This window comes from Nonomuraea antri (assembly GCF_013283785.1).
Lineage (GTDB): Bacteria > Actinomycetota > Actinomycetes > Streptosporangiales > Streptosporangiaceae > Nonomuraea > Nonomuraea antri.
Genome location: NZ_JABCPZ010000002.1, coordinates 1 through 56,492, shown reverse-complemented (window position 1 = coordinate 56,492; position 56,492 = coordinate 1). Strand labels below are relative to the sequence as shown.

The 56,492-nt window shown below is 71.9% G+C and carries 53 protein-coding genes (1 of these 53 running past the window's edge); 15 read left to right on the top strand and 38 right to left on the bottom strand.

What is annotated here, in order from left to right; genetic code table 11:
• Positions 1-1,490 carry the 3' portion of a M28 family metallopeptidase gene (locus tag HII36_RS00955; protein ID WP_173521075.1) on the top strand. 55 nt of this gene lie to the left of the window's left edge, so 1,490 of the gene's 1,545 nt are visible here — the last part of the coding sequence; its start codon lies off the left edge, out of view; it ends in the stop codon at positions 1,488-1,490.
• Between the two features lie 88 nt (positions 1,491-1,578).
• On the opposite strand, the gene HII36_RS00950 is transcribed toward HII36_RS00955, so the two are convergent.
• The 3 genes from HII36_RS00950 to HII36_RS00940 all read right to left on the bottom strand — a co-directional run bounded on the left by HII36_RS00950 (position 1,579) and on the right by HII36_RS00940 (position 4,971).
• The gene (locus tag HII36_RS00950) at positions 1,579-2,973 is read right to left on the bottom strand and encodes a M28 family metallopeptidase (RefSeq protein ID WP_173521074.1); all 1,395 of its coding nucleotides are present in this window, start codon (positions 2,971-2,973) and stop codon (positions 1,579-1,581) included.
• Positions 2,974-3,155: 182 nt separating this feature from the next.
• On the bottom strand, positions 3,156-4,034 hold the full coding sequence (locus tag HII36_RS00945; protein ID WP_173521073.1) for a hypothetical protein: 879 nt from the start codon (positions 4,032-4,034) through the stop codon (positions 3,156-3,158).
• A gap of 43 nt (positions 4,035-4,077) precedes the next feature.
• Positions 4,078-4,971 carry a S66 peptidase family protein gene (locus HII36_RS00940; protein ID WP_173521072.1) on the bottom strand — a complete coding sequence of 298 codons (894 nt, stop codon included), beginning with the start codon at positions 4,969-4,971 and terminating at the stop codon, positions 4,078-4,080.
• Positions 4,972-5,028: 57 nt separating this feature from the next.
• Between HII36_RS00940 and HII36_RS00935 the strand changes: the two genes are divergently transcribed.
• Positions 5,029-5,928: a sulfotransferase family protein gene (locus tag HII36_RS00935; RefSeq protein WP_173521071.1), complete on the top strand. Its 900-nt coding sequence runs from the start codon at positions 5,029-5,031 to the stop codon at positions 5,926-5,928.
• A 25-nt stretch (positions 5,929-5,953) separates the two neighbouring features.
• Here the strand turns inward: HII36_RS00935 and HII36_RS00930 are convergent, their stop codons facing one another.
• The 5 genes from HII36_RS00930 to HII36_RS00910 all read right to left on the bottom strand — a co-directional run bounded on the left by HII36_RS00930 (position 5,954) and on the right by HII36_RS00910 (position 11,583).
• On the bottom strand, positions 5,954-7,822 hold the full coding sequence (locus tag HII36_RS00930; RefSeq protein WP_173521070.1) for an ABC transporter ATP-binding protein: 1,869 nt from the start codon (positions 7,820-7,822) through the stop codon (positions 5,954-5,956).
• Positions 7,823-7,927: 105 nt separating this feature from the next.
• The gene (locus HII36_RS00925) at positions 7,928-8,749 is read right to left on the bottom strand and encodes an enoyl-CoA hydratase/isomerase family protein (protein WP_173521140.1); all 822 of its coding nucleotides are present in this window, start codon (positions 8,747-8,749) and stop codon (positions 7,928-7,930) included.
• 119 nt (positions 8,750-8,868) lie between these two features.
• Positions 8,869-9,084, bottom strand: coding sequence for a helix-turn-helix domain-containing protein (locus HII36_RS00920; RefSeq protein WP_125642298.1), 216 nt, complete (start codon positions 9,082-9,084; stop codon positions 8,869-8,871).
• Positions 9,085-9,197: 113 nt separating this feature from the next.
• Positions 9,198-10,796 carry an ABC-F family ATP-binding cassette domain-containing protein gene (locus HII36_RS00915; protein WP_173521069.1) on the bottom strand — a complete coding sequence of 533 codons (1,599 nt, stop codon included), beginning with the start codon at positions 10,794-10,796 and terminating at the stop codon, positions 9,198-9,200.
• A 133-nt stretch (positions 10,797-10,929) separates the two neighbouring features.
• A complete protein-coding gene (locus HII36_RS00910; RefSeq protein WP_173521068.1) occupies positions 10,930-11,583 on the bottom strand; it encodes an acVLRF1 family peptidyl-tRNA hydrolase in 654 nt (217 codons plus the stop codon).
• 156 nt (positions 11,584-11,739) lie between these two features.
• Between HII36_RS00910 and HII36_RS00905 the strand changes: the two genes are divergently transcribed.
• The gene (locus tag HII36_RS00905; protein ID WP_328807538.1) at positions 11,740-12,765 is read left to right on the top strand and encodes an EAL domain-containing protein; all 1,026 of its coding nucleotides are present in this window, start codon (positions 11,740-11,742) and stop codon (positions 12,763-12,765) included.
• A 55-nt stretch (positions 12,766-12,820) separates the two neighbouring features.
• Positions 12,821-14,110: an aminotransferase class V-fold PLP-dependent enzyme gene (locus HII36_RS00900; protein WP_173521067.1), complete on the top strand. Its 1,290-nt coding sequence runs from the start codon at positions 12,821-12,823 to the stop codon at positions 14,108-14,110.
• Between the two features lie 34 nt (positions 14,111-14,144).
• Here HII36_RS00900 and HII36_RS00895 read toward each other — a convergent pair whose 3' ends face one another.
• The 17 genes from HII36_RS00895 to HII36_RS00815 all read right to left on the bottom strand — a co-directional run bounded on the left by HII36_RS00895 (position 14,145) and on the right by HII36_RS00815 (position 29,974).
• Positions 14,145-14,738, bottom strand: a complete 594-nt coding sequence (locus HII36_RS00895; RefSeq protein WP_173521138.1) for a response regulator transcription factor — start codon at positions 14,736-14,738, stop codon at positions 14,145-14,147.
• An 11-nt stretch (positions 14,739-14,749) separates the two neighbouring features.
• Positions 14,750-15,949 carry a sensor histidine kinase gene (locus HII36_RS00890; RefSeq protein WP_173521066.1) on the bottom strand — a complete coding sequence of 400 codons (1,200 nt, stop codon included), beginning with the start codon at positions 15,947-15,949 and terminating at the stop codon, positions 14,750-14,752.
• Complete coding sequence (locus HII36_RS00885; protein ID WP_173521065.1) at positions 15,946-16,680, bottom strand: ABC transporter permease; 735 nt, start codon at positions 16,678-16,680, stop codon at positions 15,946-15,948. The genes HII36_RS00890 and HII36_RS00885 overlap by 4 nt, the downstream gene beginning before the upstream one ends.
• A complete protein-coding gene (locus HII36_RS00880; RefSeq protein WP_173521064.1) occupies positions 16,680-17,564 on the bottom strand; it encodes an ABC transporter ATP-binding protein in 885 nt (294 codons plus the stop codon). The genes HII36_RS00885 and HII36_RS00880 overlap by 1 nt, the downstream gene beginning before the upstream one ends.
• A 95-nt stretch (positions 17,565-17,659) precedes the next feature.
• Positions 17,660-18,505, bottom strand: coding sequence for an ATP phosphoribosyltransferase (gene hisG / locus HII36_RS00875; RefSeq protein WP_173521063.1), 846 nt, complete (start codon positions 18,503-18,505; stop codon positions 17,660-17,662).
• A gap of 64 nt (positions 18,506-18,569) precedes the next feature.
• Positions 18,570-18,833 carry a phosphoribosyl-ATP diphosphatase gene (locus HII36_RS00870; protein WP_148031308.1) on the bottom strand — a complete coding sequence of 88 codons (264 nt, stop codon included), beginning with the start codon at positions 18,831-18,833 and terminating at the stop codon, positions 18,570-18,572.
• Between the two features lie 221 nt (positions 18,834-19,054).
• Complete coding sequence (locus tag HII36_RS00865) at positions 19,055-21,028, bottom strand: DEAD/DEAH box helicase (RefSeq protein ID WP_173521062.1); 1,974 nt, start codon at positions 21,026-21,028, stop codon at positions 19,055-19,057.
• A gap of 300 nt (positions 21,029-21,328) precedes the next feature.
• Complete coding sequence (locus tag HII36_RS00860) at positions 21,329-21,691, bottom strand: metal-sulfur cluster assembly factor (protein WP_173521061.1); 363 nt, start codon at positions 21,689-21,691, stop codon at positions 21,329-21,331.
• A 60-nt stretch (positions 21,692-21,751) separates the two neighbouring features.
• A complete protein-coding gene (gene sufU, locus HII36_RS00855; protein ID WP_173521060.1) occupies positions 21,752-22,189 on the bottom strand; it encodes a Fe-S cluster assembly sulfur transfer protein SufU in 438 nt (145 codons plus the stop codon).
• 2 nt (positions 22,190-22,191) lie between these two features.
• A complete protein-coding gene (locus HII36_RS00850) occupies positions 22,192-23,448 on the bottom strand; it encodes a cysteine desulfurase (protein WP_173521059.1) in 1,257 nt (418 codons plus the stop codon).
• Positions 23,445-24,191: a Fe-S cluster assembly ATPase SufC gene (gene sufC, locus HII36_RS00845; RefSeq protein WP_173521058.1), complete on the bottom strand. Its 747-nt coding sequence runs from the start codon at positions 24,189-24,191 to the stop codon at positions 23,445-23,447. Before sufC ends, HII36_RS00850 begins: the two co-directional genes overlap by 4 nt.
• Before the next feature lie 4 nt (positions 24,192-24,195).
• On the bottom strand, positions 24,196-24,516 hold the full coding sequence (locus HII36_RS00840; protein ID WP_173521057.1) for a non-heme iron oxygenase ferredoxin subunit: 321 nt from the start codon (positions 24,514-24,516) through the stop codon (positions 24,196-24,198).
• Positions 24,513-25,667, bottom strand: coding sequence for a Fe-S cluster assembly protein SufD (gene sufD / locus HII36_RS00835; RefSeq protein WP_173521056.1), 1,155 nt, complete (start codon positions 25,665-25,667; stop codon positions 24,513-24,515). The genes HII36_RS00840 and sufD overlap by 4 nt, the downstream gene beginning before the upstream one ends.
• On the bottom strand, positions 25,667-27,079 hold the full coding sequence (gene sufB / locus HII36_RS00830; RefSeq protein ID WP_173521055.1) for a Fe-S cluster assembly protein SufB: 1,413 nt from the start codon (positions 27,077-27,079) through the stop codon (positions 25,667-25,669). The genes sufD and sufB overlap by 1 nt, the downstream gene beginning before the upstream one ends.
• Entirely contained in the window at positions 27,076-27,789 is a 714-nt protein-coding gene (locus HII36_RS00825) for a helix-turn-helix transcriptional regulator (RefSeq protein WP_173521054.1), read from the bottom strand. The genes sufB and HII36_RS00825 overlap by 4 nt, the downstream gene beginning before the upstream one ends.
• Before the next feature lie 91 nt (positions 27,790-27,880).
• Positions 27,881-29,146 carry a multidrug effflux MFS transporter gene (locus HII36_RS00820; protein ID WP_173521053.1) on the bottom strand — a complete coding sequence of 422 codons (1,266 nt, stop codon included), beginning with the start codon at positions 29,144-29,146 and terminating at the stop codon, positions 27,881-27,883.
• Between the two features lie 99 nt (positions 29,147-29,245).
• On the bottom strand, positions 29,246-29,974 hold the full coding sequence (locus tag HII36_RS00815; protein ID WP_173521052.1) for a VOC family protein: 729 nt from the start codon (positions 29,972-29,974) through the stop codon (positions 29,246-29,248).
• 192 nt (positions 29,975-30,166) lie between these two features.
• Here HII36_RS00815 and HII36_RS00810 point away from each other — a divergent pair, with 192 nt between their 5' ends.
• Both HII36_RS00810 and HII36_RS00805 read left to right on the top strand, forming a co-directional pair.
• Entirely contained in the window at positions 30,167-31,075 is a 909-nt protein-coding gene (locus HII36_RS00810; RefSeq protein ID WP_173521051.1) for an ABC transporter ATP-binding protein, read from the top strand.
• Positions 31,072-31,875, top strand: a complete 804-nt coding sequence (locus HII36_RS00805) for an ABC transporter permease (protein ID WP_236003055.1) — start codon at positions 31,072-31,074, stop codon at positions 31,873-31,875. The genes HII36_RS00810 and HII36_RS00805 overlap by 4 nt, the downstream gene beginning before the upstream one ends.
• Here the strand turns inward: HII36_RS00805 and HII36_RS00800 are convergent.
• Complete coding sequence (locus HII36_RS00800; RefSeq protein ID WP_173521050.1) at positions 31,837-33,036, bottom strand: MFS transporter; 1,200 nt, start codon at positions 33,034-33,036, stop codon at positions 31,837-31,839. The two genes, HII36_RS00805 and HII36_RS00800, sit on opposite strands and share 39 nt — an antisense overlap.
• A gap of 107 nt (positions 33,037-33,143) precedes the next feature.
• Between HII36_RS00800 and HII36_RS00795 the strand changes: the two genes are divergently transcribed.
• On the top strand, positions 33,144-34,061 hold the full coding sequence (locus tag HII36_RS00795; RefSeq protein ID WP_173521049.1) for an EamA family transporter: 918 nt from the start codon (positions 33,144-33,146) through the stop codon (positions 34,059-34,061).
• 287 nt (positions 34,062-34,348) lie between these two features.
• Here HII36_RS00795 and HII36_RS00790 read toward each other — a convergent pair whose 3' ends face one another.
• Genes HII36_RS00790 through HII36_RS00755 form a run of 8 tightly spaced genes read right to left on the bottom strand, consistent with a single transcriptional unit; the run spans position 34,349 to position 41,894 of the window.
• Complete coding sequence (locus tag HII36_RS00790; RefSeq protein ID WP_173521048.1) at positions 34,349-35,020, bottom strand: GntR family transcriptional regulator; 672 nt, start codon at positions 35,018-35,020, stop codon at positions 34,349-34,351.
• A gap of 15 nt (positions 35,021-35,035) precedes the next feature.
• Positions 35,036-36,007 (bottom strand): ornithine cyclodeaminase family protein, encoded by a 972-nt coding sequence (locus tag HII36_RS00785; protein ID WP_173521047.1) that lies wholly within the window; start codon positions 36,005-36,007, stop codon positions 35,036-35,038.
• Complete coding sequence (locus HII36_RS00780) at positions 36,004-36,993, bottom strand: proline racemase family protein (protein ID WP_328807537.1); 990 nt, start codon at positions 36,991-36,993, stop codon at positions 36,004-36,006. The genes HII36_RS00785 and HII36_RS00780 overlap by 4 nt, the downstream gene beginning before the upstream one ends.
• A complete protein-coding gene (locus tag HII36_RS00775; protein WP_173521046.1) occupies positions 36,990-37,991 on the bottom strand; it encodes a proline racemase family protein in 1,002 nt (333 codons plus the stop codon). The genes HII36_RS00780 and HII36_RS00775 overlap by 4 nt, the downstream gene beginning before the upstream one ends.
• A complete protein-coding gene (locus HII36_RS00770; RefSeq protein ID WP_173521045.1) occupies positions 37,988-38,881 on the bottom strand; it encodes a dihydrodipicolinate synthase family protein in 894 nt (297 codons plus the stop codon). The genes HII36_RS00775 and HII36_RS00770 overlap by 4 nt, the downstream gene beginning before the upstream one ends.
• A 27-nt stretch (positions 38,882-38,908) precedes the next feature.
• A complete protein-coding gene (locus HII36_RS00765; RefSeq protein WP_236003054.1) occupies positions 38,909-40,492 on the bottom strand; it encodes an FAD-dependent oxidoreductase in 1,584 nt (527 codons plus the stop codon).
• Complete coding sequence (locus HII36_RS00760) at positions 40,489-40,737, bottom strand: (2Fe-2S)-binding protein (protein WP_173521044.1); 249 nt, start codon at positions 40,735-40,737, stop codon at positions 40,489-40,491. The genes HII36_RS00765 and HII36_RS00760 overlap by 4 nt, the downstream gene beginning before the upstream one ends.
• Positions 40,734-41,894 (bottom strand): NAD(P)/FAD-dependent oxidoreductase, encoded by a 1,161-nt coding sequence (locus HII36_RS00755; RefSeq protein ID WP_173521043.1) that lies wholly within the window; start codon positions 41,892-41,894, stop codon positions 40,734-40,736. Before HII36_RS00755 ends, HII36_RS00760 begins: the two co-directional genes overlap by 4 nt.
• Positions 41,895-41,983: 89 nt before the next feature.
• Between HII36_RS00755 and HII36_RS00750 the strand changes: the two genes are divergently transcribed.
• Positions 41,984-42,970, top strand: coding sequence for a COX15/CtaA family protein (locus HII36_RS00750; protein WP_328807536.1), 987 nt, complete (start codon positions 41,984-41,986; stop codon positions 42,968-42,970).
• 62 nt (positions 42,971-43,032) lie between these two features.
• On the top strand, positions 43,033-43,740 hold the full coding sequence (locus HII36_RS00745; protein WP_236003053.1) for a SanA/YdcF family protein: 708 nt from the start codon (positions 43,033-43,035) through the stop codon (positions 43,738-43,740).
• Here HII36_RS00745 and HII36_RS00740 read toward each other — a convergent pair.
• From HII36_RS00740 to HII36_RS00730, 3 genes are all read right to left on the bottom strand, one after another.
• Positions 43,716-44,909, bottom strand: coding sequence for a PrsW family intramembrane metalloprotease (locus HII36_RS00740; RefSeq protein ID WP_173521041.1), 1,194 nt, complete (start codon positions 44,907-44,909; stop codon positions 43,716-43,718). The genes HII36_RS00745 and HII36_RS00740 overlap by 25 nt on opposite strands.
• Before the next feature lie 17 nt (positions 44,910-44,926).
• Positions 44,927-45,865: a cation diffusion facilitator family transporter gene (locus HII36_RS00735; protein ID WP_328807535.1), complete on the bottom strand. Its 939-nt coding sequence runs from the start codon at positions 45,863-45,865 to the stop codon at positions 44,927-44,929.
• Positions 45,866-46,006: 141 nt separating this feature from the next.
• Positions 46,007-46,951, bottom strand: a complete 945-nt coding sequence (locus HII36_RS00730) for a heme o synthase (protein WP_173521039.1) — start codon at positions 46,949-46,951, stop codon at positions 46,007-46,009.
• Between the two features lie 338 nt (positions 46,952-47,289).
• Between HII36_RS00730 and tkt the strand changes: the two genes are divergently transcribed.
• The 6 genes from tkt to pgl all read left to right on the top strand — a co-directional run bounded on the left by tkt (position 47,290) and on the right by pgl (position 55,414).
• Complete coding sequence (tkt, locus tag HII36_RS00725; protein ID WP_236003059.1) at positions 47,290-49,320, top strand: transketolase; 2,031 nt, start codon at positions 47,290-47,292, stop codon at positions 49,318-49,320.
• A gap of 6 nt (positions 49,321-49,326) precedes the next feature.
• The gene (gene tal, locus HII36_RS00720; protein ID WP_173521037.1) at positions 49,327-50,418 is read left to right on the top strand and encodes a transaldolase; all 1,092 of its coding nucleotides are present in this window, start codon (positions 49,327-49,329) and stop codon (positions 50,416-50,418) included.
• The gene (locus HII36_RS00715; RefSeq protein ID WP_173521133.1) at positions 50,418-52,007 is read left to right on the top strand and encodes a glucose-6-phosphate isomerase; all 1,590 of its coding nucleotides are present in this window, start codon (positions 50,418-50,420) and stop codon (positions 52,005-52,007) included. Before tal ends, HII36_RS00715 begins: the two co-directional genes overlap by 1 nt.
• Before the next feature lie 3 nt (positions 52,008-52,010).
• Complete coding sequence (zwf, locus tag HII36_RS00710; protein WP_236003052.1) at positions 52,011-53,645, top strand: glucose-6-phosphate dehydrogenase; 1,635 nt, start codon at positions 52,011-52,013, stop codon at positions 53,643-53,645.
• Positions 53,646-54,560, top strand: coding sequence for a glucose-6-phosphate dehydrogenase assembly protein OpcA (locus HII36_RS00705; RefSeq protein WP_173521036.1), 915 nt, complete (start codon positions 53,646-53,648; stop codon positions 54,558-54,560). It abuts the gene before it with no gap.
• An 80-nt stretch (positions 54,561-54,640) separates the two neighbouring features.
• Positions 54,641-55,414: a 6-phosphogluconolactonase gene (pgl, locus tag HII36_RS00700; RefSeq protein WP_173521035.1), complete on the top strand. Its 774-nt coding sequence runs from the start codon at positions 54,641-54,643 to the stop codon at positions 55,412-55,414.
• A gap of 10 nt (positions 55,415-55,424) precedes the next feature.
• On the opposite strand, the gene add is transcribed toward pgl, so the two are convergent.
• On the bottom strand, positions 55,425-56,429 hold the full coding sequence (gene add / locus HII36_RS00695) for an adenosine deaminase (RefSeq protein ID WP_173521131.1): 1,005 nt from the start codon (positions 56,427-56,429) through the stop codon (positions 55,425-55,427).
• Positions 56,430-56,492 lie beyond the last annotated feature (63 nt).

Sequence of the window (56,492 nt, the reverse complement as noted above, 5' to 3'; positions counted from 1 at the left end):
TCGTCCTCCTCACCACCGCGCTGGCCCTACCGCTGGCCGTGTCCGCCCCCGCCCAGGCCGGGGGTCTCGACGACGTCTTCGCCAAACTGCTGGTGAAGAAGGTCAAGGGCACGAACGTCCAGAAGCACCTGGACGCCCTGCAGGCCATCGCGACCGCCAACGGCGGCACCCGGGCTGCGGGCACTCCCGGCTACGACGCCTCGGTCGACTACGTCGCGAACAAGCTGCGCCGGGCCGGCTACAAGGTCACCCGCCAGCCGATCAACTTCGTCGAGGGCTGGACCGAGAACAACCCGCCCACGCTGAACCTGACCGCGCCCGCCAAGACGTGGGTGCCGAACGAGGACTTCTTCACCTTCGAGCCCTCCCCGCCCGGCGACGTGACCGCGCAGGTGCAGGGCGTGGACCTGACGCTGCCGCCGACGCCGGCCCCGACGTCCGACAGCGGCTGCCAGGAGAGCGACTTCGCCGGGTTCGTCCCCGGCCGGATCGCGCTCATCCAGCGCGGCACCTGCAGCTTCGCCGCCAAGATCCGTAACGCGGGCCGGGCCGGCGCGGCCGGGATCATCGTGTTCAACGAGGGCCAGCCCGGACGCACCGACGCCTACCCGCTGAACATCGGCGAGTGGCGGGCCGGGGTGCCGATGATCTTCGCCGACTTCGCCGTGGGCAACGAGCTGGCCAATACGCCGGGCGCCACCGTCCGGCTCAAGGTGGACGCCACGCTCGACCTCGGCACCAACGAGAACGTGATCGCCGAGTCCCGCTTCGGCGACCCGCGCAACGTCGTCATGGCCGGCGCCCACCTGGACAGCGTGCCCGAGGGACCCGGCATCAACGACAACGGCTCGGGCACCGCGGCGATCCTGGAGGTCGCCGAGGAGATGGCGCACTTCCCGGTGCGGCACAAGGTCCGCTTCGCGTTCTGGGCCGCCGAGGAGATCGGCCTGCTCGGCTCCGACCAGTACGTGGACAAGCTGAGCGCCGCCGAGCGCGACAGGATCAGGGTGTACCTGAACTTCGACATGGTCGCCTCGCCCAACTACGCCAACAAGCTCTACGACGGCGACGACTCCGACGGCGTCGGCTCCCCCGCCGGCCCGCCCGGATCCGCGCAGATCGAGCAGCAGCTCGCCGCCTTCTACGCCGCCCGCGGCCTGCCGACGGTCGGCACCGACTTCGACGGACGCTCCGACTACGGGCCGTTCATCGCGGTCGGCATCCCGTCCGGCGGCATCTTCACCGGGGCCGAGGGCATCAAGACGCCGGAGGAGGCCGCGCTGTTCGGCGGTACCGCCGGGGTCGCCTACGACCCCTGCTACCACCAGGCGTGCGACAACCTCTCCAACATCGACGCGACCGCGCTGGACCTCAACTCCGACGCGATCGCCGACTCGATGGCCAGGTACGCCTTCAACCTGCGGGCCATCCCGGCCGCAGCGGCGGCGCCGGCCGCCGCGACCACGCTGAAGGCCGAGGCCGCGAGCTGAGGCCCTGACGAAGCCCTCTCCCAGACCGCCGGCGGCCCGGACTCGGCCGCCGGCGGTCGCATCCCAGCCGGCCCGCGCCACGGGCCGGTCAGCTCGCCGGGACGGGGAAGCTCACCGGGCTGCGGTGCCCCCGCTCGTCGACGGCCCGCACCCCGAACTGGAAGTTGTCCTTCGACAGCCCCTCCACCGTGTACGACGTGACGTCGCCGACGAAGCGCGTGTGCGTCCATGCCGGGGCGGTCGTCTCGCGCCACACCACCTCGTACCCGGCCAGGTCGGGCTCGGGGTTGGCGTCCCAGCGCAGGTCGGTGTCGTTGGTGAGCCTGGCCGTCACCACCGCGGCCCGGGACGGCGACCGCGGCGCGCGGGCCAGCGCGGCCAGGGCGGCCACGTTCACCCGCGCCACCCCCGCCACGTAGCCGAAGTCCACGAACTCGACCAGGTCGCCGTAGCGCACCCCGTCCTCGACCCGGACGTCCTGGTGCTGGTGCCGGTAGTCCTCGTGCACCTCGGTGAAGCGCACCGCCGGGTAGCCCTGCTGCAGGAACGGGATCTGGTCGCCGCCGCGCAGGTAGCGGTCGCGCCGGTAGTACAGGTCGGCGTCGAACCTGGGCACGTACGTGCGGGCGCTCTCGCGCACGAAGCGGGCGAGCTGCCGTGACACGCCGTCGTTCTCGCCGCCGATCGACTGGCGCACGGCGGCCTGGGCGGGCGTCTCGGAGGTCGGCACGCCTTCGGAGAAGACCCGGACGGCGTCTGGCGCCCGGCCGTTCTCGCCGTCGGCGCTGCCCACGATGTCGTTGGTGAACATGCCCTGCACGTCCACGCCGGCCTGCTTGGCCCGCTGGGCGTAGTGCGCCGAGCCGTACAGGCCCTGCTCCTCGCCCGCGACGGCCATGAACACCACGGTGGCGTCGAACGTGCGGGTCGCCATGACGCGTGCGGCCTCGATCGCGACGGCCACGCCCGAGGCGTCGTCGTTGGCGCCCGGGGCGTCGCAGGTGGCGTTCATGACATCGCTGCAACGCGAGTCGTAGTGCCCGCTGACGACGTAGTGGCGACCGGCGGCGGCGTCCTGGGTGCCGCGCAGCGTGGCGACCACGTTGGTGATCACGGTGGGCCGCGGGATGCGCGGCGAGACCGGCTGGACGAACGACTGCTTCTCCACCGTCATCCGCCCGCCCGAGGTGGCGGCGATCCTGGAGAACTCCGCGTAGATCCAGTCGCGGGCCGCGCCGATGCCGCGAACCGGGTCGTCCTGGCTGGACAGCGTGTGCCGGGTGCCGAACGAGGCCAGCTTGGCGACGATCCTGCCGAGGTTGGCGGCGTCGACCTGCTTGACCATCTGCTCGATCTCGCGGTCCTTGGGCGTCCTGGCCTCGGTGGCCGGGGACAGGACCGCGGCGAGCAGCGTCACGGCCAGGAACGGCAGCGCGGCCCTGAATCCGCGGCGCCGGGCGAGCGAGGTCCATCGTGCTGCCATGAGGGTGGCGTTCCTCCGTCCTGGCGGGTGATCCGCGCGTCGCCGACGCGGGCGTCGACGGGCTGCTGGAGCACGGCTGCTGACAGGGGTGATCTCGATGGTGCTAAACGGAACTTAACCGGCCGAATTGCGTTCGGCTAGATGCCGTGTCAGAACGGCCGCCGCGCGGCGCCGGCGAAGCCCTAGACGGCCAGGCGGGCCAGGACGCGGGCGAACTCCGGCGGCGGGGCCACCACCAGCCGGGTCTGGCCGTCCTGCAGCACGATGTCGGCCCTGATCAGCGTCAGCCGGCCGGAGTGCCACCAGTACACCTGGGCACTGAGCCCGTCGGTGCGGGCCGCGTGGATGCGCAGGCGCTCGATGGCCCGCACCACGCCGATGCCGTTGACCGGGTGCACCAGCAGCGTGTACGGATCGGGCAGCGCCACCAGCACCCCGTCGGCGGGCACCGGCAGGTAGTCGTCCAGCCAGCGCAGATGCGTGGCCGCCGAGGCGGTGCCGCCGGTGAGCCTGGTGACCTGGATGCCGTTCAGCTCGATGGCCTCGACCAGGAGCCTCTCGTCCTGCCTGACGTTCGAGACGGCCAGTTGCAGCGCCTGGCCCGACGGCACCGGCCAGCACCCGGACTCCTCGGGACGCACCGGGCGGGCGCCGACGGTGAGCAGTTCCACCAGGTCGCCGTTGAGGTGCCGGCCGACCACCCTGGTCAGGTCGGGCACCTCGTCCACGGATTCGATCCTGGTCCGCAGCAGCGGCCTGACCTGCTCCAGGTCGCAGGCGTCGAGCGGCCCGCCGGCCGCGGACGCCGCCGACACGGCGTGCGCCAGGTGCTCGGAGACGAGCATGGGCCAGTCTTCCCTGGCCCGGCGGCCGGCCTCGCGGCGCAGCCCGGTGAGCCTGACGAGGATCGTCCTCTCGCCGCCGAGCGTGACCGAGCCGCCGTCGGGGGCGAAGTCGTAGGCGTAGCAGAGGGATTCCGCGACGAGCGCGAGCAGCGAGTCGAGGTCGACGTCCTCGGGCGGCCTGCGGGAGGGCTCACGGTCACGTCTGAACAAGTTCACCGCGCCGTGTCCCCTCTGTCGCATTCGTCCCTATGTAATGCTCCTACCTTGCCTGCTCCTCGTCGCGGAACGGACCAGCCAGGGAGCACGATTCGGTATCGATAACCCCAAGAGCCCCAAGCCACACACTCATCTGTGGTGACCCGTGCCCGATCGGCAGGCCCGCCACGATCGGCACGCCGAGCCCGGCCAGCCGGTCGTGCAGCACCGGGTACGGGTCGTGGCAGTCCACCCACGAGCCGAGCGCGATGCCGCGCACCCCGTCGAACGCGCCCGCCTGCAGCAACTGGGTGAGCATGCGGTCGATGCGGTACGGCTCCTCGCCGATGTCCTCCAGCAGCACGATCCTGCCGTCGAAGGACGGCTGGTACCGGGTGCCGCACAGCGCGGCCAGCAATGACAGGTTGCCGCCGGCCAGCACCCCCTCAGCCCGGCCCGAAGACAACACCCGGTCGCCGCGCACCGGCGGCGCCGAGCCGAACAGCGCGGCCTGGAAGTGCTCCCAGGTACGCGGCTCCTGGCCCGACTCGGCGGCCATGAGGTCGCAGGCCGGCATCGGGCCGTGCAGGGTCGGCACGCCCAGCTCCACGCCGAACACGTGGTGCAGCGCGGTGATGTCGCTGGAGCCGAGCAGCACCTTGGGCCCGGCCGTGCGCATGGCGTTCCAGTCGAGCAGGTCGAGCAGCCGGCCCGCGCCGTAGCCGCCGCGCGCGCAGAACACCGCGGACACGGCCGGGTCGCACCAGGCGGCCTGCAGGTCGGCGGCGCGGGCGGCGTCGCTGCCCGCCAGGTAGTCGAGGTCCTGCCGGTCGAGCGCGTGCGCGCCGACCACCACCTTCAGCCCGAGGCTCTCCAGCCGCTCGACGCCGCGCTTCAACAGGACGGCGTTCGGCGGGCCCGAGGGCGAGACGACGGCGACGGTGTCACCTGACCGCATGGACAACTCCTTGACTGGCTCGTACACGGGGAAAACGGTGTCACACTTACTTGGCGTATGCGACTTCCGCCTCACATCCTCGTGGTCAACGGCGTCAAGGTCCGTCGGCCGGTCTTCCTGCTCGGAGCTCCGCATTCCGGCGCGGACCTGCTCGGGCGTGCGCTGAAACGGTCCCCGGGCTTCCACGTCACGATGGGCCGGCCGTGCGTCGCGCACGTGCTGTACGCCTTCGCCCGCAAGCCGTCCATCGGCGAGACCTCGGGCGCGGTACGCGTGCTGCGCGACGCGCTGGCCGAGTCGTGGCAGGTGCTGCGCGACTCCTGCGGCCGGTGCGGCCCGGTCTGCCGGGAGGCGGGCGGCGTGCTCGGCAACGGGCCGTGCGTGGCCACCGCCGAGGTGACCAGGTTCGGCGACGCCAGCCCCGACCTGATCTACAGCGCCGGGGTGCTGGCCAGGGCCTTCCCCGACGCGCGTTTCGTGCAGCTCATCCGCGACGGCCGCGACGTGGCCGCCGACATGCTGGCCGACCCGGCCTGCCTGGCCTGGTTCAAGCCGGTGATGGTCTCCGAGCAGACCGAGTTCCCCAACGCGTTCCTGGGCGTCAACCGCGACGAGCACCTGGAGCGGTGGAAGGGCATGCCGGCGGCGGGCAAGAGCGCGCTGCGCTGGCGCGGCGCGGTGCGGATCAGCGCCGAGCTGCGCCGGAGCCTGCCCCCCGAGCAGCTGCTGACGCTGCGCTACGAGGACCTGGTGCACGAGCCCGCGCGTTCGGTGGCCGCGCTGACGGAGTTCCTGGAGACCCGCGTGTCGAAGGTCGCCCTGTACGGCACGCGGGTGCCCGAGGTCGGCTCGTGGCGCACCCGGCTGCGCCGCGACGACCTGGCGCTGGTGGAGAAGGTGGCCAGGCAGGAACTCACCCGGCTGGGCTACCTGCAGGCCGCCTCCGCCACGCGGTGAGCCGGAGCGGGCCCGGCGTGCTCGGCTACGCGGTGAACTGGGTGCGGTACAGCTCGGCGTAGAGCCCGCCGCGCTCCAGCAGCTCCTCGTGGCTGCCCCGCTCGGCGATGCGCCCGTCGTGCACGACCAGGATCTCGTCGGCCTCCCTGATGGTCGACAGGCGGTGCGCGATGACCAGCGAGGTGCGCCCCCGCAGCGCGGTCTTCAGCGCCCGCTGCACGGCCGACTCGGACTCGGAGTCGAGGTGGGCGGTGGCCTCGTCGAGCACGACCACGCGCGGCGCCTTGAGCAGCAGCCTGGCCAGCGCAAGACGCTGCTTCTCGCCGCCGGACATGCGGTAGCCGCGATCGCCGACGACGGTCTCCAGCCCGTCGGGCAGCGCCGCGACCAGGTCGCCGATCTGCGCGGCCCGCAGCGCCGCCCAGATCTCCTCCTCGCTCGCCTCCGGCCTGGCGTAGCGCAGGTTGGCCCCGATCGTGTCGTGGAAGAGGTGCGGGTCCTGCATGACCACGCCCACGGTGTCGCGCAGCGAGTCGAGCGTGGCCTCGCGCACGTCGAGCCCGTTGACGCGGACCGTGCCCTCGTTCGCGTCGTAGAGCCGCGACACCAGCGAGGTGATGGTGGTCTTGCCCGCGCCGGAGTGGCCGACCAGCGCGATCAGCTCGCCCGGCTTGGCGGTGAACGAGATGCCCTTGAGCACCGGGTGCGAGGGGCCGGTGTCCTGTCTGGCCACCGACTCCAGCGAGGCCAGCGACACCTCCTCGGCGGCCGGGTAGCGGAAGCGCACGTCGTCGAACTCGATCGTGACCGGCCCTTCCGGCACCGGGACGGCGTCGGGCCGCTGCGCGACCATGGGCTTCAGATCGAGGATCTCGAAGACCCGGTCGAAGCTGACCAGCGCGGTCATCACGTCGACGTGCACGTTCGACAGGGACGTCAGCGGCCCGTACAGGCGCATCAGCAGCGCGGCCAGCGCCACCAGCGTGCCCAGCTCGAAGACGCCCTCGACGGCCAGCACACCGCCGATGCCGTAGACCAGGGCCGTGGCCAGCGCGGCGACCAGGCCGAGCGCGACCCTGAACACGGTGCCGTACATGCCGACCGTCACGCCGACGTCGCGCACGCGGGCGGCGCGGTCGCCGTAGACCCTGGAGTCGTCCTCCGGGCGGCCGTACAGCTTGGCCACCATCGCGCCGGCGACGTTGAAGCGCTCGGTGGTGACCGAGCTCATCTCGGCGTCGAGCTGCATCTGCTCACGCGTGAGCGCGGACATGCGGCGGCCGACGAATTTGGCGGGCACGATGAAGATCGGCAGCAGCACCAGCGCGACCAGGGTCACCTGCCACGACAGCGCGAGCATCGCGCCGAGCACCAGGATCAGGCTGATCACGTTCGACACGACCGACGACAGGGTGCTGGTCAGCGCCCGCTGCGCGCCGATGACGTCGCTGTTGAGCCTGCTGACCAGCGCGCCGGTCTGCGCCCGCATGAAGAACGCCACCGGCATGCGCTGGACGTGGTCGAACACCTCGGTGCGCAGGTCGTAGATCAGCCCTTCGCCGATGCGCGCGGAGAACCACCGCTGCACCAGCGTCAGCCCGGCGTCGAGCAGCGCCAGCGCGGCGATGGTGACGGCCAGCCAGATCACGACGTCGGGCCGCTTGAGCAGGATGCCGTCGTCGATGATCGCCTTCATCAGCAGCGGGTTGGCGATCACGATCACCGCGCCCACCACCACGAGCAGCAGGAACGCCACGATCTTCGCCAGGTGCGGCCGGGCGTAGCGCCCGATGCGCCGCACCGTGCCCGGCGTCAGCCGCTGCTTGGTCACCGAGTCGTCGCGGCGCAGTGACCTCATCACATGGGGGCCGAAGCCCCCTCCCATCATCGCCATACGGGGTCCTCCCCCGACCTCAGCGCTCCGGTGACCCCTGGCGATTCCCGCGTCCGCCCAGCGCGAAAACCCCGCCGGCGACCACCGCCGCCGGCGGAGGTGGGATCAGCCGAACAGCGCCTTGATGCGCGCCGCCTGCTCCACGCCCTCGGCCGCGCTCTGCTCCTCCAGGGTGCGCAGGCGCGCCCCCTGGAGGAGTCGCTTGGTCGCGGTCGCCGCGTCCCTGTTCGTCGACAGCAGCTGCGCGATCTTGTCCTGTACGGCTTGCTCCAGGTCGCCCCCGGCGACCACCTGTTCGGCGAGGCCGATGCGCATGGCCTCGTCCGCGTGCACGATCCTGGCCGTCAGGCAGATGTCGATCGCCTTGGCCAGGCCGACCAGTTCGACCAGCGGCTTGGTCCCTGTCAGGTCGGGCACCAGGCCCAGTGCCGGCTCTTTCATGCAGAACTTCACGTCGTCGGCCACGATCCGCAGGTCGCAGGCGAGCGCGAGCTGGAACCCCGCGCCGATCGCGTGCCCCTGCACGGCCGCGATGGAGACGATCTCCGGGCGGCGCAGCCACAGGAATCCCTGTTGGGCCTGCTTGATGCGCTGCTCGAAGGTGGCGCCGTCGAGTGTGGCCGCCGAGCTGAACGAGCCCTGGCCCGGCACTCCCTCCGGTGTGAACATTCGCAGGTCGATACCTGCCGAGAAGGACGGTCCCTCACCTCTCACGACGACGACGCGCACCTGCTCCGGCAGGCTTTCGCCGATGCGAGCCAGGGCCGACCAGGTCGCGAACGTCTGAGCGTTGCGCTTTTCCGGCCGGTCCAGCGTGATCGTCGCGATCTCACCGTCCACCTCGAATCGGAGTCCGCCCTCCACCGGCTGCTCGGTAGAGACGTCCTCCGCATACCCCCCGCGCTGTCGCGCCTTCGCTTCCGCCATCGCCTGTTCCCTTTCAACGCTGACCGTCGTGCCCGAGCCTACAGAATATGATTCTGGCTCGGGCACGACGGCGGCTGACTAGGGACGGGCGGCTGCGGTCGCACGTTCCGAGGCGGCCGCTAGCGCTTGGACTTGCCTCGGGTGGCCCCCCCGCGGCCCCGCAGAGTCACGCCGGACTCGCTAAGGATGCGGTGGATGAACCCGTAGGACCGGCCGGTCGAAGCGGCCAGTGCGCGGATGCTCTCGCCCTGCGCGTAGCGCTTCTTGAGATCGCCGGCCAGTTTTTCCCGGTCGGCCCCGGTGACCCGGGTGCCCTTCTTCAGTGTCTCGGCCACGAGTACCTCCTGTAGTGCCGGACTTCCGCAGCGTTACTCCGCCATGATCAGTCATTTCAGCGGGATCGGCTACCTACTCCACGGGAAAAGATCCGTACCCACTCAAATTAAGATCAGGCAAGTGCCACAAGATCGGAAAATTCGTCGCTCCATGCGTCTTCAGTTCCGTCTGGTAGCAAGATCACCCTATCTGGTGACAGGGCGTCAACGGCACCCTCGTCATGGGTGACCAGGACGATTGCTCCTGAATACGACCTCAGAGCGTTGAGAACCTGCTCGCGGCTGACCGGATCGAGGTTGTTGGTGGGCTCGTCGAGCAGCAGCACGTTGGCGCTGGAGAGCACCAGGATCGCCAGCGCGAGCCGGGTCTTCTCGCCGCCGGACAGCACGCCGGCGGGCTTGTCGACGTCGTCGCCGGTGAACAGGAACGAGCCCAGGACCTTGCGCAACTCGGTGTCGGTGAACTCGCCGCCGGCCGAGCGCATGTTCTCCAGCAGGGTCCGGCCCGCGTCGAGGGTCTCGTGCTCCTGGGCGTAGTAGCCGATCTTGAGGCCGTGGCCCGGCTTGATCTCGCCGGTGTCGGGCTGCTCGACGCCGCCGAGCAGGCGCAGCAGCGTGGTCTTGCCCGCGCCGTTGAGCCCCAGGATGACGACCCGGTGACCTCGGTCGATGGCCACGTCGACGTCGGTGAAGACCTCCAGCGAGCCGTACGACTTCGACAGGCCCTCGGCCATCAGCGGGGTGCGGCCGCACGGCTGCGGGTCGGGGAAGCGCAGGCGGGCGACCTTGTCGCTCTGCCGCACCTCCTCGGTGCCCGACAGCAGCCGGTGGGCGCGGCGCATCATGTCTTGCGCGGCCTTGGCCTTGGTGGCCTTGGCGCGCATCTTGTCGGCCTGCGCCAGCAGCGCGCCGGCCTGCTTCTCGGCGTTGGCGCGCTCGCGCTTCCTGCGCTTCTCGTCGGTCTCGCGCTGGGCCAGGTACGCCTTCCAGCCGACGTTGTAGTGGTCGATGACCGACCGGTTGGCGTCCAGATGCAGGACCTTGTTGACCGTGGCTTCAAGAAGGTCGACGTCGTGGCTGATGATCACCAAGCCACCCTGATGACTTCGCAAAAAATCACGAAGCCAGCCGATTGAGTCCGCATCTAGGTGGTTTGTCGGCTCGTCGAGAAGGAGAGTTTCCGCTCCGCTGAAAAGAATTCGCGCCAATTCCACGCGCCTGCGCTGACCGCCAGAAAGCGTTTGCAGCGGCTGGCCCAGCACCCGGTCGGGCAGGCCCAGGCTGGAGGCGATCGAGGCGGCCTCCGACTCGGCCGCGTAGCCGCCGAGCACGTGCATCTGGTCCTCCAGGCGGCCGTACTGCCTGACCGCCTTCTCGCGGGTGCGGTCGTCGGCCGAGGACATGCCCAGTTCGGCCTCGCGCAGCTTGCGCAGGACCTCGTCGAGGCCCCTGGCCGACAGGATGCGGTCGCGCGCCAGCACCTGCAGGTCGCCGGTACGCGGGTCCTGCGGCAGGTAGCCGACGCTGCCCGAGCGGGTGACGCTGCCCGCGGCGGGCAGGCCCTCACCGGCCAGCACCTTGGTCAGCGTGGTCTTGCCCGCGCCGTTGCGGCCGACGAGCCCGATCTTGTCGCCGGCGTTGACGCGGAAGGAGGCGTTCTCGATCAGCAGCCGCGAGCCCGCGCGCAGTTCGATGTCACTAGCAATGATCATGGTGAAGGAGACACTCCCGAGCTAGGAAAGAGTCAGAAGGGGGAAGGGAGACGGCAGGCGGCCGCGATCAATCGGGAGTGTGCATACCGTTCAGTGTACGGGCCGGGCCACGGACGATCCTGTGGTTAACGCGTCACTGCGGGTCGACGATCTTGATGCGTACCGCCGTGAACTGAGCGGGCGTCTCGCGCAGCACGGCCAGCCGGGGATCCGGCACCACCAGGAACGGCTCGCGTTCCAGGGCGAACAGCGGCGCCAGCGCCCGATCGGCCCGCAGCGCCTCGACCGCCCGCCTGTCGCCGCCGAACACCACCGCGTCGAGGTCGTCCAGGTGGGGCGAGAGCACCCGCAGGGCGGTGCGCGCGGCCGCGTCGAAGGCCTGTTCCGCCTGGTTGCGCCGGCGTCTGGCGAAGCGCTGCTGCGACCAGCCGCCGGCCGCCGTGCGACTCTGCACCAGGCGCGAGCCCACCTTGGAGTCGAGCAGCTCGGCGCCGCGGAAGACGCCCGCCGCGTAACCGCCCCTGCGCACCAGCACGACGCCGACGCGGCGCTCGGCCCGGGCGTGCGCGGTGAGCGCGGCCAGGTGCGGCGGCCCGGGCTTCATCGGCGGGAACGGCGCGTGCAGTTCCGCCACCGCGCCGTCGGCGGCCACCAGGCGGACGACCCGGTCGTCGCCGGCGGACTCGAACGGGCCGTGGCGCTCGGCGAAACCGTCGATCCAGCGGTGCACGCGCGCCGGCGGCACCGTCACCCACCGGCCGCCGCCGCCGGCCGGACGCGAGCTCATGCCGGAAGGTTAGCCGACCGCCGTCAAGCGCCGTTTGACGGGCGAGCTGACCGAATGTAATTCCCTGCAACGACGGTGGGGAACTACAAGGGAAATGTCGGTGAATTTCGCTTGCCAGGGCTTCTGCCGGGGCGGCCGCGGCCCCATCATTCCAACGTGTCTTCCCTGCTCACGAGCCCCATGGTGGATCTCGACACCGGGGCCGTCATCGCGCACCCCGCCCTCGTCGATCCTACGGGCGTGCTCAGGGCCGCGCCCCTGCCCATGATGCTGGACCTGCCCATGCACCTCGCGCTGTCCGGAGCCGGCGCGCTGGCGCCGCTGCACGAGGCGCTCAGGCGCGCGGGCAGGCATCCGCGCGAGGCCATCCTGCTGCTCACCGGCGCGTGCGGTGACCAGGAGCGGCCCCTGCTCAAGGTCGTGCTCGACGGCCTGCGCTCGATCGGCTACCTGCTGGGCTTCGGCGGCGTGGGCACCGGCGGCGTGGCGTTCGACCTGATCGCCGGCTCCGCGCCGTACCTGCTGGCCCTGGACGCCGACCTGGTCTCGCGCATCCCCGGCGACCACCGCGCGGCCGCCGTGGCGCGCGCGGTGGTGTCGCTGGCGCGCGGCATCGGCGCGCACGTCATGGCCCCGGGCGTGGAACGTGACGCCCAGGTGGCCGCCGCCCGCGGCCTGGGCGTGCGCCTGGCCCACGGCCCGATGATGGCCCCTGGGCCCGACGGCAAGGTACGCGTGCCGCTGCCCACCCCCGACGAATCGCCCGACTCGCTCATGCTCGGCCCGCGCGTCCAGGAGCTGCTGATCCCGGCGGTGACGCTGCCCGCCGAGGCCCGGGCGGACCAGGCCATCGAGGCCTTCGGCCACGAGCCCACGATCACCAGCGTGATCCTGGTGGACGAGTACCAGCGGCCCAAGGGCAGCCTCGACCGCAGCCGCTTCCTGCTGTCGATCGCCGCCCGCTACGGCCACGCCCTGCACGGCGCCAAACCGGCCGTGCGGCTGGCCGACCCCCCGCGCACGGTGCCGCGCACCACCCCGGCCATCGCCGCCATGCAGGCCGCCGGACGCGACGCCAGCCGCGTCTACGACGACCTGGTGGTCACCGACGAGCTGAACCGCTGCCTGGGCATCGTGCGGGTCTCGGACCTGATCAGGCAGGTGGCGGCGATCAGGAGCTGATAACGACTCGGCGCGCGCACTGGGCAGTGCGGCACCCACCGGCTAGTAAGGGAACATGAACAGAAGGGCCCTGCTCAGCGCGGGGGTGCTGGCCGGGGTGGCCGCCTGCACCTCCACTCCCCCGGCCGCACCGTCGAAACCGGCCGCCTCCTTCGACCCCCGCGACTGGGCCTCCGTGCGCGCCCAGTTCACCCTGGACCCGGCGTACGGGCAGTTCGCCGCGTTCGTCCTGGCTCCGCACCCGGCGCCCGTCCGCGAGGCGATCAAAAGGCACCGCGAAGGCCTGGACGCCGACCCCGAATACACCCCGGGCCGCGACCCGGACCTGACGCAGCGCCGCGCGGCGGCCGCGTTCATCGGCGGGAAGGAGGCCGACGTCGCGCTGACCGACAGCACGACGATGGGGCTCGGCCTGCTCTACGCCGGGTTCAGGCTGCGTCCCGGCCAGGACGTGCTCACCACCGAGCACGACTTCATGCCCACCCACGAGGGCCTGCGGATGCTGGCCGAGCGCACCGGCGCGCGGGTGCGCAAGGTCCGCCTGTACGACGACCCGGCCACGGCCTCGGCCGACCGCATCGTCGGCGCGATCGAGAAGGGGCTCGGCCCGCGCACCCGCGTGGTGGCGATCACCTGGGTGCATTCGAGCACCGGGGTGCGCCTGCCGGTCAGGGCCATCGCCGACCTGCTGGCCGAGGCGAACAAGAACCGCGACGAGCACGACAGGGCGCTGCTGTGCGTCGACGGCGTGCACGGCTTCGGCGCCATTGCCGACGGCGTGGGCGACCTGGGCTGCGACTTCCTGTCCAGCGGCACGCACAAGTGGCTGTTCGGCCCGCGCGGCACCGGCATCCTGTGGGGCCGGGCCTGGGACGCGCTGGCGCCCACCATCCCGAGCTTCGGCCAGGACGCCTTCGACTCCTGGACGACCGGGCGGCGCCCGGTCCGGACGACCGCCGAGCAGGTCATGCCCGGCGGGTACAAGGCGTTCGAGCACCGCTGGGCGATGGAGCAGGCGTTCAGGTTCCAGAGCGACATCGGCAAGGACCGCATCCAGCAGCGCACCCAGGAACTGGCCACCAGGCTCAAGGAAGGGCTGAAGGGGCTGCCGCACGTGGTGCTGGCCACGCCGCTGTCACCGGAGTTGTCCGCGGGGCTGGTGTGCCTGTCGGTGACCGGGATGAACCCGTTCGAGGCCGTACGGCGGCTGCACGACCAGAAGGTGATCGCCAGCAGCACCCCCTACGTGCCGTCGCTGCTGCGGTTCGGCACCAGCATGGTCACCACGCCGGAGCAGGTGGATCTGGCCGTCAAGGCCGTGGCGGCGCTGAGACCGCCCCGCTGAGCCCGCGCACGCTCCCGGGCAGGTGTTCGTGCGGTCAGAGCCAGCCCTGCGTCTGGGCGCGCCTGACGGCCTCGATGCGGTTGCGCGCGTGGGTCTTCTGGATGGCCGACGACAGGTAGTTGCGCACCGTGCCCTCCGACAGGTGCAACCGGTTGGCGATGTCGCCGATGGTGGCGCCGTCCGCGGCGGCGGCCAGCACGTCGCGCTCGCGCCCCGACAGCGGATTCGGGCCCGCGCTGAGCGCGGCGGCGGCCAGCGCGGGGTCGATCACCCGCTCACCCGCGTGCACCCGGCGGATGGCCGCCGCCAGCTCCCTGGCCGGGCTGTCCTTGACCAGGAACGCCACCGCGCCCGCCTCCATCGCGGTACGCAGGTAGCCGGCCCGGCCGAACGTGGTCACGATCATCACCCGGCAGCCGGGCACCTCGGCGGCGATCCGCGCGCCCGCGGCCAGGCCGTCCAGGCCGGGCATCTCGATGTCGAGCACCGCGACGTCGGGCCTGACCCGGGCGGCCACGGCCACCGCCTCGGCGCCGTCGGCGGCCTCGCCCACCACCTCCAGGTCCGGTTCGAGGCCGAGCAGGGACGCCAGCGCGCCGCGCACCATCGCCTGGTCCTCGGCCAGCATCACCCGGATCGTCACGACGACGCCTCCATGGCGCTCTCCCCCGTGCTCTCCTCAGCCGTTTCGACGGGCGCGGGCACTGTCACGCGCAGCAGGAAGCCGCTCCTGCGCACCGGCCCGGCCACCACCGAGCCGCCCGCCCCGGCCACCCGCTCGCTGAGCCCCTGCAGGCCGCTGCCCATCTCGTAGGCGCCGCCGCCCTCGCCGTCGTCGAGGATCTCCAGGCCCGCGTTCTCGCCGTCGAAGGTCACCCTGATCGTGCACTGCCCGGCGCCGGCGTGCCGTACGACGTTGGTCGCGCCCTCGCGCACCGCCCAGGCCAGCACCTCGTCCAGAGGTTCCGGCACCGGCGTGCCCGAGACGTGCACCTGCGTGTCGATCCCGGCGGCCAGCAGCACCGACCTGGCGCTGTCGAGCTCTTCCGCCAGGCTGCGCTGCCGGTAGCCGGTCACCGCCTCGCGCACCTCCACCAGCGCCTTCCTGGCCACCGCCTCGATGTCGGCGATCTCCCGCCTGGCCTCCTCCGACGACTCGGCCAGCCGGCCGGCCAGCTCGCTCTTGAGCACGATCACCGACAGGCTGTGGCCGAGCAGGTCGTGCAGGTCGCGCGCGATGCGCAGCCGCTCCTCGGTCGCGGCCAGCCTGGCCACCTCGTCCTGCGCCAGGCGCAGCCTGCGGGTGAGCACCTTGCCGTTGCGGATGCTGACGAACAGCACGCCCAGCGTGACGACCTGGAGCGCCAGCACGATGATGGACGTCGGCTCGCTCCCGTTGGCCAGCCCGGCGCCGACCACGACGCCCAGCACGGTGACGATCGCGCCCCCGGCCGCCACGGGCGGCAGCGTGAACCCGTAGAGCACCACGGTGTAGACCGGCAGGGCGAGCCAGGAGCCGCCGAGCGCGAACGCCGGCGCCACCCCGGCCAGGGTGGTCACGGCCAGCAGCGGGAACGTCCACGGCCCGCGTTCGCCGATCTGCCTGGCGCTGAGCACGGTGGCGAGGAAGGCGGCGATGAAGACCGCCAGCGACGCGCCCGCCCACACCGCGCGGGCCCCCGTGAGCTGGCCCGTCAGCAGCTCCCGGAGCGGGAGCACCAGGTAGACCAGGCCGATGGAGATCGCGAGCAGCCGCCTCCTCGGCGACTGCTCGTCGTCGAGGCCGAGGCGGGCGACCAGGCCCGGACGGGCGATGCCCGTCCTGGATGAGATGCTCACCTTCGCACAGTAGCCCGCCGGTAGAGATACGCGGCGGCGGCGCCCAGCGCGAGCGTCCATCCGGCCACGATCAGCACGTCGGCGACCGGCAGCCCGGCGCCGCCCGCCACGCTCCAGCCCAGGTTGGCGTAGTGGTAGGACGGGGTCAGCTCGGCCACGGCCCGCAGCGTGCCGTTCAGCGCCTCGGGCGGGAACCACAGGCCGCCCGCGATGCTCAGCGCGAACATGCTGATCATCGCGGCGGGCAGGGCCGCGTCCGCCGACAGCACCGAGCCGATGGCCAGCCCGAGCGCGATGAACGGCAGCGTGCCCAGCCACAGCGCGGGCAGCAGCGCCGCCCACTGCCCGGCGGCCAGCGACACGCCCTGCTGCGTCACCGCGACGAGGGCGACCAGCAGCAGCGCGGGCAGGGTCAGCAGCAGCGCGACGCCGAGCTTGGTGACGATGATCGCCCAGGCGGGCAGCGGGGTGATCTGGAGCTGGCGCAGCCAGCCCGTCTGCCGCTCCTGCGCCCACGGCACGGCCGAGCTCATCATCGACGACGACAGCGCGCCGTAGGCGGCCATCGACACCATCAGCAGCGTGCTCATCCTGACCCCGCCCGCCCCGGTCCTGTCGCCGTAGAGGTTGGCGTTGACCAGGTAGATGACGACCGGGAAGAGCACGGTGAACAGCACGTAGCGGCGGTTGCGCGCCATCCGCAGCACCTCGGCCCTGGCGTAGTGGCGCATCAGGACTCCCTGGTGAGCGCGAGGAAGGCGGCCGCCAGCCCGGCGCCGCCGACCCGCACGTCGCGCACGTCCAGCGCGGTGTCGCGGTAGAGCGCGGCGAGCGTGGCGTCGGGGTCGCCGGTGTGCAGGGTGACGATCTCGGCCGCGATGTCGACGGCGGTGACGCCGGGCAGCAGGTCGAGTCCGGCGGCGGGCTGGGCGCCGAGCGTGAAGCGCACGGTGTGGCCGCCGGCGCCCGCCTTGATCCGGTCGGGGGTCCCGTCGGCCACGAGCCTGCCGCCGGCCAGGACGATCACCCGGTCGGCGTGCTCGTCGGCCTCCTCCAGGTAGTGGGTGGCGAACAGCACGGTCCTGCCGCGCGCCGCGTAGTCGTGCAGGCCGGCCCAGAACCGGGCCCTGGACTCGACGTCCATGGCGACCGTGGGCTCGTCCAGCAGCAGGATCCGCGGCGCCCCGGCGACGGCCAGGGCGAACCTGACCCGTTGCGCCTCGCCGCCGGACAGCCGGCCAGCCCGACGCCCGGCCAGCGCGGTGAGCCCGGCCAGGTCCAGCACCTCGGCCAGGCCGAGCGGGTCGGGGTAGAGCCTGCGTACCAGGTCGACGAGCTCTCTGACCGACAGCTCGGGGATGAGCGCGCCGCTCTGGAGCATCGCGCCCAGCTCGCCGGCCGCGACCGCCCGGCCGGGGTCGCGGCCGTGCACGGTGACCGTGCCGGAGTCCGGACGCAGCAGGCCGAGCAGGAGGTTGACGGCGGTCGACTTGCCGGCGCCGTTGGGGCCGAGCAGCGCCACGGTGGCGCCCGGGTCGATGTCCAGTGACAGGGCGTCCACCGCGAGCACGTCGCCGTAGCGCTTGCTGACCTGGTCGAACACGATGGCTTTCATGTGTTCGAGGCTAGGATCGGCGATCGGCCCCGGTCAGTGCCGTTCCTCCGGCGTTCGCCGTGACATTTGTCAGGCGGCGGACGGGCCGGGGACGGTCACAGGCGGCAGGCGTAGATGGCGGTGACCAGGATGGCCCGCGCGCCGATGTCCCAGAGTTGGTCCATGACCTGCTGGTGGCCCTTGCGCCGGACCATCGCGCGCACCGCCACCCAGCCCTCGCGGTGCAGCGGGGAGACCGTCGGCCCCTCCATGCCGGGGGTCAGCGCGATGGCCTCCTCGATGCGCTCGACGCGGATGTCGTAGTCCATCATCACGAAGTCGCGCGCGTGCACCACGCCCTGCAGGCGGCGGACGAGCTGCAGCACGCCCGGCGTGTCGACGGCGCCGTGCCGCTTGATCAGTACGCCCTCCGAGCGCATGATCGGGTCGCCGAACACCTCGAGCCCGACGTTGCGCAGCGTGGTGCCGGTCTCGACGACGTCGGCCACCGCGTCGGCCACGCCCATCCTGATGGCGGTCTCGACGGCGCCGTCGAGCTTGATCACGCGGGCGTCGACGCCCTGGTCGGACAGGTACTTGTCGAGCAGGCCGGCGTAGGAGGTGGCGACGCGCAGCCCGTCGAGGTCCTTGACGGACGTCATCGTGCCCGCCTTGGCGGCCAGCCGGAAGGTGGAGGCGCCGAAGCCGAGCGGCATGATCTCCTCGACCGGCGCGCCGGAGTCGACGAGCATGTCCCTGCCGGTGATGCCGGCGTCGAGCGTGCCCTCGCCGACGTAGACGGCGATGTCGCGCGGGCGCAGGAAGAACAGCTCGCAGCCGTTCTCCTCGTCGACGACGACGAGCTCCTTGCTGTCTCTGCGTGACCGGTAGCCGGCCTCTTTGAGCATGTGCTGGGCGGACTCGCTGAGCGCGCCCTTGTTCGGTACGGCCAGTCGCAACATGTCAGGTGTTCCCTCGTGTCTCACGATCTTCTCGGACGGGCTGAGGGTCGGGCGCGCGGGCGCCCTAGAGATGCTTGTACACCTCGTCGAGCCCGATGCCCTTGGCGATCATGAGCACCTGAACGTGGTAGAGCAGCTGGGAGATCTCCTCGGCGGCGCGGTCGTTCGACTCGTGCTCGGCGGCCATCCAGCTCTCGGCGGCCTCCTCGACGACCTTCTTGCCGATGGCATGAACGCCGGCGTCGAGCGCGGCCACGGTGCCCGAGCCCGCGGGCCGGGTCTGCGCCTTCTCTGACAGCTCGGCGAACAGCTCTTCGAAGGTCTTCATGATCTCTCTCGTCGGTCGGCTGGCGTGCGTGACAAGCCTAGTCTGCGCGCGCGGGTGACGTGGCCCGGCGTCCGCCACGCGAGACGGACGGCGTGTCGCGGGCCCGGGGCCCGCGAGTGGGATCGGCGCGGGAAAGCGGGAATCGGCGTGGAAAAGTGCGGAAACGGCGCTGCCCGCCGCGCCCCTCGGCGGGGCGTGGCGGGCAGCACAGGAGATCGGGGTCAGCGCTCGAAGCGGCGGCCCGAGTTGCGGCGGAAGCCGCGGTCGTCGGAACGGCCGCCGGAGCGGTAGCCCTCGCGCGGGCGGTCGTCGGAACGCACCGGACGGTCGCGGTCGGCCGAGAACGGCCGGCCCCGGTCGCCGCCGGAGAAGCCCCGGTCGCCCGAGAAACCGCGGTCGTTCGAGAAGCCGCGGTCACCGGAGAAGCCCCGGTCGTTCGAGTAGCCGCGGTCACCGGAGAAACCACGGTCGTTCGAGAAACCACGGTCACCGGAGAAACCACGCTCGCCCGGGTGACGGCTGCCGCCGCCGCGCCGGTCGTCGCCGCGGTAGCCGCGGTCGTCCTGGCGGGCGGGCCGCTCGTCGGAGCGGAACCCGCCGCGCGGGCGGTCGTCGCGGCGGAAGCCGCGACCGGCGCGGTCCTCGCCGAACGTGCGCGGCTCCTGCGAGCCACGCTGCCCGCCGCCGAACGGGCGCTCGCCCTCGGCGTGCCGGCGCGGACGCCGGTCGTCGCCACCGGCGAACGGCCGCTGGCCGTCCTCGTGGCGGCGCGGGCGGCGGTCGCCGTCGAACTCGCGGCGCGGACGCCGGTCGTCGCCACCGGCGAACGGGCGCTCGCCGTCCTCGTGGCGGCGCGGGCGGCGGTCGCCGTCGAACTCGCGGCGCGGACGCCGGTTGCGGCGCTCGGAGCCGCCGTGGCCGCCCTCGCGGCGCGGGCGCAGCGGCTTGCGGACGTCGGGCTCCCAGACCGGGATGGCCTCGCCGCTGGGCTCGCGGGCGCCGGTCACCTCGGCCACCCGCGGGTGACCGGGCGTGGCCTTGAGCCTGAACGGGTGGATGCCGGCCCGGCGGGTCAGCGCGTCGGTCGAGCGGCGCTCGTTCGGCAGCACCAGCGTGACGACCGTGCCCTTCTCCCCGGCGCGGGCGGTGCGGCCGCCGCGGTGCAGGTAGCTCTTGTGGTCCTGCGGCGGGTCGACGTGCAGCACGAGGCTGATGTTGTCGACGTGGATGCCGCGGGCCGCGACGTCGGTGCAGACGAGCACGTTGACGACGCCCTCGCGGAACTCGGCCAGGATGCGGGTGCGCTGGTTCTGGCGCTTGCCGCCGTGCAGGCCGCCGGCCTTGACGCCGACGCGGGCGAGCTGCTTGCACAGCCGGTCGACGCCGTGCTGGGTGCGGACGAAGATGATCGTCCGGCCCTCGCGGTTGGCGATCTCGGCGGTGACGTCGAACTTGTCGTCGCGGGTCACCTGCATGACGTGGTGCTCCATGGTGTCGACCGGGGAGGTCGCCGGGGCCACGGAGTGGGTGATCGGGTCCTTCAGGAAGCGCTGCACCAGCTTGTCGACGTCGCCGTCGAGGGTGGCGGAGAACAGCAGCCGCTGGCCGTCGGCCGGGGTCTGCGCGAGCAGGTCGGTCACGACGGGGAAGAAGCCCAGGTCACACATGTGGTCGGCCTCGTCGAGCACGCTGACCTCGACCTCGGCCAGCGAGCACTCACCCTGGCGGATGAGGTCGCCGAGGCGGCCGGGGGTGGCGATGACGACGTCGACGCCGCGGCGCAGCGCCTCGATCTGCTTGCCCATGGACATGCCGCCGACGACGACCTTCATGCGCAGGCCGAGGCCGCGGCCGAGGGGCTCGATGGCGTCGTGCACCTGGAGCGCCAGCTCACGGGTGGGGACGAGGATCATCGCGCGGGGACGGCCGGGGGCCGGGCGGACGCCGGCGATGCGGGCCATGGTGGGCAGGCCGAAGGCGAGGGTCTTGCCGGAGCCGGTCTGGCCACGGCCGAGCACGTCGGCGCCGGCGAGCACGTCGGGGATGGTCGCGCTCTGAATGGGGAACGGGCTGTCGATGCCCTGCTTGGCCAGCCCGGTCACGAGCGGCTTGGGCAGGCCGAGCAGCTCGAACTCGGAGGGACCCGGCTGCTCGACGGCGGTCTCGTCGAACTCGGGCAGGACAGCATCAAGCATGGTCACGAAATTCGTGCCTTTCAGTCGAAGTGGCGCGTCACTTCTGCGAAAGGACGAGCCGGGACGTACGGCATCTGGCCGTACACGTTCGGGTACGCCCGCCTGCCAGGCGGGTCGGAAGGGGATACACCCGGGCGCCGGCCGCAGGCGGCGCATAGACGCGCGATGATGCGTCAGGCGTATCTTGTGCCAACGCGTGGAGAGTTTCGCATATTCCCGCGTCGAGATTCCGGGCTTTCCGCAATCTCCGGCACGCTGAAGCGGCCGGCGCCGGGCGCCAGCCGCACACAGCCTTGAAGATCAGACGTTGAAGCCTAGCATACGGAGCTGCTCGCGGCCTTCGTCAGTGATTTTGTCCGGGCCCCACGGCGGCAGCCACACCCAGTTGATCTTGACGTCGGAGACCATGCCCTCCAGCGCGGAGTGCGCCTGGTCCTCGATGACGTCGGTGAGCGGGCAGGCCGCGCTGGTCAGCGTCATGTCGATGGTGGCGACAGGCTGCTGGGCGCCGTCGGCCTGGTCGAGGTTCAGGCCGTAGATCAGGCCCAGGTCGACGACGTTGATGCCGAGCTCGGGGTCGACGACGTCCTTCAGCGCCTCCATGACCTCTTCGACGGTGGTCTCACCGTCGAAGCCCGTCGGGGTCTCAACCGGCTTGCTCATGACGCCTCCTTCGTCGGCGTCACGAGCAAACTCACGCGCCTCCTGGTTCCTTCGCTTCGCTCACTCACTTGTCCTCACAACCGCGTCCTTGTAGGCCATCCAGGAGAGCAGCGCGCACTTGACGCGCGCGGGGAACTTGGCCACTCCCGCGAACGCCACGGCGTCGCCGAGCACCTCCTCGTCGGCCTCCACCTGTCCCCTGCCCTGCATGAGCCTGGTGAACTCGTCGACGACCGAGAGCGTCTGCTCGACCGTGGAGCCGGTGGTCAGCTCGTGCAGCACCGAGGCGGCGGCCTGGCTGATGGAACAGCCCTGGCCGTCGTAGGAGACGTCCTCGATCTTACCGGCGTCGCCCACCTTGACCCTGAGCGTGATCTCGTCGCCGCACGTCGGGTTCACGTGGTGAACCTCGGCGTCGTACGGCTCGCGCAGCCCCCGCCCCTGCGGGTGCTTGTAGTGCTCCAGGATCAGCTCCTGGTACATCGACTCGCCGATCATGGCTATGCGAACACCTTCTGGACGTGATGGAGGCCGCGCACCAGGGCGTCGATCTCGCCCGTGGTGTTGTACAGGTAGAACGACGCCCGCGTGGTCGCGGGTATTCCGAAGCGCAGGTGCAGCGGCCTGGCGCAGTGGTGACCCACGCGGACCGCGACACCGAACTGGTCGTCGAGGATCTGCCCGACATCGTGCGGGTGCACACCTTCCAGTGTGAACGCCACCGTGCCGCCGCGCTGCTCCAGCGTGGACGGGCCGATCAGACGCAGCCCGGACACCTCGCGCAGGGCGTCGAGCGCGTAGGCGGTCAGCGTGCGCTCGTGCGCCTCGATCGCCTCCATGCCGATGGCCGACAGGTAGTCGACGGCCGCGCCGAGACCGATGGCCTCGACGATCGGCGGCGTGCCCGCCTCGAACTTGTGCGGCACGGGCGCGTAGGTCGAGCGGTCCATCCAGACCGCCTCGATCATCTCGCCGCCGCCCAGGAACGGGGGCATGGCCTCCAGCAGCTCCGAACGCCCCCAGAGCACACCGATGCCGGACGGGCCGACCATCTTGTGCCCGGTGAAGGCGACGAAGTCGACGCCCAGCCCGGCCACGTTCACCGGGTGGTGCGGCACCGACTGCGAGGCGTCGAGCATGACCAGCGCGCCCACCTCGCGGGCGCGCCCCAGCACCTCGGCGACCGGGTTGACGGTGCCGAGCACGTTCGACTGGTGCGCGATCGAGACGATCTTCGCCCGTTCGGTGATCACCGAGAGGTCGAGGTCGAGCCGGCCCTCGTCGGTGACGCCGAACCACTTCAGCGTCGCGCCGGTGCGCTGCGCGAGCAGCTGCCAGGGCACGATGTTGGAGTGGTGCTCCATCTCGGAGATGACGATCTCGTCGCCGGGGCCGAGGGTGAAGCGCGGGTCGGTGTTCGACGGGTTGCCGAAGGCGTAGGCGACCAGGTTGAGCGCCTCGGAGGCGTTCTTGGTGAAGATCACCTCGTCGCGCGAGGGCGCGCCGACGAACGCCGCGATCTTGTCGCGAGCGCCCTCGTACGCCTCGGTCGACTCCGAGCCCAGCACGTGCATGGCGCGCCCGACGTTGCTGTAGTGCAGCGCCAGGTGCTCACGCATGGTCTCGATGACCTGGTTGGGCTTCTGCGAGGAGTTGCCCGAGTCGAGATAGACGAGCGGGCGCCCGTCGGGCAGCTCGCGGGAGAAGATCGGGAAGTCTTCCCTGATCTTCTCCACGTCAAAGCTGAGATTCGTCATGCAGACGCCTTCGTGTACTGCTCGTAGCCCTCGGACTCGAGCTTGTCGGCCAGCTCGGGGCCGCCTTCCTCGACGATGCGGCCGCCGGCGAAGACGTGCACGAAGTCGGGCTTCACGTAGCGCAGGATGCGGGTGTAGTGCGTGATCAGCAGCACGCCGGTCTCGCCGGTGGAGCGGAAGCGGTTGATGCCCTCGGAGACGACGCGCAGCGCGTCGACGTCGAGACCGGAGTCGGTCTCGTCGAGGACGGCGATCTTCGGCTTGAGCAGCTCCATCTGGAGGATCTCGTGGCGCTTCTTCTCACCGCCGGAGAAGCCCTCGTTGAGGTTGCGCTGGGCGAAGGCGGGGTCGATGGACAGGGCGTCCATGCCGGCCTTGAGGTCCTTGGCGAACTCGCGCAGCTTGGGCGCCTCGCCGCGGACGGAGGTGACGGCCGAGCGCAGGAAGTTCGACACCGACACGCCGGGCACCTCGACCGGGTACTGCATGGCCAGGAACAGGCCGGCGCGGGCCCGCTCGTCGACCGACAGCTCCAGCAGGTCGACGCCGTCGAGCAGGACCTGGCCGCCGGTGATGGTGTACTTCGGGTGACCGGCGATCGCGTAGGCGAGCGTGGACTTGCCCGAGCCGTTGGGGCCCATGATGGCGTGGGTCTCGCCGGCCTTCACGGTCAGGTTGACGCCGCGCAGGATTTCCTTGTCCTCGACGGCGACCTTCAGGTCACGGATCTCAAGGGTGGACATGTGTTTATGACTCCTTCGAGAGCGAGACGAGGACGTCATCGCCGTCGATCTTGACTGTGTAGACGTTCACGGGCTTGGTCGCGGGCGGACCGGTGGGCTTGCCGGAGCGGATGTCGAAGCACGAGCCGTGCAGCCAGCACTCCAGCGTGCCGTCGTAGACCTCGCCCTCGCTCAGCTTCACCTCGGCGTGCGAGCAGATGTCGTGCAGGGCGAAGACGTCGTCGCCCTTGCGCACCAGCGCGACCGGGGTCTCGCCGACCTCCACGCCGATGACGCCGTCATCCGGGATGTCGGCGAGCTTGCAGACCTTCTCGAACGCGCTCATCGCGTGAGCTCCGCCTCCACGGCGCTGAGCACGCGCTCGCGGATCTCGTCGATCTGGATCTTCTCGATGAGCTGGCCGAGGAAGCCCCTGATGACCAGGCGGCGGGCCTCGTCGTAGGGGATGCCGCGGGCCTGGAGGTAGAAGATGTGCTCGTCGTCGAGGCGGCCGGAGGCGGAGGCGTGCCCCGCTCCCGCGACCTCGCCGGTGAGGATCTCCAGGTTGGGCACCGAGTCGGCGCGGGCGCCGTCGGTGAGGATGAGGTTGCGGTTGAGCTCGTAGGTGTCGGTGCCCTCGGCCTCGACCCTGATGATGACGTCGCCGATCCAGACGGCGTGCGCCTCGTCGCCCTGCAGCGCGCCCCGGTAGTCGACGTTGGACTTGCAGTTGGGCTGCGAGTGGTCGACCAGGAGGCGGTGCTCCAGGTGCTGGCCGGCGTCGACGAAGTAGACGCCGGACATGTCGGCGTCGCCGCCCGGCGCGGTGTAGGCCACGCTGGGCGACAGGCGGACCAGGTCGCCGCCGAGCGTCACGACGAAGCTGCGGAAGGTGGCGTCCTTGGCGAGCTGGGCGTGGTGGTGCGACACGTGGACCGCGTCGTCGTCCCAGTCCTGCAGGCTGACGACCTTGAGCGTGGCGCCGTCGCCGACGACGAACTCGATGTTGTCGGCGTAGACGGCGCTGCCCTTGTGGTCGAGCACGATCGCGGCCTCGGCCATCGGCTCCACCTTGACCACGATGTGGCCGTAGGCGGCGCCGTCGCCCTCACCGGTGAAGGTGAGCACGGTCGGCTTGGACGTGACGGCCTCGCGCGGCACCGTGATCACGGTGGCCTTCTCGAAGCTGGTCCAGGCCTGCGCGCTGACCCGGTCGGTCGGCTCGAACGCCTTGCCCAGGCGGGCGTCGTCGCGGCCGACCGTCTCGACGGTGACCTCAGGGGCCGCGTCGACGTCGAGCCGGACGTGGCCGACCGCCTCGGGAGAGACGGCCTTGCCGTTGTGCAGGCCCTTCAGGCGCGAGAGCGGCGTGAAGCGCCACGCCTCCTCGCGCCCGCTCGGCACCTCGAAGTCGGCCAGGTCGAAGGACGACTTCCCATGCAGGGTGTCGTGCCGGAGGCGCGCGTTGGACTCGTGGGGCTTCTCGTTCAGGCCCATCAGCCGACGGCTCCTTCCATCTGCAGCTCGATCAGCCGGTTGAGCTCGAGCGCGTATTCCATGGGCAGCTCACGCGCGATCGGCTCGACGAAGCCGCGCACGATCATCGCCATCGCCTCGTCCTCTTCGAGCCCGCGGCTCATGAGGTAGAACAGCTGGTCTTCGCTGACCTTGGAGACCGTGGCCTCGTGGCCCATCGACACGTCGTCTTCCCGCACGTCGACGTACGGGTAGGTGTCGGAGCGGCTGATCTGGTCGACCAGCAGGGCGTCGCACTTGACGGTGCTGGCGCTGCCGTGCGCGCCCTCCTCGATCTGCACGAGACCGCGGTAGGAGGTGCGGCCGCCGCCGCGCGCCACCGACTTGGAGATGACGCTGGAGCTGGTGTTGGGCGCCAGGTGCACCATCTTGGAGCCGGCGTCCTGGTGCTGGCCCTCGCCGGCGAAGGCGACGCTCAGCGTCTCGCCCTTGGCGTGCTCGCCCATCAGGTAGACGGCCGGGTACTTCATGGTGACCTTGGAGCCGATGTTGCCGTCGATCCACTCCATGGTCGCGCCCTCGTAGGCGACGGCGCGCTTGGTGACCAGGTTGTAGACGTTGTTCGACCAGTTCTGGATGGTCGTGTAACGGCAGCGGGCGTTCTTCTTCACGATGATCTCGACGACGGCGCTGTGCAGCGAGTCGCTGGAGTAGATCGGCGCGGTGCAGCCCTCGACGTAGTGGACGTAGGAGTTCTCGTCCACGATGATCAGGGTCCGCTCGAACTGGCCCATGTTCTCGGTGTTGATCCGGAAGTAGGCCTGCAGCGGGATCTCGACCTCGACGTTCGGCGGCACGTAGATGAACGAGCCACCGGACCACACGGAGGTGTTGAGCGCGGCGAACTTGTTGTCGCCGACCGGGATGACCGAGCCGAAGTACTCCTTGAAGAGCTCCTCGTGCTCCTTCAGGCCCGTGTCGGTGTCGACGAAGATGACGCCCTTCTCCTCGAGGTCCTCACGGATCTTGTGATAGACGACCTCGGACTCGTACTGGGCGGCGACACCGGCGATGAGGCGCTGCTTCTCCGCCTCGGGGATGCCGAGCTTGTCGTAGGTGTTCTTGATGTCGGCGGGCAGCTCGTCCCAGGAAGCGGCCTGCTTCTCGGTGGAGCGCACGAAGTACTTGATGTTGTCGAAGTCGATGCCGGTGAGGTCGGAGCCCCAGGTGGGCAGCGGCTTCTTGTCGAACAGGCGGAGGCCCTTCAGGCGAAGGTCGAGCATCCACTCCGGCTCGTTCTTGAGCGCGGAGATGTTGCGGACGACCTCCTCGGACAGGCCACGCTTGGCCGCCGCACCCGCGGCATCCGGGTCGGCCCAGCCGAACTTGTAATTCCCGAGGCCTTCCAGCTCCGGGCGGTCGGTGACAGTCACCTTCCGGTCTCCTTGCTCTCTTCGTTAAGGCTCTTGCCTCTATGTGCGGATTCGCCCAACGAGGTCGGGCTCACGTGTGTCGTGCAGACCCCATCGCCGTGGGCGATGGTGGCCAGGCGCTGCACCGGGGTGCCGAGCAGTTGCGCGAACGCCTCCGTCTCGGCCTCGCACAGCTGCGGGAACTCCGCCGCCGCGTGGGCCACCGGGCAGTGGTGCTGGCAGAGCTGGTCGCCGCCCGACTTGGCCTTGGTGGCCGAGGCGGCGTACCCCTCCGCCGACAGCGCCTGCGCCAGCACTTGCACGCGCTGATCCGCCGGCACCGTCCGCATGACCGGCTCCAGCCGCTTCAGCAGGCTCGAGACCTGCGAGCGGGCGAAGTCGGCCACCGCTTCCTCGCCCATGCGCTCGGCCAGGAAGCGCAGGGCGCTGCCGGCCAGGTCGTCATAGGCATGTTCGAAAGCACTGCGCCCCGCGTCGGTGATGGCGAACAGCTTGGCCGGCCGTCCGCGTCCGCGCTGTCCGCGCGGGCGCACCGTTCGAGGCTCTATCATTCCGTCGTCCACCAGCGCGTCGAGATGACGCCGCACGGCGGCGGGCGTGAGCCCCAGCCGCTCGCCCAGGGCGGCGGCCGCGATCGGACCATGCTCCAGAATCAGCCTGGCCACGCGGGCACGTGTGCTGCGCTCGCTGCCTGGCTCGATGGTGGGCATGTTTTTCACAACATCAGTGTGCCGTAATTCCTTCCCGCCGCACAAACGGATCGGGAAGACCCGGGAATGCAATTTCTCACGTTGGTTAGCCTTACCTAACTCGACGTCCGAGCAGGGTGAAGGTCAGCGCCGAGCCGGCCACGAGCACGACCATGAGGACGGCCATCGGCATCGCCGTGCCCGCGCCCACCACGCCGACGAGCGGCGCGGCGATCGAGCCGAGCGCGAACTGCAGCACGCCCTGCAGCGCCGCGGCGCTGCCGGCGATCTGCTGCGGCTGCCCGGCCAGCGCCATCGCGCCGGTGCCCGGCAGCACCAGGCCCTGGCCCGCCATGATGACGAACAGGCCGGCCACGATGCCGCCCAGACCGAGCCCGATGGTGGCGGCCGCCAGCAGGAGCGCGCCGCCCGCCAGGGCGATGACCAGGCCGATCGTGACGATCCTGGCCGGCTGCACCCGGCCGGCCAGGCGCCCGCCGAGCTGGGCCATGAGGGTCAGCCCGAGCGCGTTGAGCCCGAAGATGAGGGAATACTGCTGCGGCGTGGCCCGGTAGACCTCCTGCAGCACGAACGGCGAGCCGGAGATGTAGGCGAACATGGCGGCGAACGACAGCCCGCCCGTGAGCGCGCTGCCCATGAACGAGCGGTCGCGCAGGAGCTGCCAGAACGTGCGCGCGGTGTGCTTGAGCCCGCCGCCCTCGCGCCGCTCGGCGGGCAGGGTCTCGCGCACCCCGGCCAGCACCGCCACCAGCAGCACCAGACCGGCCACGGCCAGCGCGACGAAGACGCCGCGCCAGGAGGTGAACGCCAGCAGCTGGGCCCCCGCGATGGGGGCCAGGATCGGGGCCAGGCCGCTGACCAGCATGAGCGTGGCGAAGATGCGGGCGATGGCGGCGCCGTCGTACAGGTCGCGCACGACCGCGCGGACGATCACCAGCGCCGCGCCGCCCAGCATGCCCTGCAGCAGGCGCAGCACGATGAGCACCGGCACCGAGGGCGCGAACGCGCACAGCAGCGAGGCCACCGCGAAGCCGCCCACGCCCACCAGCAGCGGCAGCCGCCGCCCGCGCACGTCGCTGACCGGCCCGGCGACCACCTGGCCGACCGAGACGCCGATGAGACAGGCGGTGAGCGTGAGCTGGACCTGGGCGGGGACGCTGAGCATCTCGCCGGTGATGGCGGGCAGCGCGGGCAGGTACATGTCGATCGACAGCGGCCCGATCGCCGACAGCGCGCCCAGGATCAGCAGCAGCAGGCCGCGCCTGACCCGGGAGTCCCCGTCCGTCCCCGCGTCGGCGGACGGCGTGGCGAGTCGAATGGTGGATTGGTCGGATGACGTGGCGTCTGCCACGGACATGGGGGAACCCCTCTCCCTCGCAGGCGGCTGTGACCCACGAGGGCCGAGGGGTCAAACGGGAAAAGAGGCCTTCCGCATTCCCCTATTCCGGATATTTCTTCATCGCGACTCGTTGAGCTGGATGACGGAGAACGCCCCGCCCTGCGGGTCGGTCAGCATCGCGAACGGCCCCTCGGGGGCGTCCATCCTGCCGACCATGACCGTGGCCCCCGCGCGCTCGGCCGCGCCGACGGTGGTGTCGAGGTCGGCGACCGCGAAGTAGGTCATCCAGTACGACGGCGTCTCCGGCGGCAGATCGGCCGGCATCGGCATCATCCCGGCGATGCTCTTCTCGCCGACGCGCAGCTCGGTGTAGGTCGCGCCGTCGAGCTCGAGATCGGCGGGCGTCCAGGAGAAGACGGCCGAGTAGAACCGCCGCGCCTCGGCCGGGTCGCGGGTGACCAGCTCGTTCCAGCAGAACGCGCCGGGCTCGTTGACCAGTTCGGCGCCGAGGTGCTCGCCCGGCTGCCAGACGGAGGCGTACGAGCCGTCGGGCGCCTGGAAGGCGGCCATGGTGCCCGCGTCGAAGATCGGCGTGGGCTCCATGATGATCGTGCCGCCGGAGTTCTTCACCCGGTCGGCGGCCATGGCGGCGTCCTCGGTGGCGACGTAGGTGTTCCAGACCGTGGGCATGCCCGGGGCCTGGATCGGGCCGATTCCGGCCACCTTGCGGCCGTTGAGCCGGAACTGACCGTACCCGCGGGCGGCCGGATCGGGGTTCATGTCGGCCTGCCAGCCGAAGATCTCACCGTAGAAGCGTACGGAGGCCGGTACATCGGTGCTGGACAAGTCCACCCAGCATGGCACTCCAGGGTCGAATCCACTGCGTTGCGACACTGCAACCTCCCTGTGTGTGATTCCGCTTTCAGACTTTCACCCCCGCCCCATGCGCGACGCTAAACGCCCCATCCCGGCGTGTCCACATCCGGACACGCTGGCCTGCGGGCCGGACCGGGCCTGGCAGTCCCTAAACTCGTGGCCATGGAATCCCCAGCCGTCGAGATCATCGACCTGGTCAAGCGATACGGCGGCGCCACCGCGATCGACGGCCTGACGTTGCGTGCCGAGCTCGGCGCCGTCACCGCCGTCCTCGGCCCCAACGGGGCGGGCAAGACGTCCACGGTGGAGATCTGCGAGGGGTTCCGCAGGGCCGACGCGGGCACCGTCCGGGTGCTCGGCAGCCCGCCCGAGCTGCCCGCGCTGCGGCCCAGGATCGGCGTCATGCTGCAGGCCGGCGGGGTGCCCCCGGCGATGCGCTGCGCCGACTGGCTGCGCCTGGTCTCGCGTTTCCACGCCCGGCCGCTCGACGCCGGGGCCCTGCTGACCCGGCTCGGCCTGGCCGAGCACGCGCGCACGCCGTACCGGCGGCTGTCGGGCGGCCAGCAGCAGCGGCTGTCGCTGGCCGCGGCCGTCATCGGCCGGCCCGAGCTGGTCTTTCTCGACGAGCCGACCGCCGGGCTCGACCCGCAGGCCAGGCACGCGTGCTGGGAGCTGGTGGGCGAGCTGCGCGCGGCCGGCGTCTCGGTGGTGCTGACCACGCACCACATGGACGAGGCAGAACGCCTGGCCGACCACGTGGTGATCATCGACAGGGGCCGGGTGGTGGCCGAGGGCAGCCCGGCCTCGCTCACCGGCGCCGAGCGGCAGCTGCGCTTCCGCGCCCGTCCGGGGCTGGCGCTGGAGGAGCTGCTGAACGCCCTGCCCGACGGCAGCGCGGCCAAGGAGTCACCGGCCGGCCACTACATCATCGAGGGCCAGGTCGGCCCGGAGCTGCTGGCCACGGTGACCGCGTGGTGCGCGGCCGAGGGCGTCACCGCCGACGACCTGCGCATCGAACGCCGCACGCTGGAGGACGTCTTCCTGGAGCTGACCGGCAGGGAGCTGCGATGACCCACTCGGACGCCCAGGGAAAGGCCGCGATGACGACCGCGCTCGACTTCACCCCCGCCCCTGGCGCGGCCCCGTTCCCGCGCATGGTGGCGGCGCAGACCGGCGCGGAGATCCGCGCGATGCTGCGCAACGGCGAGCAGCTGCTGCTGACGCTGATCATCCCGGTGCTGCTGCTGGTCGGCTTCTCGCTGGCGCCGATCATCGACATCGGCGGCGGCAGCCGCGTCGACTTCCTGGTGCCCGGCGTGCTGGCGCTGGCGGTGATGTCCACCGCGTTCACCGGGCAGGCCATCGCCACCGGCTTCGAGCGCCGCTACGGGGTGCTGAAGCGGCTGGGCGCCACGCCGCTGTCCAGGCCGGGGCTGATGCTGGCCAAGACGGCGGCCGTGGTGTCGGTGGAGCTCATCCAGGTCGTGCTGATCATCGGCGTGGGCCTGGCGCTGGGCTGGCGGCCGCAGGGGTCGTTCCTGGGCGCGGCGCTGCTGATCGTGGCCGGCACCGCGGCCTTCAGCGGGCTCGGGCTGCTCATGGCGGGCGTGCTGCGGGCGGAGGCCACGCTGGCCGCGGCCAACCTGGTCTACCTGCTGCTGCTCGGCGCGGGCGGGGTGCTGTTCCCGCTGTCGAAGTTCCCTTCCGGGGTGCGCGGCGCGCTGGAGCTGCTGCCCATCTCGGCGCTCACCGGCGGGCTGCGCTCCGTGCTGGCCCAGGGGGCCGCGCTGCCGCTGGCGCCGCTGGCGGTGCTGCTCGGCTGGGCGGTGCTGTCACTCGGGCTGGCCTCCCGTACGTTCCGGTGGGAGTGAGGCGTAGCGCCGCCTGGTGAGCGCGGCCACCGCGGTCAGCGGCAGCGTCACGGCCGCCGACAGGCCGAACAGCAGCGCGTACGCGCCCCGGTCGGCCAGCGGCCCGGCCGCCCACGAGGCGAGCGCGCTGCCGATGAACAGCGAGGCGGCGAAGAACGCCACGGCGGTTCCCCTGGCCTCCGGCGCCACGGAGGTGGCCCAGGTCTGCAGCGACGAGTGCATGAACGACCAGCCCGCGCCGAACAGCAGCGCGGCCGCGGCGACCGCGGCCAGGCTCGCGTCCACGGCGACCAGGACGTGTCCCGCGCACATCTGCGCGCCGCCGACGGCGATCAGCCGCCAGGCGGGCCACGTCCGGGCCAGGCGCTTGACCAGCCGGGAGAACGCCCAGACGCCGAGCCCGTAGCCGGTGACGGCCAGTCCGGCGACGGTCGCGTTCACCCCGTGGTGCTGCAGCGCGGTGGCCAGGAACGGCATCGTGCCGAGCAGGACCGCGCCCTCGACGCAGGCCAGCGTGAACACCAGCAGCGCCCACGGCTTGCGCAGCACCGCCGCCACGTGCGCGCGCACGCCCAGGGCGGCCGCCGCGCGGCCCGGCTCGGGCAGCGCGCGCAGGGTCAGCGCGCAGGCCAGGGCGAGCACCGCGGGCACGGTGAACACCACCCGCCAGTCCACCAGGTCGGCCAGCGCGCCGCCGAGCCCGGTGGCCAGCGCGGTGCCGAGCGCGGCCGCGGCCATCAGGTCGGTGAGCGCGCGCTGGCGCAGCGCCGGGCGCACGGTGTCGCCGACGTAGGTGAGCCCGGTGGGGATGACCGCGCCGAAGCAGGCGCCGGTGACCGTCCTGGCCGCGATCAGCGCGCCGAGTGCGGGCATGACGGCCGAGGCGAGCCCGGCCAGCGCCGCGCCGAGCAGGGCCACGCGCATCACCCTGACCCGCCCGAACCGGTCCGACAGCACGCCCCAGAGCGGCTGTGTCAGCCCGTAGGCCAGGTAGTAGCCGCTGGCCGCGACGACCGCGGCGGCCAGCGGCACGCCCAGGTCGGCGGCGATCAGCACGAGCATGGGGCTGACGGCCAGCCGGTCGAAGCTGCTGACGAACGAGGCGGCCGACAACGCGAGCGGCGGCCGGGTCAGGACGGCGGGCGGTGCGGTGGGGGTCATGAGTCCATGATCAAATTTCGGGGGCCGGGGACCTACCACCCTAGAGGCGGACATGTCCGGCGAGGTCAGTAGGCTTCCCTGATTGCTCTGCGCCTGTGAGGAGTGCCGTGACCGACTTCGCCATCGACGAACCCTTCGATCGTCGACCCCGCCTGCCCGATGCGGGCCGGCTCCTGCGTAACGCGGCCGGCTCCGTCCCGCCGTCCGGGCTGGTGTTCCTGGGGATCGTCTCGGTGCAGCTCGGCGCCGGGTTCGCCAAGGAGCTGTTCGCCGCGCTGCCGCCGAGCGCGGTGGTGTTCCTGCGCATCGCGACCGGGGCGCTGGTCATGGCCGCGGTGGTGCGGCCCCGGCTGAAGGGCCTGAGCCGGCGCGACCTGGCCGTGGGCGTCGCGTTCGGGCTGACGCTGGCCGTGATGAACCTCACCTTCTACGAGGCGATGGCGCGGCTGCCGCTGGGCGTGGCCGTGGCCATCGAGTTCCTCGGGCCGCTCGGCGTGGCCGTGGCCGCCTCACGGCGGCGGCTCGACCTGCTGTGGGTCGCGCTGGCCGGCGCCGGGGTGGCGCTGTTCGCGCCGTGGGGCGAGTCGGGCTCCGTGGGGTGGGTCGGGATCGCGTTCGCGCTGGTCGCGGGGGCGTGCTGGGCGCTGTACATCCTGCTGTCCGCGGCCGTGGGACAGCGGTTCTCCGGCACGTCCGGGCTGGCGTTCGCGATGCTGGTGGCCGCGGTGGCGATCGCCCCCGTCGGGGTGAGCACCGGAGGCGCCGAGCTGTTCCAGCCGGAGCTGCTGCTCATCGGGCTGGGCGTGGGGCTGCTGTCGTCGGTGATCCCGTACTCGCTGGAGCTGAACGCGCTGCGGCGGATGCCCAAGCACGTGTTCGGCATCCTGATGAGCCTGGAGCCGGCCGTGGCGGCGCTGATCGGCGTGCTGCTGCTGGGCGAGATCCTGCAGGTGCAGCAGTGGGTGGCGGTGCTCTGCATCGTGGCCGCCAGCCTGGGCTCGACCCGTACGTCGCGGCAGCCCTGACGGGCAGTCCTGAGCGGCCTGGGGGTCTGATGGGCCCGGGGGCCGCCGCGCGCCTGCGGACGAGCCCCAGGCGCGCGGCGGCGGGCTCGGCCGATGGTGGGCGGGGAGGCCGAGCCCGGTGAAGGCCAGCGGAGGTGCGGGGATCCGCTGGACCGAAGCGGTGGAGGGCACCCGGGCGGCGGCGTGCCGCAGGCGCGCCGGGAACGTGGTTTCCCGGGGGTTTGGGGGCCCTGGCTTGAGGGTACCCGCCGCCTGGTGTGCTCGGTCCTGGATCGGCGCGTGCGACGTCAGTGGGGCTGGGCCCAGATGGTGCGGACGTGGCCGATGTGCTCGGACATGATCTGGGCCACCGCGGCCGAGTCGCCGTTCTTCAGCGCCTCCAGCAGGGCCAGGTGCTCGCGGGCGGAGTCGCCGAGCGTGCCGCGTTCCGCGAGCTGCGACAACCCGTACAGCCGGGCCCGGTTGCGCAGGTCCCTGACCACCTCCACCAGGTGGGCGTTGCCCGACAGCGTCAGCAGCTCCACGTGGAAGCGCAGGTCGGCGTCGACGTAGCCGAGCAGGTCGCCGCGCTCGGCGGCCGAGACGATCTCCTCGGCGATCGGCTTGAGCCGGTCGAAGGCGTCGGCGCGCGCGGTGTCGGCCAGGCGGGCGACGGTGGGCACCTCGATGAGCTGGCGGATCTCGGTGAGCTCGTCCAGGTCGCGCTCGGACAGCTCGGTCACCCGGAAGCCCTTGTTCCGCACGGCCTCGACCAGGCCCTCCTTGGCCAGGTCGAGCATGGCCTCGCGCACCGGCGTGGCCGAGACGCCGAACTGGGCGGCCAGGACCGGGGCGGAGTAGACCACGCCCGGCCGCATCTCGCCGGTGATCAGCGCGGCGCGCAACGCGTGCGCCACCTGCTCGCGCAGGCTCTGCCGCTCTCCCACCATCGGCAGGTCGAGCCGGTCCTCGGCAGCCATCCGCCCATCCCTTCCCTAGATCCACGCCTCGTACGCGGCAGCCGCGATCACCAGGTCCTCCCACGCCATGCCCGTGCTCTTGAACACGCGTGGGCCGGGACCGGGCGTCACCTGCCCGGCGACCAGCTCGGCGAGGTTCCCGGCGAGATGACCAGTGGCGATCGTACCGTGACGGATCGGGATGATCACATCCCCGGCCTCGGCGAGCGCGGCCGCTCGGGCCTCGACGACCACGGTGGCGCGGGCGACGAGGTCGCCGTCGAGCTCGCGCGCGTCCGGCTCGTGCGAGCCGACCGCGACCACGGTGGCCCCGTCGCGGGCGAGCTTACCGGGGAACAGCGGCTCTCTGGCGGTGGTGCAGCAGGCGATGAGATCGGCCTCGGCGACCGCCCGCGCCACCGCCGGTGAGCCGCCGTCGCCGGTCAGTGCGCGGGCGGTGAGCCCCAGCTCGGCGCAGCGGGCCGCCAGCGCCTCGGCGCGGGCCGCGTCACGGCCCACGACCGTCACCCGCTCGACCGGCCTGATCTGCGCGAACGCCACCACGTGCCCCCATGCCTGCGGCCCGGAGCCGAACACCACCAGGTTCGCCGCCGCGGGCTCGGCGAGGTGGTCCGCGGCCAGCGCGGACACCGCCGGCGTGCGCAGCGAGGTGAGCGCGATCCCGTCCATGGCGGCCAGCGGGGTGAGCGTGTCGCCGGCCAGCAGCAGATACGTGCCCTGGATGCGGGGCAGCCCGCGCCCGGCGTTGCCCGGGGCCACGCTCACCGCCTTGACGCCGGCGTAGCGCCCGGCGGCGGCGGGCATCAGCAGCAACTGGCCGGCGGGCAGGTCCACGGCCGAGCGCTGCGGCGTGTCCTCGGGGTCGAGCCCGCCGCGCAGCGCGTCGCCGAGCAGCCGCACCGCCCGGCGCACCGGCACCAGGCGCTCCAGCGTGCCGGCGTCGAGGTAGGGCAGCCCGCTCGCCGCGGCCTGGGTTCGCTCGCTCATCGCAGCGTGAACCCGGTGCCGAGCGGGTCGTCCTGGTCGAGCTCGAAGGTGTGCCGACCGGTGCGGTAGGCCATGCCCTCGATCTCGGGCACGACGCCGCGCCCGCTCTCGCCGGTCACCCGGGCGCGGAACGTGCTGCCCACGATGCTGTCGTGGATCAGCGGGCCGCGCAGCCCCGCGTCGTGCAGCAGCGCCATCCTGGCCGCGGTGCCCGAGCCGCAGGGCGATCGGTCCACCTCGCCGTCGGCGAAGACGGTGACGTTGCGCTGGTGCGCCTGCCCGTCCACGTCGGGCAGCTCGTCGTAGAAGATGACGCCGTAGATGCCCGACAGCCGGTCGTCGTCCGGATGCGTGGCGGCAGGGTGCCCGGCCAGGTCGGCCTTGATCCGGCGGCCGTGCGCGATGAGCGCGGTCAGGTGCCTCGGCTCGACCGTGAGACCGAACGCCGCGGCCGGGACGGAGGCGTAGATCGCGCCGCCGTAGGAGACGTCCACCGCGACGCCGCCCGCGGGGACGCCGCGGGCGATCACGTACGACGGCACGCTGACGAACGTGACCGCGGCGACCCGGCCCTCCCGGCAGCGCACCCGGGCCGTGACCCGCCCGGACGGCACGTCCACCACGACGTCGGTCTCGCCGTCCGGGTCGGCCTTGACCAGGCCCTCGTGCACCGCGTACGCGCCCAGCGCGATCGTGCCGTGCCCGCAGGCGGTGGAGTAGCCGTCCTTGTGCCAGAACAGCACGCCGAGGTGCGCGCCCGGGTCGTCGGGCGGCACCAGGAAGCAGCCGTACATGTCGGCGTGGCCGCGCGGCTCGTGACACAGCAGCCGGCGCACGTGGTCGGCCGCGCGGCCGGCGTTGGCGCGGCGTTCGAGCACGGTGGAGCCGGGGATGTCGGGCACGCCGCCGGTGACGATCCGGAACGGCTCGCCGCCGGTGTGGTAGTCGACGGTGGTGACCAGCGGGCCCGGGTCGCGCTCGCTCACAGTTCGAACCCTTCGGGGAACGGGTCGCGGGGGTCGAGGAAGTACTGGGCGGTGCCGGTGACCCAGGCCCGGCCGGTGATCGACGGGACCACGGCGGGCCGTCCGCCCACGGTGGCGTCCTCGATCAGCCTGCCGATGAAGCGGGTGCCGATGAACGACTCGTTGACGAAGTCCCTGCCCAGCGGCAGCTCGCCGCGCGCGTGCAGCTGGGCCATGCGGGCGCTGGTGCCGGTGCCGCAGGGCGAGCGGTCGAACCAGCCGGGGTGGATGGCCATGGCGTGCCGCGAGTGGTGCGCGTCGGAGCCCGGCGCGGCGAAGTAGACGTGGTGCACGCCGCGGATGCGGTCGTCCTCGGGGTGCACCGGCTCGTCGGCGGCGTTGATCGCCTCCATGGTGGCCAGGCCGGCGGCCAGGATCTCGTTCTTGGCCTTGCGGTCGAAGGGCAGGCCGTAGGCGTCGAGGTCGACGATGGCGTAGAAGTTGCCGCCGTAGGCCAGGTCGTAGCCGATCTCCCCGAAACCGGGCACGGTGACGGCGGCGTCGAGCCTGGCGCTGTAGGAGGGCACGTTGCGCAGCGTGACGGAGGTGGCCATGCCGTCCTGGACGGCCACGTCCACCACGACCAGCCCGGCGGGCACCTCCAGCCGGACCGTGGTGACCGGCTCGACGACCTCCACCATGCCGGTCTCGACCAGCACGGTGGCCACGCCGATGGTGCCGTGGCCGCACATCGGCAGCAGCCCGGACACCTCGATGAACAGCACGCCCCAGTCGGCGTCCGGCCTGGTGGGCGGCTGCAGGATGGCGCCGCTCATGGCGGCGTGGCCGCGCGGCTCGTTCATCAGCAGCCTGCGGATGTGGTCGAGGTGGTCGCGGAAGTGGATGCGCCGCTCGGCCATGCTCGCGCCGGGGATCACGCCGACGCCGCCGGTGATGACGCGCGTGGGCATGCCCTCGGTGTGGGAGTCGACGGCGTGGAAGACCCGCTTCGTCCTCATCGCAGGCCCTCTGCGAGCACCTTCTCGGTGGCGGCGCGCACGACGGCGGCCTGCTCGTCGGTGAGCGGCTGCCTGGGCTGACGGCACGGGCCGCCGCGCCGTCCGGCCAGGTCCATCGACAGCTTGATGGCCTGGACGAACTCGGTCTTGGAGTCCCAGCGCAGCAGCGGGTGCAGCGTCTTGTACAGGGGCAGCGCGGTGTCCAGGTCGCCGGACAGGGCCGCGTGGTAGAGGGCGACGTTGGAGGCGGGCAGCGCGTTGGGGTAGCCGGCGATCCAGCCGACCGCCCCGGCCAGGGCCAGTTCGAGCAGCACGTCGTCGGAGCCGATCAGCAGGTCGAGCCCGGGGGCCAGCTCGGCGAGCTCGTAGGCGCGGCGCGGGTCGCCGGTGAACTCCTTGACCGCGACGATCAGCCCTTCCTCGTGCAGCCTGGCCAGCAGCGCGGGGGTGAGGTCGACCTTGGTGTCATAGGGGTTGTTGTAGGCGACGATCGGCACGCCTGCCTTGGCCACCTCGCGGTAGTGGGCGAAGACCGCGCGCTCGTCGGCCCGGTAGGCGTTGGGCGGCAGCAGCAGCACCGAGCCGCAGCCCGCCTCGGCCGCGCGCTCGGCCCAGCGGCGCGACTCGGCCGCGCCGTACGCGCCGATCCCGGCCATCACGTTCTGGCCGCCGACGGCGGCGACGGCGGTGTCGACCACCGCGGCGCGCTCGGCCTCGGTGAGCGTCTGGTACTCGCCCAGGGAGCCGTTCGGGACGACGCCGTCGCACCCGTTCGCGACCAGCCACCGGCAGTGCTCGTCGTAGGCGTCGAGGTCGACCGACAGGTCGTCGCGCAGGGGCAGTGCGGTCGCCACCATGACGCCGTGCCAGGGCTTGCTGCGATTCGCCATGAAAAATCCTCCAATGTGGGGGTCAGTTTAGGGAGCGGGGTCCTCAACGGTCTCGGCGAGGGCGCCGAGGGTCACCGGCTGGGCGATCGGACGGCGCGGCGGCCGCTGCGGCTCACCGACCAGGCAGGAGACGGCGTAGCCGCACATGCGGCCCTGGCACCAGCCCATGCCGGGCCTGGCCAGCGACTTGACCGAGCGCGCGTCGGTCGCGCCCAGGTCCTGGGCCTGCCTGATCGCGGCCAGCGGCACCTCCTCGCACCGGCACACCAGCGTGTCGTCGCGCAGCCAGGTGCGCCAGCCGGGCGCGACGGGGTAGGCCCGCTGCAGCGCCGCGCCGAACGCACGCATCCGCTCACGCCGGCGCACCAGCGCCTCGGGGACGCCGGCGTCGCCGGGCCGCTCGGGCGTCCTGCCGCCGGTGACGGCGCGGCTCGTGGCGGTGACGGCGCGGCTCGTGGCGGTGACGGCGCGGCTCGTGGCCGTGACGGCGTGGCTTCTGGCGATGGCGAGGCCGGCGATGCGGCCTTCGAGCGCGGCCAGGCGCCAGCCGCCCACGCCCGTGGGCTCGCCGGCCGCCCACACCCCGGGCACGTCGGTGCGCTGGAGTGCGTCGACGGCCAGCACCGGGCTGCCGTCGACGTCGGCGCGCGTCCGGCAGCCGAGCTGCGTGCCCAGGTCGATCTGCGGCACGAACCCGTAGCCGACCGCGAGCGTGTCGCAGGCCACGCGCCGGGTGGCGAGAACGTTCCAGTTCCGGTCGAGCCGCGCGACCGTGACGGACTCCAGCTCGTCGCGGCCGTGCGCGGCCACCACCGCCTGCCGGGTCAGGTACGGCACCCGCGCCCCGGCCAGCCGCAGCCCGTAGCCGAGCGCCTCACCGGCCTTGCCGAGCGCCAGCACCGGGTGACGGGCCAGCCCCAGCCCGCCGTTGGCCTCGAACACGCCGATCACCTCGGCCCCGGCCCCGGCCAGGCCCGCCGCCACGGGCAACAGGAACGGCCCGGTGCCGGACACGACGATCCGCCGTCCGGCCACCACGCCGTTGCCCTTGAGCAGCGCCTGCGCGCCGCCGGCCGTGAGCACGCCGGGCAGGTCCCAGCCGGTGAAGGGCAGCGGGCGGTCGTAGGCGCCGGTGGCGATGAGCACGTGCCGCGCGCGCAGCGTGACGGGACGCCGGTCGGCGGTGACGGCGTGCACGATCAAGCGGCCGTCGCGGTCCAGGTGGCCGTCCCGGTCCAGGCGGGCGTCGCGGTCCAGGTGGCCGTCGCGGTCCAGGTTGCCGTCCTGGTCCAGGTGGGCGTCCTGGTCGCGGGTGACGCTCCACACCTGGTGCTTGAGCAGCACCTCGGCCCGGTCGCCGAGCGCCCGGCACTGGCGCAGGAACCGGTCGAACCCCTGCGGGCCCGAATCGTCGCCCGCCTGGTGCCTGAAGTACTGGCCGCCGAGCCGGGCAGACGCGTCGAGCAGCGCCACCCGCAGGCCGCCCAGGGCCGCGGTGAGCGCGCCGGCGACCCCGGCGGGCCCCCCGCCGATGACCACGAGGTCGTAACTCATGGAGTGGCTCACGACGTCGTGGCTCATGAGGTCGTGGCTCATGAGGTCGTGGCTCATGACGTCGTCACCTCGTCGCCAGGCGCGGCCTCGGCCAGGCAGGCCCGCTCGGGGGTGCGTCCGTTCACCGAGATCAGGCAGTCGAAGCACACCCCGATGCCGCAGAACAGCCCGCGCGGCCGCCCGCCGAACCGGGTGCTGCGCCAGGCGCGCACGCCGGCCGCGTGCAGGGCCGCGCCGATGCTCTGACCGGGCGACACGGGCACCTGACGCCCGTCGACGGTGATGTGGAACGGCTCGGTCACTGCGCCTCCTGCGCGGCCGGTGCGGCGGGGTCGAAGCGGTCGGGGCGGAACGGCTCCAGGTCGAGCTCGGGCCGCTCGCCGGTGAGCAGCCCGGCGATGAGCCGCCCGGTGGCGGGGGCGAGCCCGATGCCCGCGCCCTCGTGCCCGCAGGCGTGGTAGAGCCCGGGCGCGCGCGGGTCGGCCCCGATGACCGGCAGGTGGTCGGGGCAGTACGGCCGGAACCCGCAGTACGACCTGATCGCCCGCACCTCGCGCAGCGCCGGGAACAACGCGACCGCCTGGGCGGCCAGCCGGGCGAGCACGGGCACGGACGTGGTCCGGTCGAACCCGACCCGCTCCCTGCTGGCCCCGATCAGCACGGTCCCCGCCGGGGTGCCCTCGACCACCGCGGACGTCTCCAGCCCCGCCGACGAGCTGGCCACGTTGGTGACGTAGGCGGCGGTGTACACCTTGTGCCTGATCAGCGGCCGCGCCAGCGGCTCGGTCACCAGGATGAAGCCGCGCCTGGGCAGGATCGGCAGGTGCACGCCGGCCAGTGCGGCCACCTCGCCGCCCCACGTGCCAGCGGCGTTGATCACCGCGCCGCCGAGCACGTCGCCCGAGGTCGTGCGCACGCCGGTCACCCGGTCGCCGGAGCGCAGGAACCCGGTCACGGTGACGCCGAGCCGCAGGCGCAGCGCGCCGTGACCGTAGGAGGAGGCGCCGGCCCGCAGCAGCCTGGCCGCCGCCAGCATGGGCTGGACCTGGGCGTCCTGCGGGTAGTACACGCCGCCGGCCAGGCCGTCGGCCAGATGGGGTTCGTATTCACGCAGGGCCGAGCCGGCCACGGGCACGTGGTCGACCTTCTGCTCGGCGGCCAGGTCGAGCAGCCGCCGCTGAACCTCGCCGGTCTCGGCGACGACCAGGCCGCCCTTGGGCTCGAACTCGAACCCGCCGAGCTCCGCCAGCTCCCGCCACAGCCCGTTGGACAGCAGCGCCAGCTCCAGCTCGGGACCCGGCTCCTTGTCCGAGACGAGGACGTTGCCCTCACCCGATCCGGTGGTGCCGCCCGCGACGGGCCCCCGGTCGAGCACGGTCACGTCGAGACCCGCACGCGCCGCGTAGTAGGCGCACGCGGCGCCCACGACCCCGGCGCCGACGACGATCACGTCGGACATCCTCACCTCCTCTCAGTAATATGTCACATACCTTGGCGTTGCGCGAGCTGGTGAAAGGACCGCCCGGCCCGGCCCGTACCATCGTTGACGTGAAGCTACCCACGGACCACCCCAACCCTCTCGTGCGCCGGCTGCTGTCGTTCTGGGCACCCACCCCGGCCTCGCTGCGGGGCTGGGCGCTGGCGGCCGTGGTGGCGAACGCGGGCATCACGCTGACGGGCGCGGTGGTCCGGGTGTCGGGGTCCGGGCTGGGCTGTCCGACCTGGCCCAAGTGCACACCCGACAGCTTCGTCCCGGTGGCGCACGACGACATCTCGTGGGTCAACATGGCCATCGAGTTCGGCAACCGGCTCTTCACGTTCCTGGTGCTGGCCGTGGGCGCGGCCTGCCTGATCGCGGCCATGCGCCTCAGGCCGCGCCGCGCGTCGCTGGTGCGCCTGGCCTGGCTGCAGCCGGCCGGCATCGTGGCGCAGGCGCTGTGGGGCGGCGTGGTGGTCAGGACCGCGCTCAACCCGTTCACGGTGGGCATGCACTACCTGCTGTCCATCGGGCTGATCGCGGCCTGCTGGATGCTCTACGCCCGCGCGGGCGAGGGCGACGGCCCTGCCGTGCGCGTGGCGCACCGCGACGTGCGCAGGCTCGGCTGGGTGCTGCTGGCGGCGGTGTTCGCGCTGCTGGTGGCCGGCGTGGTGGTCACCGGCACCGGGCCGCACTCGGGCGACGTGCTGGCCTCCCGCTTCGACCTGGACATCGAGGCCGTGGCGCGGCTGCACGCCGACATCGTCTACGTCGTGGTGGGGCTGACGTTCGCGCTGCTGTTCGCGCTGCACGTGAGCGACGCGCCCAGGAACGCGCGCCGGGCGGCGCTGGCGCTGTTCGCGGTCGAGCTGGCCCAGGGCGTGATCGGCTACACCCAGTACTTCCTGGCGGTGCCCGCGTTCCTGGTCGGCCTGCACGTGCTCGGTTCGACGCTGGTGTGGATCGCGGCATTGAACGCGGTGACGTCGCTGCGCACCCGGGGGCAGTTGGAGGCCGATTCGCCCCGCTCCCCCACCGAAGCGGCCGCCGCCGTCTGATCGCATATGCCAGGGTATGAGGGGAAAGGTCGGCCCCTCCCCCGCCCTGGAAGGCGTGCGATTTGCTGCGAAAAGTCCGCCCCACCCGCCGGACGCTGCGGCGCGCGTACCAGGCCCTGGTGGCGGTCAGCGTGCTCGCGCTGGCCCCGATGACGTGGGCCTGGCTCGACAGCTCGCCGCACCGCGTGGTGGCAGGCACCGACGGCTGGCTGGCCAGGGTGCCGCCCGCGCAGGCCGCGCTGGTGCTCGGCGCCGGCCTGTTCGCCGGACAGCCCTCCCCCATGCTGGCCAGCAGGCTGGAGATCGCCGCGCGGCTCTACCACGGCGGCAAGGTGCGCGCCCTGCTGCTGTCGGGCGACAACAGCCGCGCCGACTACGACGAGCCCACCGCCATGCGCGACTACCTGCTGCGCCTGGGCGTGCCCGGCTCGGTGATGGTGCTCGACTACGCCGGGTTCGACACCTGGGACTCGTGCGTGCGGGCCAGGAAGGTGTTCGGCGCCGAGCGGGTGACCGTGGTCACGCAGGTCTTCCACCTGCCCAGGGCGGTCGCCCTGTGCCGGACGGCGGGGCTGGCCACGTACGGGGTGGGCGACGACTCCACCAAGCGGTGGGCGGCCGCCACCTACGTCTACGCCGCCAGGGAGCTGTTCGCCACCGCCAAGGCAGCCGCCGACGCGCTGGTGCTGCACTCCGACCCGGTCTTCCCCGGCCCGGCCGAGACCTCGCTGCGCCGGATCCTGTCTCAGCCCGGCGCGCCAGGCGCGTAACCGGGCGGCGGCGTGCCCTGGGCGAAGGTGCGGGCGTGCACGCTGGGCACCGGGAACCCGGAGCGGGCCGTGCTCATGCACTCCAGCAGCGCCCGCTGCTCCACGTGGAAGGTCCGCTCGTCGATCATGTGGCGGCCGGCCCGTTCGTGCAGCAGGCCCAGCTCGGTCGCGGCGAGCTGGTAGTCGCGCATCGCGCGCAGCCCGGGCTTGCCGCCGTACGCCTTGGCCCACTGCCTGGCCTGCCTGCGCCTGGGGAAGGTGGACAACATGTAGATGTCGGCCTGGCTGACCAGCTTGGTCGGCTCGTACGGCGGCAGGTAGCGCTGGATGAGCGCGACGATGCGCCGCCGGTCCCTGAACACCACGCCGATCATCACCAGCAGCACGACCAGCAGTGTCAGGTAGGCCACCACGAGCCCGGGGATGCCGCCGTAGGAGGCCAGCCCGTTCCACAGCCCGTGCAGCAGCATCGCGCCCGACCAACCGGCCAGCACGTAGACCACCCGCTCCGGCCCGTTGCGGGTGGCGGCGTAGGCCACGCCGACGCCGATCATCGAGGTGAACAGCGGGTGCGCGAACGGCGACAGGATGCCGCGCAGCACCACCGTGACCGCCAGGCCCTTGACGCCGAGGTCGGAGTTGAGCGCGTTGATGTAGTAGCTGACGTTCTCGCTCATCGCGAAGCCGAGCCCGACCATGCTGGCGTAGATGATGCCGTCGGTGGGCCCGTCGAGCTCGGCCCGCCTGAACCTGAGCAGCCCGAGCAGCACCAGGCCCTTCATGGTCTCCTCGACCACGGGCGCGCCGAAGGTGGCGGCGATGTTGCGCGCGCTGGCCTCCGACAGCTTGGCCGTGTCGATGATGTAGTGCAGGTTCAGTGAGTTGATCACGCCGGCGACCAGCACCGCCACGCCCGCGCCCCAGGCGAAGGCGAAGATCAGGTTGCTGCGCGGCTCGGGCTCCATCCGGTCCAGCGCCAGCACGGCGGCCAGCAGCAGCGGCACCGGGGCCAGCGCGAGCACGAGCGCGATGAAGAACTGCACCGGAGCGCCGTTGAGCACGTCGAAGGAGAACGAGACCAGAGCGCAAATGCCGGTGATGACCAGCCCGATGATCAACGTGAACGAGGGGCGGTCCTTCAACACCCAGCGTGGATCACGGGACGCCATACGGTGACTTTAACGGATCAGGCATCCGCTGTCCTTCCGAGGTGGTCCTCTCGCCGGTGCCCGCCCTGGTGGCTGGGGCCGTGCGGATCGGCGCAGTGATCGGCCGCGCCCGGGCTGCCGTGGTCGACCTGGAGCGTGGTGTGGCCGATGGCGAAGCGTTCGTGCAGCAGGTCGGCGAGCCTGGCGCGCACCGGGTGGCAGTCGGCGCCGCGCGCCACGAGCACGTGCGCCGACAGCGTGGGATAGCCACTCGTCACCGTCCAGACATGCAGGTCGTGGACTTCCACCACGTCCGGATCGGCGGCCAGGACCCGGCCGATCTCGTCCGGGTCGAGGTCGCTGGGCGCCGCCTGCAGCAGGACACGGGCCGAGTCGCGCAGCAGTGCCCAGCCGGCCTTGAGCATGAGCGCGGCCACGATCAGCGCGGCGACCGCGTCGGCCTGCCTGATGCCGGTCAGCCACACCACCAGGCCGGACACGGCGGTCGCGACGAAGGCGTACAGGTCGTTGAGCACGTGCTGGAAGGCGCCTTCGACGTTGAGCCCGCGCCGGTCGGAGCGCGACAGCAGCCAGGCGGCGGCCGCGTTGACCGCGATGCCCGTCACCGCCGTCACCAGCACCACGGGGCCGACCACGGCGGGCGGGTCGAGCAGCCTGGCCACGCCCTCGTAGAGGAAGTACGCCACCAGCAGGAGCAGGGTCACGCCGTTGATCTGCGCGGAGAGGATCTCGGCCCGTTTCCAGCCGAAGGTGTAGGCGCCGCGGGCGGGCCTGGCGGCCATCCGCATGGCGACCAGCGCCAGCGCGATGGCGAAGGCGTCGGTGAGCATGTGGGCGGCGTCGGAGATCAGCGCGATCGAGTGGGCGAGCACGCCGGCCACCACCTCGACCGCCATGTAGCCGACGATCAGCGCGAGCGCCCCGGCCAGGCGCCGCCTGTCGGCGCCCTCGCGCACAGCATGGCCGTGCCCGTGCCTATGCCCGTGCCCGGCGCCCATCTACGGCCCGTCAAGACCCGCGGCGACCCCTGAAGTGCCCATCACGCGTTCACTGTAACGACGCGGTAAAGCCGCCGCAACAGGCGGTCAGGAAAGCCGTCAGGCCAGCAGCGGATCGATCGCGACGGCCAGGAACAGCAGCGCCAGATAGGCGTTCGACCAGTGGAAGAAGCGCATCGGCCGCAGCTCCACCCCGGTCTTGCCGGAGTTGAGCCTGGCCAGCAGCCGGTGCACCTCCCACAGGCACATCACGCCGAGCACCGCGGCCACCGCCGGGTAGAACAGCGTGGTGCCGGCGACCGGCCACAGCAGCAGCGAGCACGCCACGGTGGCCCAGGTGTAGGCGATCGACTCCAGGATGACCCGGCGCTCGGTGGCCACCACCGGCAACATGGGCACCTCGGCGGCGGCGTAGTCCTCCTTGTAGCGCATGGCCAGGGTCCAGGTGTGCGGCGGCGTCCAGAAGAACACCACGCCGAACAGCACCAGCGGCGCCCAGTCGAGACGCTCGGTGATGCCGGCCCACCCGATCAGCACCGGCATGCAGCCAGCGATGCCGCCCCACACGATGTTCTGCGCCGTACGGCGCTTGAGGATCATCGAGTAGACCAGGACGTAGAACAGGATCGCCCCGGTGGACAGCACGGCGGCCAGCCAGTTCGTGGTCAGCCAGAGTCCAATAGTGGACAAAATCCCCAAGATGATGCCGAAGATCAGCGCCCCGCGCGGCGACACCTGGTGCCTGGCCAGCGGGCGGCGCCGGGTACGGCGCATCTTGACGTCGATGTCGCGGTCGACGTAACAGTTGAGCGCGTTGGCACTGCCGGCGGAGAGGGTGCCGAAGACCATGACCGACACCGAGGTCCACAGCGGCGGCAGCCCACCGGCCGCCAGGAACATCACCGGCAGCGTGGTGATGAGCAGCAGCTCGATGATCCGCGGCTTGGTGAGCGCGATGTAGGCCTTGACGACACTGCCGATCGTCCGCGGCGCCTCCGGCGCGGGAGCCGGGGCCGTCGCCTGCCTGTTGGTCAGCACCGTCAAGGCGCTTCCAGCACGTGCGGAGTCAACGCGTAACCTCTGATTAGAGCGAATCCGTGGATGGGCGCCGTGGCGCCCCTGCGAACAAACAAACTGTAGTCGCAGGGTCGGCCGGTCCGGCCAATGGGGGGCTTGAGCCATTCGTGGACACGCGAGAGTGGAATGGGAATCGATCGTCAGCTCCACTCGGTTAGGGTCCGGTGTGGGCGGGATAGCCAAACCGGTACCACCTCAAAGACAACTAGATTCCGGAGATCGAGCACTTGAGCACCGAACTCGTGCCAGCCCTCGAATGGACCGACCTCGACAAGAAGGCCGTCGACGTCGTTCGAGCCCTGGCGATGGACGCAGTGGAGAAGGCGGGCTCGGGTCACCCCGGCACCGCAATGAGTCTGGCGCCCGCCGCGTATCTGCTGTTCCAGCGCGTGATGCGGCATGATCCGACCGACCCCAACTGGCTCGGCCGCGACCGTTTCGTGCTGTCGTGCGGGCACACCAGCCTGACGCTCTACATTCAGCTCTACCTGTCCGGCTACGGCCTGACCCTCGACGACCTGCGCCGCCTGCGCCAGTGGGACAGCCTCACCCCCGGCCACCCCGAGCACGGCCACACGGCCGGCGTCGAGACCACCACGGGCCCGCTGGGCCAGGGCCTGGCCAACGCGGTGGGCATGGCGATGGCCGCCCGCCGCGAGCGCGGCCTGTTCGACCCCGACGCGGCGCCCGGCACCTCGCCGTTCGACCACAACATCTGGTGTTTCGTCAGCGACGGCGACATCGAGGAGGGCATCAGCCACGAGGCCAGCTCGCTGGCCGGGCACCAGAAGCTGGGCAACCTGGTCGTCGTCTACGACGACAACCACATCTCCATCGAGGACGACACCCTCATCGCCATGTCCGAGGACGTGGTCAAGCGCTACGAGGCCTACGGCTGGCACACCCAGAGCGTCGACTGGACGGCCGGCGGCGAATACCACGAGGACGTCCAGGCGCTCTACGACGCGCTGCTGGCGGCCAAGGCCGAGACGGACCGGCCCTCGTTCATCCGGCTGCGCACGATCATCGGCTGGCCGGCGCCCAACAAGAAGAACACCGGCAAGATCCACGGCTCGGCGCTGGGCGCCGACGAGGTGGCCGCCACCAAGGAGGTGCTCGGCCTGGACCCGGGCAAGACCTTCGACGTGCCCGCCGAGGTGCTCGCGCACGCCCACGAGGTGGCCCAGCGCGGCCGCGCCGAGCACGCCGAGTGGGAGAAGGGCTACACGAGCTGGCGGGCGGGCAACGCCGATCGGGCCAAGGAGCTCGACCGCATCTCCCGCCGCGAGCTGCCCCCGGCCTGGTACGACGCGCTGCCGGAGTTCGAGAAGGGCGGCTCGATGGCCACCCGCAAGGCCTCGGGCGAGGTGCTGAGCGCGCTGGCGCCGGTGCTGCCCGAGCTGTGGGGCGGCTCGGCCGACCTGGCCGAGTCGAACAACACCACGATGAAGGGCGAGCCGTCCTTCGTCCCCGACGAGTACCAGACCAAGGACTTCCCGGGTAACCGGTACGGCCGCACGCTGCACTTCGGCATCCGCGAGCACGCGATGGGCGCCATTCTCAACGGCATCGCGCTGCACGGCGGCACCCGCCCGTACGGCGGCACGTTCCTGGTCTTCTCCGACTACATGCGCCCGGCCGTGCGCCTGGCCGCGCTGATGAAGCTGCCGGTCACGTACGTGTGGACGCACGACTCCATCGGCCTCGGCGAGGACGGCCCCACCCACCAGCCGGTCGAGCACCTGTGGGCGCTGCGCGCGATCCCCGGCCTCGACGTGGTCCGCCCGGCCGACGCCAACGAGACCGCCTACGCCTGGAAGGCCGTGCTCGAGCACACCGACAGGCCCGCAGCGCTCGCGCTGACCAGGCAGAACCTGCCGGTCTTCGAGGGCACCAGCTGCGACGGCGTGGCCCGCGGCGGCTACGTGCTGCGCGAGGCGTCCGACGGCATGCCGCACGTGATCATCATCGCCACCGGCAGCGAGGTCGAGATCGCGGTCGCCGGCCGGGAGCTGCTCGAGGCCCAGGGAATCCCCACGCGAGTGGTCTCGATGCCGTGTGTCGAGTGGTTCAACGGGCAGGACATCGCTTACAGGCAGACTGTTCTGCCCTCGGCGATCAGGGCTCGGGTCGCGGTCGAGGCGGGAATCGCGCTCGGCTGGCACGAGTTCGTCGGTGAGTGCGGCGAGGTGGTCAGCCTCGAACACTTCGGCGCGTCGGCGCCGTACAAGACGCTGTACGAGCAGTTCGGGCTGACGGCGGAGCGCGTGGCGGCGGCGGCCAAGGCGAGCCTCGCCAAGCTCGGTCAGGACAAGGGCGAGACGACGGGAAACTGAACAACCATGAGTGAGATCCTGAACAACCTGTCCGGCCAGGGCGTGGCCATCTGGCTCGACGACATCAGCCGCGAGCGCCTGCGCAGCGGCAACCTGGAGCAGCTCATCCGGGAGAAGAACGTGGTCGGGGTCACCTCCAACCCGACGATCTTCGCCGGTGCGCTCAGCAAGGGCGACGCCTACAACGCCCAGCTGCACGACCTGGCCGTGCGCGGGGTCAGCGTGGACGAGGCGGTGCGGGCCATCACCACCTACGACATCCGCTGGGCCGCCGACGTGCTGCGCCCGGTCTACGACGCCAGCGGCGGCGTCGACGGCCGCGTCTCGCTGGAGGTCGACCCGCGTCTGGCGCACGAGAGCGACCAGACCGTGGCCGAGGCCCGCGCGCTGTGGTGGCTGGTCGACCGGCCGAACCTGTTCATCAAGATCCCGGCGACGCTGGCCGGCCTGCCCGCGATCACGCAGGCCATCTCCGAGGGCATCAGCGTCAACGTCACGCTGATCTTCTCGCTGGAGCGCTACCGCGCGGTCATGGACGCCTGGCTGGCCGGTCTCGAGGCGGCGCAGGCCAAGGGCCTGAACCTGGCCACGATCGAGTCGGTGGCCTCGTTCTTCGTCAGCCGCGTCGACACCGAGATCGACAAGCGCCTCGACAAGCTGGGCAAGCCGGAGCTGAAGGGCAAGGCCGGCATCGCCAACGCGCGCCTGGCCTACGCCGCCTACGAGGAGGTCATGAACTCCGAGCGGTGGCAGCGCCTGCGCGCGGCCGGCGCCCGCCCGCAGCGGCCGCTGTGGGCCTCGACCGGCGTGAAGAACCCCGACTACTCCGACACGATGTACGTCGACCAGCTCGTCGCCCCCGGCACCGTCAACACGATGCCGGAGAAGACGCTCGACGCGACGGCCGACCACGCCCAGATCACCGGCGACACCGTGCGTCCGTTCTACGAGCAGGCCTGGAACACCATGGCCGCGCTCAAGGACGCCGGCGTCGACTACGACGACGTGGTGAAGGTCCTGGAGGAGGAGGGCGTGGAGAAGTTCGAGGCGTCCTGGAACGAGCTGCTCGAGAGCGTCAGCAAGAACCTGGTTCCGTGATGGAGGTCTCCTACCGCGAGGAGGAGGTGGCGCAGCTCGCCTCCTCCGTCGCGGGGCGGCTCGTCGCCGCCGGCGTGCCCGGGCGGCTCGCCGGCGGCGATCCCAGCCTGTGGGGCGAGGGCGCCGGGGTGCGGGCCGGGTTCGGCCCGCCGCCGCACGCCGCTCGCGAGCTGCTGCCCGAACTCGGCGAGCTGGTCGCGCGCGCACGCAAGGGCGGGCTGACGAACGTGGTGCTCGCCGGAACCGGCGACGCGGCGGTGGCGGCCGAGGTGATCTGCCAGAGCGCCGACGTGCCGCTGACCGTGCTCGACACCTGCGACCCCGGTCAGGTGCGCCGCGCCCTGGCCGAGGGCCTGGAGTCGACCACGCTGGTGGTGTCGGGTTCGGGCGTGGAGACCGACGCCGTGCTACGCGTTTACGAACAGGCGTTCCGCGCGGCGGGCATCGAGCCCGCCGCGCGGATCGTGGTGGTCGCCGAGCCCGATTCGCCGCCGGCGATCGCGGCGGGGGCCTCCGGCTACCGGGTGGTGCACGCGGCCGGGGGCGGCGGGTCGGCGCTGTCGGCGTACGCGCTGGTGCCGGCCGCGCTGGCGGGCGCCGACGTGGCGCGGCTGCTCGACGACGCCGGCGAGGTGCTGCCGCTGCTGTCGCTGGAGAGCGGCAACCCGGGTCTCGACCTGGGCGCCGCGCTGGGCGGCGCGGCGCTGAACGGGCGCGACAAGCTGGTGCTCGAAGACCAGCTGTCGGCCTTCAACGGGCTGCCCGACTGGATCGAGCAGCTCCTCGCGGGCGCCACCGGCAAGTCGGGCCGGGGCATCCTGCCGGTGGTGAACTCCGACCCGAACCGCACCAGCGACGAGCTGGTCGTCGGCATCGAGTCCGACGTGGGCGACGTGCGGGTCGACGGCCCGCTGGGCGCGCAGTTCACGGTGTGGGAGTACGCCACGGCGGTGGCCGCGCTGCTGCTGGAGGTCGACCCGGCCGGGCGGCCCGACGCGGCGGAGTCGCGGGAGGACGCGGCCGCGCTGCTGGCCGCCGCCGAGCCGCCGATGAGCGTGCTCGCGCTGACCGACGGCCCGGTCGAGGTGTACGGCCCGGTCAAGGCGCACGACCTGCCCGGCGTGCTGGGCGAGCTGCTGCACGCCATCCCGGACGACGGCTACCTGTCGATCACCGCCTGCCTCGACCGGATGGCCGCCTTCGACGCGCCGGTGCCCGACGGCGCCGACTTCGAGCAGATGACCGACGCGTGGATGATGGCCGACCCGGCCACGCTGCGGGCGCTGCTGGCGATCAGGACCGACCGGCCGGTGACGTTCGGCTGGGCGCCGCGTTCGCTGCGCGGCAGCGGCCAGTACCACCTGGGCGGGCCAGGGAACGGCGTGCACGTGGTGATCACCGGGGCGGTCGGCCAGGACGAGGACGTCGACGTGCCCGGCCGCCCGTACACCCTCGGCCGGCTCCAGCTCGCCCAGGCGCTCGGCGACCTGGCCGCGCTGGAGAGCCGCGGGCGGGCGGCCGTGCGCCTGCATCTGACGGACCGCGCGGCGGGTGTCGCGCGTTTGCTCGAAGCAGCACAGGAGGTTTGAACGATGACCGATCCGGCAGCTCCGTCGGAGGCGGAGGCCGCGGCGGCGGCCTCGGAAGAGGAGGAGGTCGCCGCGGTAGCGGCGGCCGTGGCGGGCACCTCCACCACACTGGAGGTGGCGGCCGCCAACCCGTTGCGCGATCCGCGCGACAAGCGGCTGCCGCGGGTGGCGGGGCCGTGTGTGATGGTGTTGTTCGGCGTGACCGGTGACCTGGCCAAGCGCAAACTGCTGCCGGCGATTTACGACCTGGGCAACCGCGGCCTGCTGCCGCCGGGTTTCTCGCTGGTGGGATTCGCCAGACGCGATTGGAAGGACCAGGATTTCGCCCAGTTGACGCACGACGCCGTCAAGGCGCACGCGCGCACGCCTTTCCGTGAAGAGGTCTGGAAGCAGATCCTCGAGGGCATTCATTTCGTGCCCGGCGAGTTCAACGACGACGGCGCCTTCGACGCGCTGGCGATGGCGTTGGCCGAGATCGACCAGACCAGGGGCACCGGCGGAAACTACGCTTTCTACCTGTCGGTGCCGCCCAAGTTCTTCCCCGTGGTGGTGGAGCAGCTCAAGCGCACCGGGTTGTCCGACGCGCCCGAGGGCTCGTGGCGGCGCGTGGTGATCGAGAAGCCGTTCGGCCACGACCTGCAGTCGGCGCACGAGCTGAACGAGATCACCACCTCGGCCTTCCCGGAGAGCTCGATCTTCCGCATCGACCACTACCTGGGCAAGGAGACGGTCCAGAACATCATGGCGCTGAGGTTCGCCAACAACCTCTACGAGCCGATCTGGAACCGCAGCTTCGTCGACCACGTGCAGATCACCATGGCCGAGGACATCGGCATCGGCGGCCGGGCCGGCTACTACGACGGCATCGGCGCGGCCCGCGACGTGATCCAGAACCACCTGCTGCAGTTGCTGGCGCTGGTGGCGATGGAGGACCCGACGTCCTTCGACGCCAACTCGCTGCGGCGGGAGAAGGAGAAGGTGCTCAACGCGGTGCGGCTGCCGGCCAACCTGGCCAGGGGCACCGCGCGCGGCCAGTACTCCGCCGGCTGGCAGGGCGGCGAGAAGGTGGTCGGCTACCTGCAGGAGGAGGGCATCTCGGCCGACTCCATCACCGAGACCTACGCCGCGATCAAGCTGGAGATCGCCAACCGGCGGTGGGCGGGAGTGCCGTTCTACCTGCGTACCGGCAAGCGGCTGGGCCGGCGGGTGACGGAGGTGGCGGTGGTCTTCCAGCGCGCGCCGCACCTGCCCTTCAGCAAGGACGACACCGAGATCCTCGGCCAGAACGCGCTGGTCATCCGGGTCCAGCCGGACGAGGGCATCACGGTGCGGTTCGGCTCGAAGGTGCCGGGCACGGCCATGGAGGTGCGCGACGTCTCCATGGACTTCGCCTACGGCGAGTCGTTCCTGGAGTCGTCTCCGGAGGCGTACGAGCGGCTGCTGCTCGACGTGATGATCGGCGATCCGCCGCTGTTCCCGCATCAGCGCGAGGTCGAGCTGTCGTGGAAGATCCTCGACCCGATCGAGGAGTTCTGGACCACGCAGGGGCAGCCGGAACCGTACGACTCCGGTTCGTGGGGGCCGGAGTCGGCCGACGCCATGATGCAGCGCGACGGGCGTACGTGGAGGAGACTCTAAGTGACCACTTTCATGTTGTCCGACACGACCGCGGGGAAGATCTCCGCGCAGCTCACGTTGCTGCGGCACCAGATGGGCGCGCCCGCGATCGGCATGGTGCTGACGCTGGTGGTGGTGTGCGAGGAGCGCGACCAGTACGACTCCCTGCGCGCGGCCAGCGACGCGGCCCGCGAGCACCCCTCGCGCATCCTGGTGGTGGTCCAGCGTGAGCCGGACGAGCCGAACAGGCTCGACGCCGAGCTGCGCATCGGCGAGTCCACGCCGGGCGAGATCGTGGTGCTGCGCCTGTACGGCGAGCTGACCCAGCACGCCGACTCGGTGGTCAGCCCGCTGCTGCTGCCCGACACCCCGGTGGTGGCCTGGTGGCCGGGCAAGGCCCCGCAGGTGCCGGCCAGAGACCCGATCGGGGTGCTGGCGCTGCGCCGCATCACCGACGCCAAGGGTTTCGACGACGGCGGCATCGAGGAGCTGAAGTCGAAGGCCAAGCACTACACGCCGGGCGACACCGACCTGTCGTGGGCCAGGCTGACGCCGTGGCGCAGCCTGCTGGCGGCCGCGTTCGACCAGCCGGTCGGCGAGGTGGCCGAGGGCGTGGTCGAGGCCGCGGCCGGGCATCCGAGCGCGCCGCTGCTGGCGGCGTGGCTGACCGAGCGGCTGGGCGCGCCGGTCACCGTGGCCGACTCTCCCGGGCCCGGGCTGACCGCGGTGCGGCTGCGGACCTCCGACGGCGAGCTGTCGGTGGTCAGGAGCGACGCCAGGCTCGCCACGTTGTCGCGGCCCGGGCAGCCCGACAGGAACGTGGCTCTGGCCAGGCGCAACACCTCGGAGCTGATGGCCGAGGAGCTGCGCAGGCTCGACTCGGACGAGACGTACGAGGCGGCGGTCAAGCGGTTCGCGCGCACGTACCCGTTCTGAACCCGGCGGGGTTCCGCCGAGTAAGGTGGCCGGGCGCCGTGATCGGCGCCCGGCCTTTCATGTCGATGGAGAGAAGTGTTGTGAGCGTTCCTAACGTTGTCGTGCACCGCGACGCCGATGTGCTGGCCAAGGCGGTGGCGGCGCGGATCATCACGCGGCTGGTCGACGTGCAGTCGGCCAAGGGGTCGGCGTCGCTCGTGCTGACCGGCGGCTCGGTCGGCATCGCCACGCTGGCCGCGATCGCCGCCACGCCCGCGCGTGACGCGGTGGACTGGCGGCGGCTCGACGTCTGGTGGGGCGACGAGCGGTTCCTGCCGGCCGGCGACCCGGAACGCAACGAGACCGGCGCCCGTCAGGCGCTGCTCGACCAGGTGGACCTCGATCCCGAGCGGGTGCACGTGATGCGCGGGCCCGACTCGGGGATGTCGGCCGAGGAGTCCGCCGACGCCTACGCCGCCGAGCTGCGTGCCGCGGCCCGTCCGGAGGACCACGGGCCGGTGCCCGGCTTCGACGTGATGCTGCTCGGCATGGGCCCCGATTCCCACGTGGCCTCGCTGTTCCCGGGCATGCCCGCGCTGTACGACACGCGTTCGGTGGTGGCGGTGCACGGCTCGCCCAAGCCGCCGCCCACGCGCATCTCGCTCACGCTGCCCACGATCCAGGCGGCGCGCGAGGTGTGGGTGGTGGCCGCCGGTGAGGAGAAGTCGGGCGCGGTGCGCCTGGCGCTGTCCGACTCCGGCCCCGTGCAGGTGCCCGCGGCCGGCGCCAGGGGCCGCAGCCGGACGTTGTTCCTGCTGGACCGGGCCGCGGCCGGCAAGATCCCGCCGGAGCTCGGGCGGCTGGCCTCGCCGTGACCCTCCGGGCTCAGCCCGCGGCGGCGGCCAGGTCGTCGATCTCCTGGAGAAGCGCGGCCTTGCGCTCGCCGGGCAGGTAGGAGGCGGTCACGCCGTTGCGGGCGAGCCCGGCCAGCTCCGGCACGCCGAGGCCGAAGACGCGCGCGGCGAGGCGATACTCGTCGGTCAGGGTGGTGGCGAACATCGGCGGGTCGTCGCTGTTCAGCGTCACGAACAGGCCCTCGTCCAGCAGGCGCGGCAGCGGGTGGTCCTCGATGCGGGCGATCTGGCCGGTGCGCAGGTTCGAGGTGGGGCAGACGTCCAGCGGGAGCCTGGTCTCGCGCAGGTGTGCCACCAGCCGCGGGTCGGCCAGGCAGGAGATGCCGTGGCCGATGCGCTCGGCGCCCAGGCCCTCGATGACCTCCCAGATCGTCTCGGGGCCGGTCATCTCGCCGCCGTGCGGGACGCTGTGCAGCCCGGCCGCCCTGGCCGCGGCGAACGCGTCGCGGAAGGCGTCGCGGTAGCGCGGCCTGGGCTCCTCCATGCCACCGAGGCCGAAACCTACCAAGGCCGTGGGAGGTTCGCTCAGCGCGTGCTCCAGGGTGATGCGCGCCGCCTCCTCGCCGTACTCGCCCGGGATGTCGAAGATGTAGGTCAGCTCGATCCCGTGCTCGCGCAGCGACCCCGCGGCGGCCAGGTTCAGCGCCTCGGTCACCTCGCGCATCGGCATTCCGACCCGATGGTGCGAGTACGGGGTGACCTGGAGCTCGACGTACCTGCCGCCCTGTCCCGCCAGGTCTCTGGCCAGGCCGAGCACCAGCGTGGCCACGTCCTCGGGGGTGCGGACCAGCCGGTTGACGGCCTGGTAGACCCGGGCGAAGTCGGCGAAGTTCCTGAAGGTGTAGAAGCGCCGCAGTTCTTCCTCGTCGGTGGGCACTTCGCTGTCCGGGTGCCGGCGCGACAGTTCCAGCACGGTCGGCACCGAGGCCGAGCCCACCAGGTGCACGTGCAGTTCCACCTTGGGCAGGGCGGTGATGAAGGCTTCGAGCGCCGGGGAGGGCGCCGGGGAGGGCGGCGGCGTGAGTGGCGGGGAGAGCGT

What these genes read in the sequence shown, in the direction of transcription:
- HII36_RS00790 (WP_173521048.1), bottom strand. Translation starts at nt 35,020, where the DNA reads ATGGCTGCCGAGGACCGGCTCGACCTGCCGATGGTGGGAGAGCGGCAG.
- HII36_RS00800 (WP_173521050.1), bottom strand. Translation starts at nt 33,036, where the DNA reads ATGACCCCCACCGCACCGCCCGCCGTCCTGACCCGGCCGCCGCTCGCG.
- HII36_RS00765 (WP_236003054.1), bottom strand. Translation starts at nt 40,492, where the DNA reads ATGAGCCACGACCTCATGAGCCACGACCTCATGAGCCACGACGTCGTG.
- HII36_RS00930 (WP_173521070.1), bottom strand. Translation starts at nt 7,822, where the DNA reads ATGGCGATGATGGGAGGGGGCTTCGGCCCCCATGTGATGAGGTCACTG.
- hisG (WP_173521063.1), bottom strand. Translation starts at nt 18,505, where the DNA reads ATGTTGCGACTGGCCGTACCGAACAAGGGCGCGCTCAGCGAGTCCGCC.
- HII36_RS00950 (WP_173521074.1), bottom strand. Translation starts at nt 2,973, where the DNA reads ATGGCAGCACGATGGACCTCGCTCGCCCGGCGCCGCGGATTCAGGGCC.
- HII36_RS00870 (WP_148031308.1), bottom strand. Translation starts at nt 18,833, where the DNA reads ATGAAGACCTTCGAAGAGCTGTTCGCCGAGCTGTCAGAGAAGGCGCAG.
- HII36_RS00880 (WP_173521064.1), bottom strand. Translation starts at nt 17,564, where the DNA reads ATGAAAGCCATCGTGTTCGACCAGGTCAGCAAGCGCTACGGCGACGTG.
- sufD (WP_173521056.1), bottom strand. Translation starts at nt 25,667, where the DNA reads ATGGGCCTGAACGAGAAGCCCCACGAGTCCAACGCGCGCCTCCGGCAC.
- HII36_RS00865 (WP_173521062.1), bottom strand. Translation starts at nt 21,028, where the DNA reads ATGCTTGATGCTGTCCTGCCCGAGTTCGACGAGACCGCCGTCGAGCAG.
- HII36_RS00940 (WP_173521072.1), bottom strand. Translation starts at nt 4,971, where the DNA reads ATGCGGTCAGGTGACACCGTCGCCGTCGTCTCGCCCTCGGGCCCGCCG.
- HII36_RS00900 (WP_173521067.1), top strand. Translation starts at nt 12,821, where the DNA reads ATGAACAGAAGGGCCCTGCTCAGCGCGGGGGTGCTGGCCGGGGTGGCC.
- HII36_RS00915 (WP_173521069.1), bottom strand. Translation starts at nt 10,796, where the DNA reads ATGATCATTGCTAGTGACATCGAACTGCGCGCGGGCTCGCGGCTGCTG.
- tal (WP_173521037.1), top strand. Translation starts at nt 49,327, where the DNA reads ATGAGTGAGATCCTGAACAACCTGTCCGGCCAGGGCGTGGCCATCTGG.
- HII36_RS00785 (WP_173521047.1), bottom strand. Translation starts at nt 36,007, where the DNA reads ATGAGCGAGCGAACCCAGGCCGCGGCGAGCGGGCTGCCCTACCTCGAC.
- HII36_RS00910 (WP_173521068.1), bottom strand. Translation starts at nt 11,583, where the DNA reads ATGAGCTCGCGTCCGGCCGGCGGCGGCGGCCGGTGGGTGACGGTGCCG.
- HII36_RS00925 (WP_173521140.1), bottom strand. Translation starts at nt 8,749, where the DNA reads ATGGCGGAAGCGAAGGCGCGACAGCGCGGGGGGTATGCGGAGGACGTC.
- HII36_RS00715 (WP_173521133.1), top strand. Translation starts at nt 50,418, where the DNA reads ATGGAGGTCTCCTACCGCGAGGAGGAGGTGGCGCAGCTCGCCTCCTCC.
- HII36_RS00770 (WP_173521045.1), bottom strand. Translation starts at nt 38,881, where the DNA reads ATGGCGAATCGCAGCAAGCCCTGGCACGGCGTCATGGTGGCGACCGCA.
- zwf (WP_236003052.1), top strand. Translation starts at nt 52,011, where the DNA reads ATGACCGATCCGGCAGCTCCGTCGGAGGCGGAGGCCGCGGCGGCGGCC.
- HII36_RS00825 (WP_173521054.1), bottom strand. Translation starts at nt 27,789, where the DNA reads ATGCCCACCATCGAGCCAGGCAGCGAGCGCAGCACACGTGCCCGCGTG.
- tkt (WP_236003059.1), top strand. Translation starts at nt 47,290, where the DNA reads ATGGACGCAGTGGAGAAGGCGGGCTCGGGTCACCCCGGCACCGCAATG.
- sufC (WP_173521058.1), bottom strand. Translation starts at nt 24,191, where the DNA reads ATGTCCACCCTTGAGATCCGTGACCTGAAGGTCGCCGTCGAGGACAAG.
- HII36_RS00935 (WP_173521071.1), top strand. Translation starts at nt 5,029, where the DNA reads ATGCGACTTCCGCCTCACATCCTCGTGGTCAACGGCGTCAAGGTCCGT.
- HII36_RS00740 (WP_173521041.1), bottom strand. Translation starts at nt 44,909, where the DNA reads ATGGCGTCCCGTGATCCACGCTGGGTGTTGAAGGACCGCCCCTCGTTC.
- HII36_RS00885 (WP_173521065.1), bottom strand. Translation starts at nt 16,680, where the DNA reads ATGCGCCACTACGCCAGGGCCGAGGTGCTGCGGATGGCGCGCAACCGC.
- HII36_RS00755 (WP_173521043.1), bottom strand. Translation starts at nt 41,894, where the DNA reads ATGTCCGACGTGATCGTCGTCGGCGCCGGGGTCGTGGGCGCCGCGTGC.
- HII36_RS00895 (WP_173521138.1), bottom strand. Translation starts at nt 14,738, where the DNA reads ATGCTGGCCGAGGACCAGGCGATGGTGCGCGGCGCGCTGGCGTCCCTG.
- HII36_RS00805 (WP_236003055.1), top strand. Translation starts at nt 31,072, where the DNA reads ATGACCCACTCGGACGCCCAGGGAAAGGCCGCGATGACGACCGCGCTC.
- HII36_RS00775 (WP_173521046.1), bottom strand. Translation starts at nt 37,991, where the DNA reads ATGAGGACGAAGCGGGTCTTCCACGCCGTCGACTCCCACACCGAGGGC.
- HII36_RS00840 (WP_173521057.1), bottom strand. Translation starts at nt 24,516, where the DNA reads ATGAGCGCGTTCGAGAAGGTCTGCAAGCTCGCCGACATCCCGGATGAC.
- HII36_RS00860 (WP_173521061.1), bottom strand. Translation starts at nt 21,691, where the DNA reads ATGAGCAAGCCGGTTGAGACCCCGACGGGCTTCGACGGTGAGACCACC.
- sufU (WP_173521060.1), bottom strand. Translation starts at nt 22,189, where the DNA reads ATGATCGGCGAGTCGATGTACCAGGAGCTGATCCTGGAGCACTACAAG.
- HII36_RS00810 (WP_173521051.1), top strand. Translation starts at nt 30,167, where the DNA reads ATGGAATCCCCAGCCGTCGAGATCATCGACCTGGTCAAGCGATACGGC.
- HII36_RS00820 (WP_173521053.1), bottom strand. Translation starts at nt 29,146, where the DNA reads ATGTCCGTGGCAGACGCCACGTCATCCGACCAATCCACCATTCGACTC.
- HII36_RS00850 (WP_173521059.1), bottom strand. Translation starts at nt 23,448, where the DNA reads ATGACGAATCTCAGCTTTGACGTGGAGAAGATCAGGGAAGACTTCCCG.